The 57,671-nt window shown below is 71.9% G+C and carries 50 protein-coding genes (2 of these 50 running past the window's edge); 21 read left to right on the plus strand and 29 right to left on the minus strand.

Features of this window, described 5'->3' with window-relative positions; all coding sequences use genetic code 11:
* The 3 genes from ABEA42_RS05090 to ABEA42_RS05100 all read left to right on the plus strand — a co-directional run.
* On the plus strand, positions 1-2,111 hold the 3' portion of the coding sequence (locus ABEA42_RS05090; protein WP_345501591.1) for a 3-hydroxyacyl-CoA dehydrogenase NAD-binding domain-containing protein. 28 nt of this gene lie to the left of the window's left edge; 2,111 of the gene's 2,139 nt are visible here — the last part of the coding sequence; its start codon lies off the left edge, out of view; the stop codon is at positions 2,109-2,111.
* A gap of 249 nt (positions 2,112-2,360) precedes the next feature.
* On the plus strand, positions 2,361-3,125 hold the full coding sequence (locus ABEA42_RS05095; RefSeq protein WP_345501592.1) for a 3-hydroxybutyrate dehydrogenase: 765 nt from the start codon (positions 2,361-2,363) through the stop codon (positions 3,123-3,125).
* A gap of 28 nt (positions 3,126-3,153) precedes the next feature.
* Positions 3,154-5,001, plus strand: a complete 1,848-nt coding sequence (locus tag ABEA42_RS05100) for a helix-turn-helix domain-containing protein (protein ID WP_345501593.1) — start codon at positions 3,154-3,156, stop codon at positions 4,999-5,001.
* Here the strand turns inward: ABEA42_RS05100 and dxs are convergent.
* Both dxs and ABEA42_RS05110 read right to left on the minus strand, forming a co-directional pair.
* Positions 4,955-6,823 carry a 1-deoxy-D-xylulose-5-phosphate synthase gene (gene dxs / locus ABEA42_RS05105; RefSeq protein ID WP_345501594.1) on the minus strand — a complete coding sequence of 623 codons (1,869 nt, stop codon included), beginning with the start codon at positions 6,821-6,823 and terminating at the stop codon, positions 4,955-4,957. The two genes, ABEA42_RS05100 and dxs, sit on opposite strands and share 47 nt — an antisense overlap.
* 73 nt (positions 6,824-6,896) lie before the next feature.
* On the minus strand, positions 6,897-9,023 hold the full coding sequence (locus ABEA42_RS05110) for an amylo-alpha-1,6-glucosidase (protein ID WP_345501595.1): 2,127 nt from the start codon (positions 9,021-9,023) through the stop codon (positions 6,897-6,899).
* 202 nt (positions 9,024-9,225) lie between these two features.
* Between ABEA42_RS05110 and ABEA42_RS05115 the strand changes: the two genes are divergently transcribed.
* From ABEA42_RS05115 to ABEA42_RS05130, 4 genes are read left to right on the plus strand one after another with little or no spacing between them, the layout of a single operon-like run.
* Complete coding sequence (locus ABEA42_RS05115) at positions 9,226-10,308, plus strand: LacI family DNA-binding transcriptional regulator (RefSeq protein ID WP_345501596.1); 1,083 nt, start codon at positions 9,226-9,228, stop codon at positions 10,306-10,308.
* Entirely contained in the window at positions 10,309-11,550 is a 1,242-nt protein-coding gene (locus ABEA42_RS05120) for a sugar ABC transporter substrate-binding protein (protein ID WP_345501598.1), read from the plus strand.
* A 2-nt stretch (positions 11,551-11,552) separates the two neighbouring features.
* The gene (locus ABEA42_RS05125; RefSeq protein ID WP_345501599.1) at positions 11,553-12,686 is read left to right on the plus strand and encodes a carbohydrate ABC transporter permease; all 1,134 of its coding nucleotides are present in this window, start codon (positions 11,553-11,555) and stop codon (positions 12,684-12,686) included.
* Positions 12,683-13,537, plus strand: a complete 855-nt coding sequence (locus ABEA42_RS05130; RefSeq protein WP_345501601.1) for a carbohydrate ABC transporter permease — start codon at positions 12,683-12,685, stop codon at positions 13,535-13,537. The genes ABEA42_RS05125 and ABEA42_RS05130 overlap by 4 nt, the downstream gene beginning before the upstream one ends.
* Before the next feature lie 145 nt (positions 13,538-13,682).
* Here ABEA42_RS05130 and ABEA42_RS05135 read toward each other — a convergent pair whose 3' ends face one another.
* The 9 genes from ABEA42_RS05135 to ABEA42_RS05175 all read right to left on the minus strand — a co-directional run bounded on the left by ABEA42_RS05135 (position 13,683) and on the right by ABEA42_RS05175 (position 25,804).
* Positions 13,683-14,078, minus strand: coding sequence for a hypothetical protein (locus ABEA42_RS05135; RefSeq protein ID WP_345501603.1), 396 nt, complete (start codon positions 14,076-14,078; stop codon positions 13,683-13,685).
* A gap of 100 nt (positions 14,079-14,178) precedes the next feature.
* Positions 14,179-15,138, minus strand: a complete 960-nt coding sequence (locus tag ABEA42_RS05140) for an SDR family NAD(P)-dependent oxidoreductase (protein WP_345501605.1) — start codon at positions 15,136-15,138, stop codon at positions 14,179-14,181.
* A gap of 120 nt (positions 15,139-15,258) precedes the next feature.
* Positions 15,259-16,539, minus strand: a complete 1,281-nt coding sequence (locus ABEA42_RS05145) for a chaplin family protein (RefSeq protein ID WP_345501607.1) — start codon at positions 16,537-16,539, stop codon at positions 15,259-15,261.
* A gap of 83 nt (positions 16,540-16,622) precedes the next feature.
* Entirely contained in the window at positions 16,623-17,342 is a 720-nt protein-coding gene (locus ABEA42_RS05150) for a hypothetical protein (RefSeq protein ID WP_345501609.1), read from the minus strand.
* A 657-nt stretch (positions 17,343-17,999) separates the two neighbouring features.
* Positions 18,000-20,792, minus strand: coding sequence for an aconitate hydratase (locus ABEA42_RS05155; protein ID WP_345501611.1), 2,793 nt, complete (start codon positions 20,790-20,792; stop codon positions 18,000-18,002).
* A gap of 95 nt (positions 20,793-20,887) precedes the next feature.
* Positions 20,888-21,322 carry an acyl-CoA thioesterase gene (locus ABEA42_RS05160; RefSeq protein ID WP_345501612.1) on the minus strand — a complete coding sequence of 145 codons (435 nt, stop codon included), beginning with the start codon at positions 21,320-21,322 and terminating at the stop codon, positions 20,888-20,890.
* Between the two features lie 11 nt (positions 21,323-21,333).
* The gene (locus tag ABEA42_RS05165; RefSeq protein WP_345501614.1) at positions 21,334-22,536 is read right to left on the minus strand and encodes an MFS transporter; all 1,203 of its coding nucleotides are present in this window, start codon (positions 22,534-22,536) and stop codon (positions 21,334-21,336) included.
* The gene (locus ABEA42_RS05170; protein ID WP_345501615.1) at positions 22,533-23,849 is read right to left on the minus strand and encodes a class I SAM-dependent RNA methyltransferase; all 1,317 of its coding nucleotides are present in this window, start codon (positions 23,847-23,849) and stop codon (positions 22,533-22,535) included. Before ABEA42_RS05170 ends, ABEA42_RS05165 begins: the two co-directional genes overlap by 4 nt.
* Positions 23,846-25,804, minus strand: coding sequence for an APC family permease (locus ABEA42_RS05175; protein WP_345502595.1), 1,959 nt, complete (start codon positions 25,802-25,804; stop codon positions 23,846-23,848). Before ABEA42_RS05175 ends, ABEA42_RS05170 begins: the two co-directional genes overlap by 4 nt.
* A 148-nt stretch (positions 25,805-25,952) precedes the next feature.
* On the opposite strand from ABEA42_RS05175, the gene ABEA42_RS05180 reads away from it, so the two are divergent.
* Together ABEA42_RS05180 and ABEA42_RS05185 are read left to right on the plus strand one after the other, a co-directional pair.
* The gene (locus ABEA42_RS05180) at positions 25,953-26,621 is read left to right on the plus strand and encodes a potassium channel family protein (protein WP_345501616.1); all 669 of its coding nucleotides are present in this window, start codon (positions 25,953-25,955) and stop codon (positions 26,619-26,621) included.
* A gap of 18 nt (positions 26,622-26,639) precedes the next feature.
* On the plus strand, positions 26,640-27,323 hold the full coding sequence (locus tag ABEA42_RS05185; protein WP_345501617.1) for a potassium channel family protein: 684 nt from the start codon (positions 26,640-26,642) through the stop codon (positions 27,321-27,323).
* Positions 27,324-27,335: 12 nt separating this feature from the next.
* On the opposite strand, the gene ABEA42_RS05190 is transcribed toward ABEA42_RS05185, so the two are convergent.
* The 5 genes from ABEA42_RS05190 to ABEA42_RS05210 are packed head-to-tail and all read right to left on the minus strand — an operon-like array spanning position 27,336 to position 30,122.
* Positions 27,336-28,055 (minus strand): DUF3159 domain-containing protein, encoded by a 720-nt coding sequence (locus tag ABEA42_RS05190; RefSeq protein WP_345501618.1) that lies wholly within the window; start codon positions 28,053-28,055, stop codon positions 27,336-27,338.
* Entirely contained in the window at positions 28,045-28,461 is a 417-nt protein-coding gene (locus tag ABEA42_RS05195) for an OB-fold nucleic acid binding domain-containing protein (RefSeq protein WP_425571985.1), read from the minus strand. Before ABEA42_RS05195 ends, ABEA42_RS05190 begins: the two co-directional genes overlap by 11 nt.
* A 6-nt stretch (positions 28,462-28,467) precedes the next feature.
* Positions 28,468-29,304, minus strand: a complete 837-nt coding sequence (locus ABEA42_RS05200) for a DUF3710 domain-containing protein (RefSeq protein WP_345501619.1) — start codon at positions 29,302-29,304, stop codon at positions 28,468-28,470.
* A 7-nt stretch (positions 29,305-29,311) separates the two neighbouring features.
* Complete coding sequence (gene dut / locus ABEA42_RS05205; RefSeq protein ID WP_345501620.1) at positions 29,312-29,791, minus strand: dUTP diphosphatase; 480 nt, start codon at positions 29,789-29,791, stop codon at positions 29,312-29,314.
* Between the two features lie 31 nt (positions 29,792-29,822).
* A complete protein-coding gene (locus tag ABEA42_RS05210; RefSeq protein WP_056883993.1) occupies positions 29,823-30,122 on the minus strand; it encodes a DUF4193 domain-containing protein in 300 nt (99 codons plus the stop codon).
* Between the two features lie 390 nt (positions 30,123-30,512).
* Between ABEA42_RS05210 and ABEA42_RS05215 the strand changes: the two genes are divergently transcribed.
* Positions 30,513-30,698 carry a hypothetical protein gene (locus ABEA42_RS05215; RefSeq protein ID WP_345501621.1) on the plus strand — a complete coding sequence of 62 codons (186 nt, stop codon included), beginning with the start codon at positions 30,513-30,515 and terminating at the stop codon, positions 30,696-30,698.
* Positions 30,699-30,807: 109 nt separating this feature from the next.
* Here ABEA42_RS05215 and ABEA42_RS05220 read toward each other — a convergent pair whose 3' ends face one another.
* The 3 genes from ABEA42_RS05220 to ABEA42_RS05230 are packed head-to-tail and all read right to left on the minus strand — an operon-like array spanning position 30,808 to position 33,436.
* Entirely contained in the window at positions 30,808-31,683 is an 876-nt protein-coding gene (locus ABEA42_RS05220) for an inositol monophosphatase family protein (protein WP_345501622.1), read from the minus strand.
* Between the two features lie 2 nt (positions 31,684-31,685).
* Entirely contained in the window at positions 31,686-32,804 is a 1,119-nt protein-coding gene (locus ABEA42_RS05225; protein WP_345501623.1) for a ferrochelatase, read from the minus strand.
* Entirely contained in the window at positions 32,801-33,436 is a 636-nt protein-coding gene (locus ABEA42_RS05230; protein WP_345501624.1) for a trimeric intracellular cation channel family protein, read from the minus strand. The genes ABEA42_RS05225 and ABEA42_RS05230 overlap by 4 nt, the downstream gene beginning before the upstream one ends.
* A gap of 93 nt (positions 33,437-33,529) precedes the next feature.
* Between ABEA42_RS05230 and sepH the strand changes: the two genes are divergently transcribed.
* Positions 33,530-34,816: a septation protein SepH gene (gene sepH / locus ABEA42_RS05235; protein WP_345501625.1), complete on the plus strand. Its 1,287-nt coding sequence runs from the start codon at positions 33,530-33,532 to the stop codon at positions 34,814-34,816.
* Between the two features lie 44 nt (positions 34,817-34,860).
* Here sepH and ABEA42_RS05240 read toward each other — a convergent pair whose 3' ends face one another.
* The 6 genes from ABEA42_RS05240 to ABEA42_RS05265 form a co-directional block, all read right to left on the minus strand.
* Positions 34,861-35,535, minus strand: a complete 675-nt coding sequence (locus ABEA42_RS05240; protein ID WP_345501626.1) for a thymidine kinase — start codon at positions 35,533-35,535, stop codon at positions 34,861-34,863.
* An 11-nt stretch (positions 35,536-35,546) separates the two neighbouring features.
* The gene (locus tag ABEA42_RS05245; protein ID WP_345501628.1) at positions 35,547-36,776 is read right to left on the minus strand and encodes an alkaline phosphatase family protein; all 1,230 of its coding nucleotides are present in this window, start codon (positions 36,774-36,776) and stop codon (positions 35,547-35,549) included.
* Between the two features lie 34 nt (positions 36,777-36,810).
* Positions 36,811-37,413, minus strand: coding sequence for a DUF5998 family protein (locus tag ABEA42_RS05250; protein WP_345501629.1), 603 nt, complete (start codon positions 37,411-37,413; stop codon positions 36,811-36,813).
* Positions 37,414-37,495: 82 nt separating this feature from the next.
* Complete coding sequence (locus tag ABEA42_RS05255) at positions 37,496-40,162, minus strand: bifunctional acetate--CoA ligase family protein/GNAT family N-acetyltransferase (RefSeq protein WP_345501630.1); 2,667 nt, start codon at positions 40,160-40,162, stop codon at positions 37,496-37,498.
* Between the two features lie 81 nt (positions 40,163-40,243).
* On the minus strand, positions 40,244-41,683 hold the full coding sequence (locus ABEA42_RS05260) for a sialidase family protein (protein ID WP_345501632.1): 1,440 nt from the start codon (positions 41,681-41,683) through the stop codon (positions 40,244-40,246).
* On the minus strand, positions 41,680-42,201 hold the full coding sequence (locus ABEA42_RS05265) for an RNA polymerase sigma factor (protein WP_345501633.1): 522 nt from the start codon (positions 42,199-42,201) through the stop codon (positions 41,680-41,682). The genes ABEA42_RS05260 and ABEA42_RS05265 overlap by 4 nt, the downstream gene beginning before the upstream one ends.
* Positions 42,202-42,300: 99 nt before the next feature.
* Here ABEA42_RS05265 and ABEA42_RS05270 point away from each other — a divergent pair, with 99 nt between their 5' ends.
* From ABEA42_RS05270 to ABEA42_RS05305, 8 genes are all read left to right on the plus strand, one after another.
* A complete protein-coding gene (locus ABEA42_RS05270; protein WP_345501635.1) occupies positions 42,301-42,936 on the plus strand; it encodes a nitroreductase family protein in 636 nt (211 codons plus the stop codon).
* A 66-nt stretch (positions 42,937-43,002) separates the two neighbouring features.
* Positions 43,003-45,447, plus strand: coding sequence for a DNA gyrase/topoisomerase IV subunit A (locus ABEA42_RS05275; protein ID WP_345501637.1), 2,445 nt, complete (start codon positions 43,003-43,005; stop codon positions 45,445-45,447).
* Positions 45,444-46,403 (plus strand): sucrase ferredoxin, encoded by a 960-nt coding sequence (locus tag ABEA42_RS05280; RefSeq protein WP_345501639.1) that lies wholly within the window; start codon positions 45,444-45,446, stop codon positions 46,401-46,403. The genes ABEA42_RS05275 and ABEA42_RS05280 overlap by 4 nt, the downstream gene beginning before the upstream one ends.
* A gap of 165 nt (positions 46,404-46,568) precedes the next feature.
* On the plus strand, positions 46,569-47,855 hold the full coding sequence (locus ABEA42_RS05285; protein WP_345501640.1) for an ABC transporter substrate-binding protein: 1,287 nt from the start codon (positions 46,569-46,571) through the stop codon (positions 47,853-47,855).
* A gap of 113 nt (positions 47,856-47,968) precedes the next feature.
* Complete coding sequence (locus tag ABEA42_RS05290; protein ID WP_425571986.1) at positions 47,969-49,051, plus strand: carbohydrate ABC transporter permease; 1,083 nt, start codon at positions 47,969-47,971, stop codon at positions 49,049-49,051.
* A gap of 1 nt (position 49,052) precedes the next feature.
* Positions 49,053-49,970, plus strand: a complete 918-nt coding sequence (locus tag ABEA42_RS05295; RefSeq protein WP_345501642.1) for a carbohydrate ABC transporter permease — start codon at positions 49,053-49,055, stop codon at positions 49,968-49,970.
* Between the two features lie 23 nt (positions 49,971-49,993).
* A complete protein-coding gene (locus ABEA42_RS05300) occupies positions 49,994-50,218 on the plus strand; it encodes a hypothetical protein (RefSeq protein WP_345501643.1) in 225 nt (74 codons plus the stop codon).
* Positions 50,219-50,249: 31 nt separating this feature from the next.
* Positions 50,250-51,338 carry a LacI family DNA-binding transcriptional regulator gene (locus ABEA42_RS05305; RefSeq protein ID WP_345501644.1) on the plus strand — a complete coding sequence of 363 codons (1,089 nt, stop codon included), beginning with the start codon at positions 50,250-50,252 and terminating at the stop codon, positions 51,336-51,338.
* 56 nt (positions 51,339-51,394) lie between these two features.
* Here the strand turns inward: ABEA42_RS05305 and ABEA42_RS05310 are convergent, their stop codons facing one another.
* Positions 51,395-52,834, minus strand: a complete 1,440-nt coding sequence (locus ABEA42_RS05310; protein ID WP_345501645.1) for an APC family permease — start codon at positions 52,832-52,834, stop codon at positions 51,395-51,397.
* A gap of 153 nt (positions 52,835-52,987) precedes the next feature.
* Positions 52,988-55,135, minus strand: coding sequence for a DNA gyrase/topoisomerase IV subunit B (locus tag ABEA42_RS05315; protein ID WP_345501647.1), 2,148 nt, complete (start codon positions 55,133-55,135; stop codon positions 52,988-52,990).
* A gap of 345 nt (positions 55,136-55,480) precedes the next feature.
* Here ABEA42_RS05315 and ABEA42_RS05320 point away from each other — a divergent pair, with 345 nt between their 5' ends.
* Together ABEA42_RS05320 and ABEA42_RS05325 are read left to right on the plus strand one after the other, a co-directional pair.
* On the plus strand, positions 55,481-55,699 hold the full coding sequence (locus ABEA42_RS05320) for a DUF7455 domain-containing protein (RefSeq protein ID WP_345501648.1): 219 nt from the start codon (positions 55,481-55,483) through the stop codon (positions 55,697-55,699).
* A gap of 23 nt (positions 55,700-55,722) precedes the next feature.
* Positions 55,723-56,205 carry a DUF456 domain-containing protein gene (locus ABEA42_RS05325; RefSeq protein ID WP_345501650.1) on the plus strand — a complete coding sequence of 161 codons (483 nt, stop codon included), beginning with the start codon at positions 55,723-55,725 and terminating at the stop codon, positions 56,203-56,205.
* A gap of 68 nt (positions 56,206-56,273) precedes the next feature.
* Here ABEA42_RS05325 and ABEA42_RS05330 read toward each other — a convergent pair whose 3' ends face one another.
* Together ABEA42_RS05330 and dinB are read right to left on the minus strand one after the other, a co-directional pair.
* Positions 56,274-56,702: a DUF3040 domain-containing protein gene (locus ABEA42_RS05330; protein ID WP_345501651.1), complete on the minus strand. Its 429-nt coding sequence runs from the start codon at positions 56,700-56,702 to the stop codon at positions 56,274-56,276.
* A gap of 171 nt (positions 56,703-56,873) precedes the next feature.
* Positions 56,874-57,671, minus strand: the 3' portion of a protein-coding gene (dinB, locus tag ABEA42_RS05335; protein WP_345501653.1) for a DNA polymerase IV. The gene runs 468 nt beyond the window's last position; the window shows 798 of its 1,266 coding nt (coding positions 469-1,266); its start codon lies off the right edge, out of view; its stop codon occupies positions 56,874-56,876.

Raw genomic sequence — 57,671 nt, forward strand, 5'->3', positions numbered from 1 at the left:
CGACCCGCGAGTCGTCCGCCGGATTCGAGGAGGTCGTGACCCACACGCCCGTCCGCGACATCACCCTCCCCGGCGGCGCGGGAGTCCTCGCGCTCATCACGCTGGACAACGGCTTCGACCACACCAAGCCCAACACCTTCGGGCCGCAGACCATCGCCGGGCTGCTCACCGTCGTCCAGGGCCTGCGCACCCGCGCCGAGGCGGGCGAGATCCAGGCCGTCGGCATCACCGGCAAGCCCTTCATCTTCGCCGTCGGCGCCGACCTCAAGGCGGTCGCCCAGGCGACCAGCCGCGAGCAGGCCCTCGAGGTCGCCCGCGCCGGCCACGCCGCGTTCGGCGCGATCATGGACCTCCCCGTCCCGACCTTCGCCTTCGTCAACGGCGCGGCCATGGGTGGGGGCGTCGAGGTCGCGCTGTCCGCCGACTACCGCACCATCTCCGCCGGGGTGCCGGCGATCGCGCTGCCCGAGACCTTCCTCGGGCTGGTCCCCGGCTGGGGTGGCTGCTACCTGCTGCCCAACCTCGTCGGCCCGGCGAACGCGCTGAAGGTCATCATCGAGAACCCCATGAACACCAACCGGATGCTCAAGGGCCCACAGGCCTTCGAGCTCGGGATGGCCGACGCGATGTTCGCACCCGCCGACTTCCTCGAGGAGTCCCTGCTCTGGGCGGCGAAGGTCCTCACCGGCGAGACGAAGGTCGAGCGCCCCGAGGTCTCGCGCGAGGAGGCCGAGTGGGCCGGAGCGGTCAAGGCGGCCAAGGGCCTGGTCGACCTGAAGACCGGCGGCAAGTCGCCCGCGCCGTACCGCGCCCTCCAGCTCGTCGCGGCGGCACGCACCGCGACCCGTGACGAGGCGTTCACCGCCGAGGACGAGGCGCTCGCCGACCTCGTCATGGGCGACGAGCTGCGGGCCGGGCTCTACTCGTTCGACCTCGTCCAGCGCCGCGCCAAGCGGCCCGCCGGCGCGCCCGACAAGGCCCTGGCGCGCAAGGTCACCAAGGTCGGCATCGTCGGCGCCGGTCTCATGGCGAGCCAGCTCGCGCTGCTGTTCGCCCAGCGCCTCGAGGTGCCGGTCGTCATGACCGACCTCGACGAGGAGCGCGTCGCCAAGGGCGTCGGCTACGTCCACGCCGAGGTCGACAAGCTGCTCGGCAAGCGCCGCGTCAGCCCCGACAAGGCCAACCGCATCAAGGGCCTGGTCACCGGCTCGACGAGCAAGGACGGGTTCGCCGACGCGGACTTCGTCATCGAGGCCGTCTTCGAGGAGATGTCGGTCAAGAAGCAGGTCTGGGCCGAGGTCGAGGCCGTCGTCTCGGCCGAGTGCGTCCTCGCGACCAACACCAGCTCGCTGTCGATCACGCAGATGGCTGCGGACCTGCAGCACCCCGAGCGGGTCGTGGGCTTCCACTTCTTCAACCCCGTCGCCGTGATGCCGCTGCTCGAGATCATCAAGGGCGAGCAGACCGACGACGCCACGCTCGCCACGGCCTTCGCCACCGGCAAGACGCTGAGAAAGACGACGATCCTCGTCAAGGACTCGCCGTCCTTCATCGTCAACCGGCTCCTCGGCCGGTTCATGGGCGAGGTCGCCAAGGTCGTCGACGAGGGCACCCCGATCGAGGTCGCCGACCGTGCGTTCGCCGGCCTCGCGCCGATGCCGCCGTTCATCCTCCTCGGTCTCGTCGGACCGGCGATCGCGTTGCACAACAACGAGACCTTGGCGAAGGCGTTCCCCGACCGCTTCTACGTCTCGGAGAACCTGCGCAAGGTCGTGGCAGCGAAGAAGCCGGCCATCTACACCTGGCCCGAGGGCAAGCCGGTCGTCGACCCCGAGGTCGAGGCCCTGTTCGACAAGCCCGCCGATCCGGTGGTCCTGACCACCGAGCAGGTGCGGGAGCGCGTGCTCGGTGTGCTGGCCGACGAGGCCCGGCGGATGCTCGACGAGGGCGTCGCCCAGGCGCCGATGGACCTCGACCTGGCGATGATCACCGGAGCCGGGTTCCAGTTCTGGAACGGCGGCCTCACGCCACTGCTCGACCGCGAGGGCGTCTCGGAGAAGGTCACCGGGAAGCGGTTCCTGCCGGCTGGTGCGGCGAGCGTCCCCGCCTAGCCCGTACGCGGCACCACGCGAGGGGCGGTACCCGGCTCGGCCGGGTACCGCCCCTCGTCGCGTCGGTCCTCCACGCCGGTCGGGCTCGTGGAGCGCGTCGGGCCCTTCGCCTGCCGCAGCAGGCGAAGGGCCGGGCGCGGGGAGACGAGGGCACTCCCCCACCTGCCCTCGCGCGCCACACAGGACCGCGCAGAACTGTGGTTCGTCGCCACATGCTCGCCCGTACGGCACCGACCTAGTCTCGCGGGCATGCCGACGACGCCTGGGACCCTCGACCTGACCGGACGCACCGCCCTGGTGACCGGGGCGGCGAGTGGGATCGGGGCCGCCTGCGTCGAGCGGCTCGCCGCCGCCGGCGCCCGGGTCTGGGCAGTCGACCGCGACGCGGAGGGGCTGGGCCGGTTCGCCGGTGTCGACGACGTCGAGGTGCTCCCCACCGACCTGTCCGACCTCGATGCCGTCGACCGGCTCCCCGAGGGCGTCGACGTCCTGGTCAACAACGCCGGCATCCAGCACGTCAGCCCCATCCACGAGTTCCCCGTGGAGACCTGGGACCTCATCATCCGGCTCATGCTCACCTCGCCGTTCAGGTTGACCCGGCGGGTGCTGCCGCACATGTACGCCCAGGGCTTCGGCCGGATCGTCAACGTCTCCAGCGTGCACGGGCTGCGCGCGAGCCCGTTCAAGGCTGCCTACGTCTCGGCCAAGCACGGTCTGGAGGGCCTGTCCAAGGTCACCGCGCTCGAGGGCGCCGAGCACGGGGTGACGAGCAACTGCGTCAACCCCGCCTACGTGCGCACGCCGCTGGTCGAGAAGCAGATCGCCGACCAGGCGCGGTCGCACGGCATCAGCGAGGAGGAGGTCGTCGCCAAGGTGATGCTGGAGCCGGTGGCGGTCAAGCGCCTCGTGGAGGCCTCCGAGGTCGCCGAGCTCGTCGCCTTCCTCTGCGGTCCCTCCGCGGGCTCGGTGTCCGGGTCGTCGTTCGCGATGGACGGTGGCTGGACGGCCCACTGAGGTCGGTCGCCGCCTAGGATCCGACTCGATGGATGCCGACGACTCCCCCGCGATGACGCTGCTGCGCCTGCTCGCCGAGGGGGCTCCGGCATCCGAGCTCGGCGGCGTCACCGACCCCGGTGGCGAGGCTCGCGAGCTGGCACTGCGCGTGCGCGCCGCGTTCGACTCACGGCGCCGGCGTGAGGCAGAGCTCACCGCCCTCGTCGAGACCGCGCGCGACCTCGCCGCCCTGCGCGACCCCTCCGGCATCCTCGAGGCCATCGTCCGCCGCGCACGGACGCTGCTGGGGACCGACGTCTCGTACCTCACCCTCTACGACCCGGCTGCCGGCGACACGTTCATGCGCGCCACCGACGGGTCGGTGAGCGTCGAGTTCCAGACCGTCCGGCTGTCGCTGGGCGACGGGCTCGGCGGCCTCGTCGCGTCGACGCACAAGCCCTACTGGAGCGCCGACTACCTCCACGACCAGAGGTTCCAGCACACCGGCACCATCGACAGCGCCGTCGGCGACGAGGGCCTGGTGTCGATCTGCGGGACGCCCCTGGTGGTCGAGGACCAGTTCGTCGGGGTGCTCTTCGCCGCCAACCGTTCGCCGCGTCCCTTCTCCCCCGACCAGGTCGCCCTCCTCGGCTCACTGGCCGCCCTGGCCGCCGTCTCCATCGTCCAGACGCGGACCGCCGACGAGGTGCGTCGCCACACCGCAGGGGTCGAGCGGGCGGCGGCCGCGCACGACCGGTTCGCCGAGCTCGTGCTCGCCGGTGGCGGCGTCGACGACATCACCAAGGCGCTCGGTGACCTGCTCGGTGGCTGGGTGGCCCTGCTCGGGTCCGAGGGCGAGTGCCTGAGCACGCACGGCGCCGCCCCCGTGGACGACCCCCGCTCGGGCGGGCTGTCCGCCTCCCCCGCCGTCTCGATGACGTACTCGTCCGGCCGGCTGGCGCACGACCCCGACAGCGACCAGTGGGCCATCGGGGTGAAGGCGCCCCAGACGCCGCTCGGTGCCCTCGTCCTCGGTGGGGTGGGCGTGCTCGACGACGCCGACCGGCGCACCGTGGAGCGCGCGGCCGTGGTGACCGCGCTCGTCCTGCTCTTCGAGCGCACCGCCGCCGAGGCCGAGCAGCGGGTCCGCACCGACCTCGTGTCAGACCTCGTCAGCGGCCGCGGCGACCCGCAGAGCCTGGCGGCCCGCGCGCGCACCGAGGGGGTCGACCCGGCCGCCCGGCACGCCGTCCTCGTGGCCGACGCCGACGACCAGGTCCCCCGCCGCACGCTGCTCCTCGCTGCCCATGCTGCCGCCGGGCCGGGCTCGGTGGTCGGTGAGCACGACGGCCGGGTGGTGGCCCTCGTGCCCTCCCTCGACGCCCAGCAGGCCGCCGTCGAGCTCGCCCGCCGACTCGCGCGCCTGGGCCGGGTCAGTGTGGGGGCGGCCGGGCCCGTGACCCTCACGGGCGACGTCCCTCCCGTCTGGGCCGAGGCGGTGCGCACGGTGCAGGCCCTGGGGTCACTGGGCCTCGCCGGCCAGGGCGCCAGCGCGGCCCACCTGGGCTTCGCGGGTCTGGTCGTCGGGTCGGCCCCGGACGTCGACGGCTACGTGCACACCCACCTCGGCCCGCTGCTCGACTACGACTCCCGGCGGGGGTCCGAGCTCGTGAAGACCCTCCAGACGTACTTCGACGCCGGCGGCAGCCCCCGGCACGCTGCCACCGAGCTGCACGTGCACGTCAACACGGTGAGCCAGCGGCTCGAGCGCATCTCCGCGCTGCTCGGGCCGAGCTGGCAGCACCCGGACACCGCCCTGGAGCTGCAGCTGGCACTGCGCCTGCGTCGGCTCAGTGCAGGTGCGTCGCCAGCGACGTCGCGACCGCGTCAGCGGTGAGCCCCAGCTCGTCGAGGATCTGACCCCTCGAGGCGTGGTCGAGGAACGCCTTCGGTATGCCGTGCAGGTGCACCGGCACGTCGACACCGGCCTCGCGCAGGGCGATCGTCACGGCCGCGCCGACGCCCGAGGTCACGAGGTTGTCCTCGACCACCGCGACTGCGCCTGCCGACCGGGCCAGCTCGACGAGGTCGTCGCTGACGGGCAGCACCCACCGGGGATCGACGGCCGTGACGCGCAGCCCCTGCGCCTCGAGCTTGCCGGCGACGTCGACGGACAGCGCGGCGAACGCCCCGACCCCGACGACGAGCAGGTCGCAGCCCTCCCGCGACGTCTCGTGCAGCACGTCGAGGGTGCCCTGCTGCCGCAGGGCGGGGACGGGCGCGCCGACGTCACCCTTGGGGAAGCGCAGGACGGTCGGCGCGTCGGTGACCTCGACCGCCTCGCGCAGCTGCAGCCGCACCTGCTGGCCGTCCCGCGGCGCGGCGAGCCGCAGCCCCGGGACGATGGACGCGATCGCCATGTCCCACATGCCGTTGTGCGACGCCCCGTCGCTGCCGGTGACTCCGGCGCGGTCGAGCACGAAGGTGATCCCGGCGTGGTGCAGGGCCGCGTCCATGAGGAGCTGGTCGAACGCCCGGTTGAGGAACGTCGCGTACACCGCCACCACGGGGTGCAGGCCCGCGAAGGCGAGGCCGCTGGCCATGGTCACGGCGTGCTGCTCGGCGATGCCGACATCGAAGACCCGGTCCGGGTAGGCGGCGGCGAACCCGTCCAGCCCCACCGGGATGAGCATGGCGGCGGTCAGGGCGACGAGGTCCGGGCGCTCGGCGCCGAGGGCCACCATCTCGTCGTTGAACTCGTCGGTCCAGATCCGTCCGCTGACCTCGAAGGGCAGGCCCGTCTCGGGGTTGATCTTGCCGACGCTGTGGAACTGGTCGGCGTCGTCGTTGACGGCCGGCTGGTAGCCGCGCCCCTTCTGCGTGATGACGTGGACCAGGACCGGTCCCCCGAACGCCCGGGCCTTGCGCAGGGCGGACTCCAGGGCGGCCTCGTCGTGGCCGTCCACGGGGCCGAGGTACTTCAGCCCGAGGTCCTCGAACATCCCCTGTGGGGCGACGATGTCCTTGATGCCTTTCTTCATGCCGTGCAACGTCTCGTACATCGCGCCGCCCACCACGGGCGTGCGGTGCAGGGTGTTCTTGCCCCAGTCGAGGAACCGCTCGTAGCCGCGGGTCGTGCGCAGGGTCGCGAGGTGCTCGGCGAGCCCACCGATCGTGGGCGCGTAGGAGCGCTCGTTGTCGTTGACGATGATGGTCAGCGGCAGGTCCTTGTCGGCGGCGATGTTGTTGATCGCCTCCCAGGCCATCCCGCCCGTCAGCGCGCCGTCCCCGATGACCGCGACCGTGTGGCGCCCGCGCTCACCCTTGATCCGGCGGGCCTTGGCGATGCCGTCCGCCCAGGACAGGGCGGTGGAGGCGTGGGAGTTCTCGACCACGTCGTGGGGGGACTCGGCCCGGCTCGGGTAGCCCGACAGGCCGCCCTGCTTCTTGAGCTTGCTGAAGTCGTGGCGGCCGGTCAGCAGCTTGTGCACGTAGGACTGGTGGCCCGTGTCGAAGACGATCGTGTCCCGGGGACTGTCGAAGACGCGGTGCAGCGCGATGGTGAGCTCGACGACGCCCAGGTTGGGCCCGAGGTGCCCGCCGGTCCGGGACACCGACTCCACGAGGAACGTGCGGATCTCCTCGGCGAGGGGTGCCATCGAGGTGGCGGGCAGCGCCTTGAGGTCAGCAGGGCTCTTGATGGTCTCGAGCAGTCCCACGCAGGGCCGTCCTTTCACACTGTCGGTCGCCCGTCCCCTGACGTCGCGTATGACATCGGGCAAGCGACTGAGTCTAAGCGCTGGCGCCGCCCAGCCTGACCTCGACGCCCTCGGGCACCCCGGTCACCTCGGCGCGCCCATCCCGGTCAACGCTCACGCTCACCGTCGCGTCCCCGAGCCGCAGTCCCTCCACGCGCAGCGCGCCGAACGGCGGCGGCACGACGGGGTCGACCTCCAGGACCCCTGCCGGCAGGTCGGCACGCAGCCCGAGCGCGACCGTGACCAGCGCGCCGGCGGAGGCGGCCGACCACGCCTGCGGGCGGCACGACGCGGGGTACGGCGAGGGCCTGCCCATCATGGGCAGCCCGGAGTACAGCTCGGGCCAGCGGTAGTCGAAGGCCTCGGCGGACGCGACGAGCGCGGTGGCGACCTGCGCACTCTCTGCACGGTGGCCCTCGCGGGCCAGGCCGAGCGCCACGATCGCGCTGTCGTGGGTCCAGATCGACCCGGTGTGGTAGCCGATGGGGTTGAACCCTCCGTTGCCGGAGCCCATGGTGCGGATGCCGAACTCGTCGAGCAGCTCGGGTCCGGTGAGCTGCGCGGCCACCGACGCCGAGTCCGCCGGGGTGAGCACCCCCGTACCCAGCACGTGGCCCATGTTGGAGGCGAGGCCGTCGACGGCGTCACCGTGCCCGTCCACGGCGATGGCGAGGTGGCGCCCGGCGTCGGTCTCCACCCAGAACCGCTCCGAGATCCGGTCCCGGAGGTCCGCGGCGTGCTTCTCGGCCCCGTCCGCGCCGTCCTCGCCGAGGGCCCGCAGGAGCCGGGCCGCGCCCGCCAGCGCCTCCGCGGCGTACGCCTGCGCCTCGACGAGCGCGATGGGCCCGTCGGCGATCCGTCCGTCCCGCCAGCGGATCGAGTCGCCGGAGTCCTTCCAGCCCTGGTTGGCCAGGCCGGTGCCGGAGGTGTCGAGGTACTTGAGCAGACCGTCCTCGTCGGGCTGGCCGCTCGTGGTGAGCCACTCGATCGCCGCACGGAGGTTGGGCAGGAGCTCACGCACCTGCGCCTCCGGCAGGCCCCACTGCCAGGCCTCCACGAGCAGCGTGACCCAGAGGGCGGTCGCGTCGACGGTGCCGTAGTAGACCGGCGGCAGCGCCAGCCCGCTCTCGGGGTCGAGGTATGCGGTGCGGCGCAGCTCGTGCGGGATCTTGCCCGGCGCCTCGGCGCTGCGCGGGTCGTCGGTGGTGCCCTGGCGGCGCGCCAGGACACGCAGGGTGCCGGCGGCCAGGTCCGTGCCGAAGGGCAGCATCATCCGGGCGGCCCAGATCGAGTCGCGTCCGAACAGCGTGAGGTACCAAGGCGTTCCGGCTGCGGCGAAGACATCAGCCCGGTCCTCGGGGTCGAGCAGGAGCAGGTGCCGCAGGTCGTCCATGGAGTGGTCGACCACGTGCGCGAGGCGCGGGTCGTCCGCGACGACACGCACGCCGTCCCAGGCCACGGCGGAGCGGCCGGGGTCGGCGTCGAGCACCGAGGTCGAGGACCTGCTGGTATCGAGCCGCATGGTGGTCGAGGTGCTCTCCCCCGGCTCGACGACCACGTCGAGCTCGACGACCGCCCGACCGCCGCCGACCAGGAGGGCGGCCGGGGCCGGCTCGAAGGTCGTCCGGGTGGTGTGGCGCTCGAAGGTGGTGACCAGGGCGTCGCCGTCGACCTCGGGGGCGACCTCCGGGTGGACCACGTGACCGGCCTTGACCGAACCGATGGGGGCACCGTCGGCGGACAGCTCGACGACCACCCGGGCACGGACGGTGCCGCTCGCCCGCGAGGTGAGGACGAGCCGCTCGACCATGGCGCCGTCCTCGAGCACGCGGGTGCGGTGCACCTCGACGGTGGGGTCGGGCCCGGGGTTGCCGAGGTTGCGGGCCGACAGGACGAACTCGGCCCGGGCACCGCTCGCACCCTCGGCCACGAAGGCAGGGGCCTCGCCGTCGATGCGCACGGTCGCCTCGCTCAGGACCCGGACGTCGTCGACGTAGAGGCCCTGCGCCGTGCCCGGCTCGATGTCGCCGCCGGGTGAGGACAGCGCCGTCGCGTTGCCGTTGACGCAGACGTTGAGCTGGTGCAGCCAGGGCTGCCTCGGCGGCGGGGTCGTTGCCGCGGTCGCCGTGGTCGCAGCGTCTGCCGCCTCGTGGTCGGACACCTGTGGGCCTTCTCTCCGTGGACGTCTGGGCAGGTCAGCGGGCTGTCGGCGGCGTGGGGTCACGGACGCCTCTGCCCGGTCGGATCCCGGCGTGCCGTCCCATCATGCCCTTGACGGCGCCCGGTGCGTAGAGCATGCTCCCATTCATTGGAACGTTCAAACCCGTATCGGTTTGAACGATCACATCGCGAGGGAGCGATCGATGACGGACCTGACGAGGGCGACGGCGGACATCCCGCCGGGGCGCGCCACCATCGTCGACGTCGCCCGCGCCGCCCAGGTCTCGCGCCAGACCGTGAGCAACGTCCTCAACCGTCCCGACAAGGTCGCAGCCCCCACCCTCGAGCGGGTGCTGCGCGAGATCGACCGCCTCGGCTTCACCCCTCACGTCACCGCCCAGCAGCTGCGCCGACGCAAGGCCGCCGCCTACGGCTTCGAGGTCAACCCCTCGGGCCACGGCCGCATGGGCCACATCCTCGACGAGTTCCTCGTGCAGCTGACCGTGGCGGCGCCTGCCCACGGCTCGCACCTGATGACCTTCGCCCCGGACCCCGACGACGTCATCGAGGGCTACCGGCAGACCCTGGCCACCGGCCTGGTCGACGGCTTCGTCCTCGCCGACACCCGCCCCGGCGACCCCCGTCCCCAGTGGCTGCTCGACCATCACGTCCCCTTCGTGGCGTTCGGCCGCGTCTGGGACCTGCCCGAGCTGCTCCAGTGGGTCGACGTCGACGGTGGCACCGGCGTACGGGACGCCGTCGCCCACCTCGTGGCCGCGGGCTACGAGCGGATCGGCTTCCTCGGCTGGCCGGCGGGCTCCCCCGTCGGCGACGACCGCCGCAGCGGCTGGCTCGCGGGCCTGGCCGACGCCGGCCGCACGGCCAGCGCGGTCGAGGCCGAGGAGTCCGTGCAGGACCTCGACCAGGCCACCGCCGCGGCCGAGCGCCTCCTGCGCCGCCTCGGCCCGGGCAGCGCCGTCGTCTGCGCCTCGGACATGCTCGCGCTCGGCGCGGTCCGTGCCGTCCGCAACACCGGCCTGGCCCTCGGTGCCGACATCGGCGTCGTCGGCTTCGACGACACCGACGTGGCCGAGGCGCTGTCCGTCACGAGCATCCGGCAGCCCATCGCCGAGGCGGCCCGCACCGCCTGGGACCTGCTCACCTCCCCCCAGAGCCCCCGACCCGTGCTGCTCTCCCCCGTGCTCACGGTTCGTTCCAGCACCACCCGCACCCCATCGTCGCCGGCCACCCGGCCCCGCGACACACCCATCACCGAGGAGCAGTAAATGAGGCGCACCACCACACTGGGGCTGGTCTTCGTGACCACGTCCGCACTCGCTCTCTCCGCCTGCGGCGGAGGCGGCTTCGACAAGGGCAGCTCGAGCAAGCAGCAGTCCTCCGGCCCGGCCAAGCTGCAGATCCTCATCGGCACGTCCGGTGACGCCGAGACCGCAGCGGTCAAGGCGGCCGCCGACGCGTGGAGCAAGAAGTCGGGCAACACCGCCGAGGTCGTCGTGGCCTCCGACCTCAACCAGCAGCTCGGCCAGGGCTTCGCCGGTGGCACGCCGCCGGACGTGTTCTACGCCGACGCCGGCCGCATCGGCGACTTCGCCAAGGCGGGCAACCTCTACGCCTACGGCGACCAGGTCAAGGACGCCGGCTTCCTCGACAGCCTGGTCAAGACCTACACCTACGACGGCAAGCTCCAGTGCGCCCCGAAGGACTTCTCCACCCTGGCCCTGGTCATCAACACCGACCTGTGGACCAAGGCTGGCCTGACCGACGCCGACATCCCGAAGGACTGGGCCGGTCTCGAGGCCGTCGCCAAGAAGCTCACCTCCGGCAAGGTCACCGGCCTCGTCGTCAGCGGCGAGTGGGCGCGCCTCGGTGTCTTCATGCGCCAGGCCGGTGGCTGGGTCGTCAGCGAGGACGGCAAGTCGGTGACCGCCGACTCCAGCGAGAACGCAGCCGGCCTCACCGAGGCCCAGAAGCTCCTCAAGTCGGGGTCGATGAAGTACGCCAAGCAGGTCGACGCGGGCTGGGGCGGTGAGGCGCTCGGCAAGGGCAAGGCCGCCATGACGATCGAGGGCAACTGGATCCGCGGTGCCCTCAAGAACGACTTCCCGAACGTCAAGGCCAAGATCGTCGAGCTCCCCGCCGGTCCCGCCGGCAAGGGCACCCTGCTCTTCAGCAACTGCTGGGGCATCGCCGCCAAGTCCAAGAACCAGGCGGCTGCGGTCGACCTGGTCAAGTCGCTCACGTCGGTCGACCAGCAGATGGCCTTCGCCAAGGCGTTCGGCGTGATGCCGTCGACGACCGAGGGCGCCAAGCAGTACGCCGCCGCGTTCCCCGACGACGCCGCCTTCGCGGCCGGTGGCGACTACGGCACCGGGCCGGTCAACCTCCCCGGCTTCGACCCGGTGATGGCCGCCTTCAACACCGACCTCGAGCAGCTGGCGTCCAAGGACCCCAAGTCCATCCTCGCCACCCTGCAGAAGAACGGCGACGCGGCGCTCAAGGGCCAGTGACCGTGACCACCACCACCGGATCCCGTCGCCGCCCCCGTGGCGGCGGCGGGATCCGCGGTCGCGAGGGCGTGGCCGGCTGGCTCTTCACCGCGCCGATGATCGTCGTGCTCGGCGTGTTCCTGTTCATCCCCGTGCTGATGGCGCTCTACGTGAGCTTCACCAACTGGAACGGCAACGGCTCGCCGTTCCAGGGTGGCCAGAACGCGCAGTGGGTCGGGACGCGCAACTACACCTCGCTGTTCACCGAGGACGGCCTCAAGCGAGCCAGCTTCATGCAGTCGCTGGGCAACAACTTCTGGTACGTCTTCTTCGTCGTGCCGCTGCAGACCGCCATCTCGTTCTTCCTCGCGCTCATCGTGAGCAACCGGTTCCTCAAGGGGAAGAGCTTCTTCCGGACCGCGTTCTACTTCCCCTCGGTGACCAGCTCGATCGCGATCAGCGTCGTCTTCCTGTTCCTGTTCGCCAACTCGGGTGCGGTCAACGCGGTGCTCGGGGCGTTCGGGATCAACGGGCCCGCGTGGTTCAGCGACTCGCGTGGGCTCTTCCACATCCTGTTCGACCTCGTCGGCGTCGGCGACAACCCGTCATGGGCGCAGGGTGAGGTGCTCGGGCGCTCGGTGTGGGACTGGATCTCCGGGCCGTCGGTCGCCATGTGCGTCGTCATCATCCTGGCCATCTGGACCACCACCGGGACCTTCATGCTCATGTTCCTCGCCGCCCTGCAGGACCTTCCGGGCGAGGTCGACGAGGCCGCCCTGCTCGACGGGGTGTCCCCGTGGCAGAAGCTGCGCTACGTCACCCTCCCCATGCTCAAGCCGACGATCTTCCTGGTCACCACCCTGGGCCTCATCGGCACCTGGCAGGTCTTCGACCAGATCTACGTCATGGGCAAGGGCGCCCCGGCCAACACCACGCTGACGCCTGCCTTCCTGTCCTACAAGCAGTCGTTCACGAGCCTGCAGTACGGAAGTGGCGCCGCGATGTCGTTCATCGTCTTCCTGCTCATCATCGCCCTGACCGCCTTCCAGCGGTGGCTCATGCGGGAGAAGGACCCCAAGGTCTCCCGCCGGGTGAAGCAGGCCACCGGTGTCGCCGTATCCATGCAGCAGGGGTCGAACGCGGGGGGCCTGAGGTGAACCATCGCACCAAGGGCTGGAAGCTCATCCTCTTCTACGTCGTGCTCGTCCTCTTCTCCGTCATCTACCTCTACCCGTTCCTCATCCAGATCGCGACGTCGTTCAAGACCGACGCCGCGGCGACGGACAACCCGCTCAGCCTGGTCCCGAGTCCCTTCGACGCGACGGCCTGGAAGCGCATCTTCGGGATCGGCGGCGACACCTCGGTGCCGATCATGCGGTGGCTGACCAACTCGGTCGTCATCACCCTCGTCGTGACCGCGGCCCGGGTCTTCTTCGACAGCCTCGCCGGGTACGCCCTGTCGCGGCTGCGATTCCGGGGTCGTGGGTTCCTGTTCGGCACCGTGCTGGCGGTGATGAGCGTGCCCGGCGTGGCCCTGCTCATCCCCAAGTTCCTCATGGTCAGCTACCTGGGCATCTACGACACCTACTCGGCGATGGTGCTGCCGCTGCTGGTCGACGCGGCAGGTGTCTTCATCATGAAGCAGTTCTTCGACTCGATCCCCGTGTCGGTCGAGGAGGCGGCGCGCATCGACGGCGCCGGGGTGTTCCGGACCTTCTGGTCGGTGGTCCTGCCGATGGCACGGCCCGCCCTGATCACGCTTACGATCCTGTCGTTCCAGGGCTCGTGGAACGAGTTCACGCACTTCCTCGTGACCACGCAGAGTCCTGAGCTCAAGACGCTGGTGACCGGGCTCGCGAGCCTCGCCAGCGGCGACCTCGGTGCCGGCTCGCAGTACCCCCTCAAGCTCGGGGCGGCGCTGCTCACGACCATCCCGGTCGCCCTGCTGTTCTTCGCCTTCCAGCGCCAGTTCGTCCGGGGCGCCAACGAGGGCGGCGACAAGGGGTAGGGGCCCCATGCCCGCCCGGTGCCCGGCACCGACGGCGGGCCACGGACCGCGGGCGGGCCGGCGGGGACGTACCCGGCCCGTCCGCGCTCGTACCCGGCGGCCGTCGTCCCAGCCCGTCCCCAGCCCGTCGGATCCTTGCGACGGCTCAGAGGCGGGGTACGTAGCGCTTGCCCTGCAGCGCGTCGTACACCAGGCCCGCACTGCGCCGGGCGGCGAGCAGCCGCACACCCTCCGCCTCGAGGTCGGCGAGGACCTGGGTGAGTCCCTCGCTGGTGAGGTGGTCGCCGAGCTCGACCCGGACCTCGCGGTAGGCCTGCCGCATGGCCACGAGCTGGGCGTCGATGTGACGCGTCGCGACCCAGGCCAGCGCCACGGGCTGGCGGCGCCACCCTGCGTAGGAGCGGTAGTCCGCCGGGCAGTGGTCGAGCAGCCACGAGACCGCCGGCACCTGCCAGCCCGGGCTCTCCGGCGGCGGGACGAGCGGCGGCCACCCGGGTGGGACCGCGCCGACGGCCTCAGCCCGGCGGGCGCGCGTCGGCACCACGGGCTCCGGACGCCGTGACGGGATGCCGTGCCGGCAGACCGTCGTGTTCGAACATGTGTTCGATTCTAGGCCATGCCGGTGGGTGCGGACACCCGGATCAGCCGAGCGACTCGCCCGTCGCGTCGACGACGAACCGCCAGAACTGCTGGCGCTGCGCCTCGGTCTCCACGCCGAGGGGCGCGTAGTGGGTCGGACGCCGACGGCGGTCGTGCCAGAAGCCGCCGGTGCCGAGCCGGTCGTCGGTGGCCACCAGCCAGGCGACGGTGTCGGCACCCTCGGCCGGTGAGCGCAGCAGCGGCCCCATGACGGTCGCGAACCCCGGCAGGGAGTCGGTGACCCCTGGTGTGTCCGCCCAGCCCGGGTGCATCGAGTGGACGGCCACGTCTCGGCCGCGCAGGTGGTCCGCCCACAGCTCGGCCAGCACGATCTGCATGCGCTTGGTCCGCGCGTAGGCGGTGACGCCGCTGTACTCACCCTCGAGGTACTCCGGGTCGTCGACCGCGAGCTTCTGGCTGTAGGCGCCGCCGGAGGTCACCACGACCACGCGCCCTCCGGCCAGGCTGTCGGCGAGCAGGCCGGTCATCAGGTGGGGCCCGAGGACGTGGGTCGCCAGGGTGAGCTCGTGGCCCTGCGCGGACGTGCGCCGTTCCGGGGGCAGGACGCCAGCGTTGTGCACGACGGCATGCAGCTGCGGCACCCGTGCGGTGAAGGACGCCGCGAACTCGCGCACGGCGTCGAGGTCGCTCACGTCGCACACCACCGTCTCCACCCGAGCGGACGGCATACCGGCCCGCAGGGTCTGCTCCGCCTGGTCGAGTCGTTCGGCGCTGCGGCCCAGCAGGTGCACGGTGGCCCCCAGGGGCGCGAGGCCGGCGGCCGTCGCGAGCCCGAGTCCCCCGCTGGCTCCCGTGACCAGGACGTGGCGCCCCGCGAGGCAGCCGGGGCGGGGGTCGGACGGCCACCACGAACGGCGGATGCGCGGCCCCAGCCGCGTGTAGCCGAGCACCAGCGACTTGTCCATGGCCCAGTCGAGGGCACCGGTCAACGATGACGCCATGGCGCCCACGCTACGGGGCCGCGGCAGCACCCCTGTCGCCGGGGCGTGGCGGGCTGAGGTGCCGGGACGGAGCGGGCGTTGTGGGGGTGCTGCCGACACCCGCCCCGCCCCGGCGCGCGTTCACCCCCGGGCGGCGAACCGCCTGGACGCGACGCGCAACCGCAGTCCTGCAAGGAGCAGGAGTGCGGCGATCCCCAGCAGCGGCAGGGAGTCGCTCCCCGTCATCGCCAGGGAACCCTGGGCGGCGGGTGCCGCCAGCGCCGGGATCGACGAAGCCGCCTGAGACACCGGGAGCGAGTCCGCGCCCCCGCTCGGGTCGGTCGCGTCGTCACCGGTGCCGGGGTTCGTGCCCGTTCCCGGGTCCGTGCCGGTACCGGGACCGGTGCCGTCGCCGGGGTCCGTCCCGGTACCCGGGTCGGTACCGTCGCCGGGGTCGGTACCGTCGCCCGGGTCGGTGCCGGAGGTGTCGGCGCCCGAGGTGGTGGAGTCACCGACCACCGACACCGCATTGCCACCCACCGCCACGGGGACGGTCACCGGGAGGCCGACCTGGTTGCCACCAGCAGTCAATCCCTCACCCGAGGTCGAGCCGGAACCCGAGCCGGAGCCCGAGGACCCCGAGCCAGGAGTCGAGGCCGAGCTGTCCGCACCCGAGGACGAGGAGTCCCCGACCACCGACACCGCGTTGCCACCGACCACGACCGGAGCCGTCACCGGAGCCGTGGCCTGGTTGCCACCAGCAGCCGAGTCCTCACCGGAGGTCGAGCCGCCAGCCGCCGAGCCGGAACTCGAGGATCCCGAGGACCCCGCACCAGGAGTCGAGGCCGAGCTGTCCGCACCCGAGGACGAGGAGTCCCCGACCACCGACACCGCGTTGCCACCGGCCACGACCGGAGCCGTCACCGGAGCCGTGGCCTGGTTGCCACCAGCAGCCGAGTCCTCACCGGAGGTCGAGCCGCCAGCCGCCGAGCCGCCAGCCGCCGAGCCAGAACCCGAGGACCCCGCACCAGCAGTCGAGGCCGAGCTGTCCGCACCCGAGGACGAGGAGTCCCCCAGCACCGAGATGCTGTTGCCGCTGACGTTGACGGGGACCGAGACCGCAAGGTCACCCTGGTTGCCGCCCCCGACCGAACCCGTCCCGTCGCTGGTCGACGACGAGGGGCTCGACGACGAGCCCTGCGCAGAGCTGTCGGCCTTGGACGAGCTCGAGTCGCCGATGAGGCTGATCGAGTTGCCCGAGACCGTCACCGGCACCGCGGCGGACACGGCCACCTGGTTGCCGCCGAGGGCGCCGTCCGCGCCGGAGGTGTTCTCTTCCGCGGAGGCGTGCCCTGCAAAGAACAGGATCCCGCCCCCGACCATGAGGGCAGTCTGCAGCCCTCGACGCACGTATGCGTGCATGGTTCTTCCTTCCTGACGTCTGCTGTGGTCGCCTGCGGTGCGCAGGCCGTGCTCACGCGTCTCGAGGAGACGCCGAGGCCACATCAGTCAGGTCGGAGACCGGGTCGGGCATTCAGGGCGCCGGGCGCCCGCACGTCGTTGCCGTCGAAGCCCGGGCCTGCAGCGCGGGTCGACGAGGTCGTGGGAGGAAGGTCCGCCTGGACGTCGGCGCCGTGCTGCTGACCGGCGCCCCCGGCGAACGACGGCGCCGGCACTGGCGCAACCGGCGCGGGCAGGTCGCCCGGCCACGGCAGGCTCGGGTCGGTGGCGTCGGCCCCGGTCGACGGGGCGGGCCGCGGGGCCGCACGTCCCTCGTCGGCCTGGCCCACCGCAGGTCCGCTGGATGCCGGCTCCCCGGTGACGTCGATGAGCGGGCGCAGACCCGACACCCGGCTCGCGGGTCCCGCGACGCCCTCGTGCCGGTCGCCCGCCCCAACCGGTCGGACCGGCGAGGCGAGGTCCGGGACCGGCTCCGCCGACGGCGTGGAGGGCGAGGAGCTCGAGGGCGACACGAGACCGGGGAGCGGCAGCTCCACCACCGGCCGGGTCCCGACGACGGGGAGCGCGTCGACGACGTCGACGACCACGTCGGTGACGTCACGCACCGGCCGGTCGAGACCCGGCACGACGTCGACGGTCGCGGTCGCCGTCTCGACGGCCTCACCGACGACCGCCCTCACCGTCTGGGTCGTGGCGGCCACGACGGGCCGCAGGCCGGACGCGGCACCGGACGGCGAGGACTCGGGCGTGAGGACACGAATCACGTTGTGCGGCAACGACTTCGACGCTTCCGCGAGCACGCGTACGGGGGAAGCCTCGGTCTCACGTACAGACGAAGCCAGGGCCTCACGTACGGACGGAGCCCCGGTCTCGTGCCGACGGGGTGCGTGTCCGGCACCCGCCCTGGGTGAGCCCGTCGCGGCCGCCTTGGCGGGCGCTTCCTCCGCCGGAAGGGCCCCCGGTGAGCTCGTCCCCGGCCGGTCGGCCGTCGAGCTGGAGCCGCCGGTGGCCGTGGTTGCGGAGGCGTTCGAGGCGCCGGCGGGACGGCCCTGCGCGGTCACGTCGAGGACCGACCCGGTCAGCGACGCCGCCGACCGGACGACGTCCTCGACCGGGTGCTCACTGGCACTCGCCCTGCCCGGGCTGAAGAGGATCCAGGCTGCCGTCAGGAGGGCACCCCACATGACCAGCCTCACCAGGCGGTCAGTGCGCGCGATCCCCCGCATTTCGTCTCCCGAGTTCCCCAGCTCTGAGAAGTACCCGTCCAGTGAAACATCCGCGATCGGGACACGCAACAGCAAACCCGGGCAAACGCGCCTGACACCTACGTCGTACGACGTACCCGGCACACGCCACGGGGCCCGCCCACCAGAGGTGGACGGGCCCCGTCGAGGCACGCGCCGGCGAGGGCGCGTCCTGGGTCAGCCGTTGACGAGCGAGCGCAGGACGTACTGCAGGATGCCGCCGTTGCGGTAGTAGTCCGCCTCGCCGGGAGTGTCGATGCGGACGACGGCGTCGAACTCGACCGGGTCGGCACCCTCACGGGTCGCGACGACCTTCACGGTCTTGGGCGTCGTGCCCTCGTTGAGCGCCGTGATGCCGGTGATGGAGAAGGTCTCCGTCCCGTCCAGGCCCAGGGAGTCTGCGTTCTGCCCGGCGGGGTACTGGAGCGGAATCACGCCCATACCAATGAGATTCGAGCGGTGGATGCGCTCGTAGCTCTCGGCGACGACGGCCTTGACCCCCAGCAGGCGGGTGCCCTTGGCCGCCCAGTCACGCGACGAACCCGAGCCGTACTCCTTGCCCGCCAGGATGACGAGCGGGACGCCGGCCTCCTGGTAGGCAGCTGACGCGTCGAAGATCGTGGTCTGCTCGCCGCCGGCGAGGAAGTTGCGCGTGAAGCCACCCTCGACGCCGTCGAGCAGCAGGTTCTTCAGGCGGATGTTGGCAAAGGTGCCGCGGATCATCACCTCGTGGTTGCCACGGCGCGAGCCGTAGGAGTTGAAGTCCTTGCGCTCGATACCGCGCTCGGCGAGGTACTTGCCGGCGGGGCTGTCGGCCTTGATGGACCCGGCCGGGCTGATGTGGTCGGTCGTGACCGAGTCACCGAGCTTGGCGAGGACCCGCGCACCCTCGACGTCCTCGACCGGCGTCGTGTCCATGCTCATGCCGTCGAAGTACGGGGGCTTGCGGACGTAGGTCGAGTCGTCGGCCCAGTCGAAGGTCTTGCCCTCCGGCGTCGGCAGCGACTGCCAGCGCTCGTCGCCCGCGAAGACGTCGGCGTAGTCCTTGGTGAACATCTCCTTGTTGATGCTCTCCGCGATGGTGCGCTCGACGTCGGCCGGGCTCGGCCACAGGTCCTTGAGGAACACGTCCTTGCCGTCGGTGTCCTGGCCGAGCGGCTGGGCGTCGAAGTCGAAGTCCATGGTGCCGGCGAGGGCGTAGGCGATGACCAGCGGCGGCGACGCGAGGTAGTTCATCTTCACGTCGGGGTTGATGCGGCCCTCGAAGTTGCGGTTGCCCGACAGCACCGAGACGACGGCGAGGTCGTTGTCGTTGATGGCCTTGGAGATCTCGTCCGACAGCGGGCCGGAGTTGCCGATGCACGTCGTGCAGCCGTAGCCGACGAGGTGGAAACCGAGCTTCTCGAGGTAGGGCCACATGCCGGCCTTCTCGTAGTAGTCCGAGACCACCTTCGAGCCGGGCGCCATCGAGGTCTTCACCCACGGGGCCACGGTGAGCCCGCGGTCGACGGCGTTCTTGGCCAGCATCGCCGCAGCCATCATCACCGACGGGTTGGAGGTGTTGGTGCAGGAGGTGATGGAGGCGATCGACACGATGCCGTGGTCGATCTCGAACGTCGCACCCTCGGCCGTGGTGACACTCACCTTCCGCGAGGGGCGGCCCACGCCGTCGCCCTCGTCGGCGGGCTTGGAGCCGCCGTTGGTTCCGTCGGTCGCGCCCTGGGGCGACGGGTCGCTCGCGGGGAAGCTGGTCGCCGGACCGGCGTCGCCCTCGTGGTGCGACACGTAGGTCGGGAGGACCTTGCGGAAGGCGTCCTTGGCGTCGGTGAGCGCGATGCGGTCCTGGGGACGCTTGGGGCCGGCGATGGAGGGGACGACCGTGGACAGGTCGAGCTCGAGGTACTCGGAGTAGCGCGACTCGGGCTGGTCCGGGCCGGCCTGCAGCCACATGCCCTGCTCCTTGGCGTAGGCCTCCACGAGGGCGACCGACTCGTCGGAGCGACCCGTGAGGCGCAGGTACTCCAGGGTCACGTCGTCGATCGGGAAGATGGCGCAGGTGGAGCCGAACTCCGGGCTCATGTTGCCGATGGTGGCGCGGTTGGCGAGCGGCACCGCGCCGACGCCCTCGCCGTAGAACTCCACGAACTTGCCGACCACGCCGTGCTTGCGCAGCATCTCGGTGATCGTGAGGACGACGTCGGTGGCGGTGGCCCCGGACGGGATCGAGCCCGACAGCTTGAAGCCGACCACGCGCGGGATGAGCATCGAGACGGGCTGGCCGAGCATGGCCGCCTCGGCCTCGATGCCGCCGACGCCCCACCCGAGCACACCGAGGCCGTTGACCATCGTGGTGTGCGAGTCGGTGCCGACGCAGGTGTCCGGGTAGGCCACGCCGTCGCGGACCATGACGGTGCGGGCGAGGTGCTCGATGTTGACCTGGTGGACGATGCCGGTGCCCGGGGGGACGACCTTGAAGTCGTCGAACGCCGTCTGGCCCCAGCGCAGGAACTGGTAGCGCTCGCGGTTGCGCTGGTACTCGATCTCGACGTTCTTCTCGAAGGCGTCGGCGCGGCCGAAGACGTCGATGATCACCGAGTGGTCGATGACCATCTCGGCGGGGCTGAGGGGGTTGATCTTCGCGGGGTCGCCGCCGAGCTCGGCGACGGCCTCGCGCATCGTGGCCAGGTCGACGACGCACGGCACGCCGGTGAAGTCCTGCATGATCACGCGTGCGGGCGTGAACTGGATCTCGGTGTCGGGGTCGGCGTTCTCGTCCCAGGAGCCCAGGGCCCGGATGTGGTCGGCGGTGATGTTGGCGCCGTCCTCGGTGCGCAGGAGGTTCTCCAGCAGCACCTTGAGGCTGTACGGGAGGGACTCGGCACCCTCGACCGCGGACAGCCGGTAGATCTCGTAGGACTGGTCGCCGACCGTGAGTTCACCGTGGGCGTTGAAGCTGTTCGTGCTGGCCACTGCCTGCTCCTTCGATGCTCAGTTGTGCGTCACTGCACTCTGCTGGTCGATCTCGATTTATCTTGACGTCAAGATATCACGTTGGTTGTGCGTGGTCAGGTCCGGTCTCGATCCTCGTCCAATGCCGTACGGAGCGAAAGTGGCAGCTCACGTTTGGTGCGCTCCCCCAGCCCCGCGGCGACGTAGGTGATCGTCAGCACGGCGCACAGCAGGCCGTCGCTCGCGCGGTGGATCTCGTGGCGCAGCGTGAAGCTCGTGGAGCCGACGCGGACCGGCCGCACCACGATGTCGGCGCGGTCACCGGCGGCGAGGCTCGCGAGCCACTCGATGTCGGCGTGTCGCACCAGCGGCAACGCGTCCGCCTGCTTCGCCTCCTCCAGGCCGTAGCCGCGCGAGGCCAGGTAGGCGAGGCGGGCGTCGTCGCACCACGCGAGGTACCAGGCGTTGAAGACCACCCCCACCTGGTCGACCTCGTAGAAGTGGACCTCGACGTGGTGGGTGAACGGGACCTGCGCGGGGGCTTCGGGCACGGGGAAGGAGCCTAGGCGACCTCGTCCGCAGTCCGGGGCTCGGGCCGCCCCGCGGCGGGCAGGCACAGCGGCAGCGCGGCGACACACACCACCGCGAGCGCGAGGAAGCCCGCCCCGAACCCCGACGCCGTCGCGATCGCCCCCACCGCGACGGCACCCGTCGCCGTGCCGCCGTCGAAGCCGATGTTCCAGCCGGCACTGGCCACCGGGATGTGCGCACGGTCGACCCGGTGGAAGGCCACCACGAGGGTGAGGTTCTGCAGCCCGCCGTAGGCGACCCCGGCAAGGGCTGCCCCGAGGAGCATCAGCCCGAGGTCTCCCCCACGCTGGGCGCCCCACGCGCAGAGGCAGAGCCCCGCCGCCCCGAGCAGGAGCAGCGGCGCGAGGAACCGCTCGGCGCCGTGGCGGTCGGACAGGTGGCCCGCGCCCCAGCGGCACGCGGCGGTGCCCACCCCCAGGACGAGCAGGACCCACGACGCGTCGGTCGAGTCCACGACCTGCGGCGCGAAGGTGAGCAGCCCTCCCCCTGCCATGGTCACGGCGAAGAGGACGGCGGTCGGCCGCGCGACGGCCCACGCGGTGCGCCGGTCGAGGCGGGGCGCCCCGCCCGCGGGCCGGTCAGCCGGCCCCAGGGCCCGCCCCACGGCGTACGCGAAGGGGGTCGCCAGCACCGGGAGCGCACCGACGGCGAACACCCAGCCGAAGCCCCACCGGTCGGCCACCGCGACGGAGGCGGGCAGCAGGAGGAGGTTGGGGACGGCCACCGCGAGCCCGTAGGCCCCGACGGCAGCGCCCCGGCGAGCGGCAGGCACGAGGTGGGCGACCACGGCAGAGCCGGTGACGGTGATGATCCCGAACCCGACGCCGCGCACCGCGGACAGCGCCAGCACCGGCCCCAGCGCGTCGGAGACGAGGTAGGCCGGCGAGGCGGCGCCCATGAGCAGCACCCCCGCGGCGATGACGGGTCCGTGGCCGAAACGGCGCAGCAGGGCCGGCACCCCCAGCTGGGTCAGCACCGTGGCCGCGAGCAGGACGCCGTTGACCAGTCCCGACCCGGCGGCGTCCGCCCCACCCCGCGCGGCCCACAGCGGGGCGACCGAGAGCAGCGCGGCGTACCCGCTGAACCCGAACACCGACACCAGGCCGAGCGCGGGCATGCCCGGGAAGGCCCAGACCGACCCCGGGGACGCCCCGCCCGACCCCTTGCCCGTCACCGCTCGAACAGCGCGACGCACTCCACGTGGTGCGTCATGGGAAAGGCGTCGAACGCCCGCAGCCCGCTGAGCCGGTAGCCGGCCTCCAGGAACGAGGCGGTGTCGCGGGCGAGGGCGGCGGGGTCGCACGCGACGTAGGCGACGGCTCGTGGCTCGAGCGCCACCACCTGGGCCACGACGTCCTTGCCCGCTCCGGTCCGGGGCGGGTCGAGGACGACGACGTCGGCGCGTAGCGGCAGCAGGGGGTGGCGCCGCAGCTTGCGCGACCGCTGGGCACGCGAGCCGGGGCCCGAGCGCTTGGGGCGGGCCACGCCGAAGGCGTCGTCCACACGGGCCCGCAGGGCCAGGACCGACGGCCGGGCGGCGAGGTTGGCTGCAGCGGCGGCCACGGCGTCGCCGTCGGACTCGACGGCGACGACCTTGCCACCCGGTCCCACGGACTCGGCGAGCGCCGCGGCGAACAGTCCGACACCCGAGTACAGGTCGAGCGCGGTCTCCCCCTCCCGAGGGGCGAGCGCCTCCAGCGCCGCGTCGACGAACGTCGCCGCCGCGCCGGGGTGGACCTGCCAGAACCCGCGCGCCGACACCTGGAAGTCGCCGGTGAAGCGGTGGCCGGCGACGTGCTCGACCACCGTGGGGGGCCCGTCCTCGCCGACTGCCGCACCTGCTGCGGGGACGGGTACGACGACCGGCTCACCGGTCGAGGGGGCGACCACGTCGACCGCCTGGGACCCCGACCAGTCCCGGCCGAGGACCCCGGTGGCCACGACCCGGTCGTCGGCGATGAGACAGGTGTCGACGGGGAGGACGGAGTGCGAGCGGTGGCGACGCAGGCCCGCGCGCCCCGACTCGTCGACCGCGAACTCGACCCGAGTGCGCCAGCCGAGCCCGTCGACGTCCCCCGGTACGGGCTCGACCACGACGTCCACGTCCAGGTGGGCGAGGCGTGAGAACTGCTCCCGGACCACGGCGGCCTTGAGCTCACGCTGGTGGCCCAGCTCGACGTGCTGGAAGTCGCAGCCACCGCACAGGCCGGGTCCGGCGAACCGGCACGGTGGCTGCACCCGGTGGTCGCTGGCCACGAGCACCTCGACCGCGTCGGCCCGCACGAAGCGCTGGCCCTCCTTCGCCTCGGTCACCACGGCTCGGACCCGCTCCCCCGGCAGGGCGTGGCGCAGGAAGACCACGCGCCCCTCGTACCGGGCGATGCAGAAGCCGCCGTGCGCCACCGGGCCGACCTCGACCTCGACGACGTCGCCGACCTCGACCTGCCCCGTGGGCTGGCCCTCGGCGTCCGGGTGGTTCGGCGTCACTGGCCGAGGCGGACCGAGCCCGCGGTGGGCCCGTCGAAACGCTCTTCCTGGCCCTCGGAGGAGGCGAGCTGCCACGGGACGCTGGCGACCATGACACCCGGGGTGAAGAGCAGGCGTCCCTTGAGGCGCAGGGCGCTCTGGTTGTGCAGGACCTGCTCGTACCACTTGCCCAGGACGTACTCGGGGATGTAGACGACCACGACGTCGCGGGGGTGTCCGGAGCGCAGCGACTTCACGTAGTCGACCACCGGCCGGGTGATCTCGCGGTAGGGCGAGTCCAGGGCCTTCAACGGCACCGGGATGTCACGGCGGTCCCACTCGTCCTGCAACACCTTGGTCTCGTCGGGCTCGACGTTGACCGTGATGGCCTCGAGCTTGGACGGGCGGGTGGCCCGTGCGTAGGCGAGGGCGCGCAGCGTCGGCTTGTGGATCTTGGACACGAGCACGATGGCGTGGACCCGGCTCGGGAGCATCTGCGCGTCGAGGTCGTCGTCGAGCACGCGGAGCTCGGCACGCACCCGCTCGTAGTGCCGGTGGATCCCGAGCATGAGGAAGAAGAGGACGACCATGGCGGCGATGGCGTACCCGGCTCCGTGCACGAACTTGGTGAGCAGCACCACGACGAGCACGATCCCCGACATCGTTGCGCCGATGGCGTTGATGACCCGGCTGCGCTGCATGCGGGTGCGCTCGGCACGGTCGCGCTCGAGCCGCAGGTGCCGGTTCCAGTGGCGGATCATGCCGGTCTGGCTCAGCGTGAACGACACGAAGACGCCGACGATGTAGAGCTGGATCAGCTTGGTGACCTCGGCGTGGTAGAGCACGATCAGGAACGCCGCGGCCCCGGCGAGGATGAGGATGCCGTTGGAGAACGCGAGCCGGTCACCACGGGTGTGCAGCTGGCGGGGCAGGTAACCGTCCTTGGCCAGGATCGAGCCCAGGACCGGGAAGCCGTTGAACGCGGTGTTGGCCGCGAGGATGAGGATGAGGCCGGCGACGATGGACACCACGATCACGCCCGGGTGGAAGCCGGAGAAGACGGCCTTGGAGACCTGCCCCATGATCGTGTCCTGGACGTAGCCGTCGCCGACCGGCTTGCCGTCGCGCAGGAGCTGGGTGGCGGGGTTCTCGGCGTACTTCACCCCGGTCCACTTGGCCAGGGTGAGCATCGACATGAGCATGGTGATGGCGATGACGCCCATGAGGAGCAACGTCGTGGCGGCGTTGCGGCTCTTGGGCTTCTTGAACGCCGGCACACCGTTGGAGATGGCCTCGACCCCTGTCAGCGCGGCACAGCCGGACGAGAACGCCCGCAGCAGCAGGAACAGCATCGCGAAGCTGCCGAGGCTCTCGTACCCCGTCTCCGGCGCCAGCGTCAGCCGCGCGCTCTCGGCGTCGGGGAGGCTGCCGGTCGCCTCACGGACGACCCCGACGATGCCCATCCCGATCACGCTCAGCATGAACAGGTAGACGGGCACGGCGAACGCCTGGCCCGACTCCCGGACGCCGCGCAGGTTCATGGCGGTGAGCAGCACCACCAGGGCGACCGCGACGACCACCTCGTGGCCGCGGATGAACGGCAGCGCCGCGGCGGCGTTCTGCACGCCCGAGGAGATGGACACCGCGACGGTGAGGACGTAGTCGACGAGCAACGCCGCGGCGACCGTGAGCCCGGCCTTCGGGCCGAGGTTGGTGTTGGCCACCTCGTAGTCACCGCCACCGGAGGGGTAGGCGTGCACGTTCTGGCGGTAGGAGGCGACCACCACGAGCATGACCGCGACGACGCACAGGCCGATCTGCCACGAGTGGGTCAGGGCCAGCACACCGCCCGCGAGTCCCAGGGTCAGGAAGATCTCGTCCGGGGCGTAGGCCACCGACGACAGCGCGTCGCTCGCGAAGATGGGGAGGGCGAGCTTCTTGGGGAGCAGTGTCTCGCCGAGCCGGTCGCTGCGCATCGCGCGACCGACGAGCACCCGCTTGAGGACGCGTCCTGAGGTTGCCACGGCGAACACTCTAGGCGTCGCGAAGGGGTGCTGCGTGCGTGCCGCGGCTCACCGTGCCAGGGTGCGCGGGCGTGGTGCGCGTCGGTGTAGCGTCCCTGTCGTGCACTTCGTGATCATGGGCTGCGGCCGCGTCGGGTCCTCCCTCGCGCTGAGCCTCGAGAGCCAGGGCCACGACGTGGCGGTCATCGACCAGGAGGAGTCCGCGTTCCGGCGCCTGGGCTCGGCGTTCGAGGGGAGCCGGGTGACCGGCGTCGGCTTCGACCGCGACACCCTCATCGAGGCCGGCATCTCCGACGCCTACGCGTTCGCGGCGGTCTCCAGCGGTGACAACTCCAACATCCTCGCCGCCCGGGTCGCGCGCGAGACGTTCGGCGTCGAACACGTCGTCGCCCGCATCTACGACCCCGGCCGAGCCGAGGTCTACCAGCGCCTCGGCATCCCCACCGTCGCCACGGTGAAGTGGACGTCCGACCAGATGCTGCGTCGCCTCCTGCCCCAGGGCCACGTGCCCGAGCTCGTCGACCCGTCGGGCAAGGTCGTCATCGCCGAGGTGACCGTCAACCCGGGCTGGGTCGGCCGCCTGGTCAGCGAGCTCGAGGACGCCACCGGCACGCGCGCCGCCTACCTCACCCGCCTGGGGTCCGGCATCCTGCCGACGGCCGACACCGTGTTCCAGGAGGGCGACCTCATCCACCTCGCGACCCTCGCGGCGGAGCTGCCCGCCGTCGAGCGCACCCTCGACGCCCCTCCCGTCCCGTCCGGGCACTGAGCCACAAAGGAATCCCGCATGCGCGTCGTCATCGCCGGAGCAGGGAGCGTCGGACGCTCCATCGCCCGCGAGCTGCTGCACAACGGCCACCAGGTCCTGCTCATGGACAAGGAGCGCAAGGACATCCAGTCCAGCCGCGTGCCCGAGGCCAACTGGCTGCTCGCCGATGCGTGCGAGATCACGGCGCTGCACGAGGCCGGGCTGGCCGAGTGCGACGTGGTCGTCGCAGCGACCGGCGACGACAAGGTCAACCTCGTGGTGTCACTGCTGGCCAAGACCGAGTTCGGCGTCCCCCGCACGGTCGCCCGGGTCAACAACCCGAAGAACGAGTGGATGTTCGACGAGGCCTGGGGCGTGGATGTCGCCGTGTCGACGCCCCGTCTCATGACGGCCCTCGTCGAGGAGGCCGTGAGCATCGGCGACCTCGTGCGGATCTTCCAGTTCCAGCAGGGCAAGGCGACCATGGTCGAGCTCACCCTGCCGGCCGACAGCCCCTACGCGGGCAAGCGGGTCGGCGACGTCGACTTCCCCGGTGAGACCGTGCTCGTCGGCATCATCCGCGAGGACCACCCCATCGCCCCGAGCCGCGACGACTCCCTTGAGCCGCACGACGAGCTGCTGTTCATCTCGACCCCCGAGTTCGAGGACGACCTCGAGGCCATGCTCAGCCCGGGGCAGCGCAACCCGCGCGGCGAGGCCTGACCCCAGACCTCCTCAGGGCTCGAGCGGCTCGCGCTCGGGCAGCGCGTGGCGGTGGTGCTCGACGTGGTGCCCGTCCGGGGCCGGAACCTCCTGTGCGGTCTCGCCCCGCACCAGCATCAGGCCCATGGCGGCCAGGCCCACGAGCCAGAGCGGCCAGCCGAGCGCGACCTTGCACACGCCGAGCCACCCCACCTCCCCGGCGAAGTAGAGCGGCAGCATGATCGCCACGCGGACGGCGTACATCACCACGAGCACCATGGTGAGCCGCTGGCAGACGCGGACGAGCCCGCGGTCGCGGTGCCAGGCGAACGGGTCCTCGGTGGCGCGCGGGTCGCCGGCCCCGACCATGAAGCCCACGAGCGGCCACCGCGTCACCACCGACACGAGGGCACCCACCCCCCAGGCCGCGCTCGTGAGGATCCCGGGCAGGAAGGCGTCCTGGGCCCGGCCGCTGCGCAGGGCGAAGAACGCGGCGATACCCGTGGCGACGGCCGCCGACCCGACGAACTGCAGGCTCTGCCGCTGGACGAGGCGCAGCACCGCCAGCACGGCGATGCCGGCACCCGCGGCGACCACCGCGGTGCGCACCTCGTGGGTCAGGGTCCACACGGCGACGAAGACCACCGTCGGCAGCGCGGTCTCGACGGAGCCGCGCCAGCCCCCGAGGGCCCTGGACAGCCGCTGGCGGATGACCTCCTCGACGGTGGCCTGCACCTCGTGGTCAGTGTGCACGCAGCGGGACGATCTCGTAGGCGGGGTTGAAGATGGTGGGGATGCCCCGGTAGTAGGTCACGCGGCCGTTGGCGCGCAGGTAGGTCCCCGGCTGGATCCCGGCGATGGAGCGCCGGCCCAGCCAGACCAGGTTGATGGTGCGGCTGCCGTCGTAGAGGTCGATCACCAGCGCCGGGACGTTGACGCGCGGTCGGAGCGTGACCGCCCGCACCGTCCCGGAGACGGTCGCCTCCTGGCGGTCGCGAAGGTCGCACATCGGGGTGCACCCGAGGCGGGCGGCGTCCTCCTGCAGCTCGTCGGCCTCCATCTGGGTGACCGACTTGGTCAGCCGCTCCCCCAGCCTCGCCAGGGCCGACTTGTGGTCCCTGGCCTCGCGCGTCGTGGTGGTCGTGCTCTTCCCAGCCATGGCTGCCTACCTGACCTCGGTGATCTCTGGTCCGCGCTCGAACGGCTTGAGGTCGTCGGCACGGACCCCGGTGGGGCCCTCGTCGCCGTCGTGGTCGTGGTCGTGGTCGTGCTCGGGGGCCGCGGCATCCGGCTGGGCGGGCAGGGTGAGGGGCAGCATCTCCCGGGGCGCCATCGCGCTGTCGCCACGGACGACCACGGCGTCGCGCACGACGTCGAGCAGCGGGGCTGCGGCCTCGTCGTCGATCGCAGCGCGCCCGGAGAACACCGCGCGCAGGAACCAGCGGGGCCCGTCGACCCCGGCGAACCGGGCGGGGGCGAAGACGGTGCGGCCGTCAGGGCCGGCCGACGGCATCCGCGTGCGCAGCTCGGTGCCGAGCGGACCGCGCACCTCGTCGGCGGTGCCGCCCTGGTCGAGGATGGACTCGGCGATCTCGGCGCGGATCTCGTCCCAGATGCCCATGGTCTTCGGGGCCGCGAACGCCTGGATCTGCACGGCGGAGTCCGCGAGGACCGCGGTGGCGCCGACGACCTGGTCGGCAGCCTCGTCGACCTCCAGCCGCAGCTCCATGCCGGCCACGCCGCGGATGCGCAGGGCCCCGAGGTCGAGGCGGCCGTCGTCGGAGGTGTCGACCCCGCTGCTGTCGAACGGGCCGCGCCCGACGGCCTCGGACGCCGCCTCAGGCTGGTCGCCGGTCCGGCCGAGGTCGCCGGTGGCGTCCTCGGAGGCGCTCTGGCCGTCAGCGTCCTGGGCGTCGGTGGGCTCGACGGCCGAGCCGGTGCCGGCGACCTGTCCGGCCTCGTCGGCCGGTTCGGTCTTCTTGCCCCGTCGGAAAAATGCCACTGGTCAGTCAGTCCTTCGTCGTCTGGTTGTGGGTGCCGAAGCCGCCACTGGACCCGTGTCCAGTGTCCCCCCGGGAGGTGTCTTCGAGCGAATCCACCTCGATGAACTCGGCGCGGGCCACCTGCTGGACCACGAGCTGGGCGATCCGGTCGCCCCGCCGCACACTGAACGGCTCGCGCGGGTCGAGGTTGACCAGGTTGACCAGGACCTCGCCGCGGTAGCCGGAGTCCACGGTGCCCGGTGCGTTGACGATGGTCACCCCGTGCCGCGCGGCGAGGCCGGAGCGCGGGTGCACCAGGCCGACGTACCCGTCGGGAAGGGCCAGGGCCACCCCGGTCGGGACCAGGGACCGCTCACCGGGGGCGAGCGTCACGTCGGTGGCGGCATGGAGGTCGGCGCCGGCGTCACCGTCGTGCGCGTAGGAGGGCACCGGGAGGTCGGGGTCGAGCCGCCGCAGCGGCACCGGTACGCGGATAGGGCCAGTCACGTGGACCGACCCTATCCGGTGTTGCCTCGTCTCAGGCTGCGCACTCCCGGCACACCATCTGCCCGTTGACCTCCTTGGCCAGCTGGCTGCGGTGGTGGACCAGGAAGCAGCGCGAGCACGTGAACTCGTCGTACTGCCGCGGGATGACCCGGACGGAGAGCTCCTCCCCGGACAGGTCGGCGCCGGGGAGCTCGAAGCCCTCGGCCTGCTCGGTCTCGTCGACGTCGACGCTGGACGCGCTCTTGTCGACCCGGCGGGACTTCAGCTCCTCGATCGAGTCCTCGGACAGCTCGTCATCGGTCTTGCGCGGCGCGTCGTAGTCAGTCGCCATATTCGCTGTCGCTCTCCCTCTTCTGTCGCATCAGTCGTCCTCCCGGTGATCGGGAAGACGAGTCGCCGGTGTCAACGCTGACCATCGTGGTTTTGTGCCCACCGCCGGCGGGGATTGTGCCCTATCCGTGAGGTGGAGTCATCCCAGGGTCCACGGACCGCACCGCAACCCCCTCAGCAGCGCCTCAGAACCGCCCCCGAACCCTCCCAGAACGGTCCCCGGGCCACCCCCGCACCACCTCTGGGGCGGGTCTCGGTTCACCCAAGATTCACCCATGGGGCGCAACCCGGACTGGGTCCTGACGCGTCTGTGCGTCTAGAGTCCTGACCTCCACGTCAGCGAACTGCCCACCCGAACCGACTCGTCCCACGACTCAGAGAGGGGTGCACCATGACCGAGTTCCACACCGAGATCACCCGCCGCGCCAGCCGCGCGGTGCAGAACCTGCGGACCGCCCAGGAGACCGGCGACGACTACCTCGCCACCGTCCAGGAGGCCGAGCTGGAGAACCTCGCCCGGCTCGCCTCGGAGCACGGCCTGCGCATCCCCGAGCTCTCCGGCTACCACGCCGCCTGACCTCCACCCCGAGGTCCACACCCGAGGTCCACACCCGACGTCCACACCCGACGTCCACGCCTGACGTCCCCGACTGACGGCACGGCCCCACCACCCCGGGGGCCGGCTCCTACTCCTCCCCGGCCACCTCGACCGCACGGCGCACCAGCTCCGAGAGCTCTCCGTGCAGCGGCGCCGCCGCCCCCACGACCAGCGCCGGGTCCGGCGCACCGCCGTCGAGCCCGGTGAACAGCCCGCCGGACTCGGTGAGCACCAGCCACGCCGCGGCCAGGTCCCACGGGTTGAGCCCGCGCTCGAAGTAGCAGTCGAGCGTGCCGAGGGCCACCGAGCAGATGTCCAGCGCCGCGCTCCCGATGCGCCGGATGTCGCGCACGTGCGGCAGGACCTCCGTGAGCACGCGCGCCTGCCACAGGCGGCGCTCCGCGCCGTACCCGAACCCGGTGCCGGCGAGCGCCTGTCCGAGCCGGGGCGGCTGCGCGACCCCCAGGGGTCGCGACGTGCCCTCGCCGACACGCAGGTGGGCACCGCCGCCCAGGCGGGCGTGGAACAGCTGGCCGCTGACGGGGTTGACCACCGCGCCGGCCACCGGCCGCCAGGCACCGGGGGTCGTCGGGTCACCGACGACCGCGGCGACGGACACGGCGTACGCGGGGATGGCGTAGAGGTAGTTGACGGTCCCGTCGATGGGGTCGACGACCCACGTGACGCGCGAGCGCCCGCTCGTGCCGGGCTCCTCCTCGCCCAGGAAGCCGTCCTGCGGGCGTGCCTCCTGCAGCCGCGTCCGGATCAGCTCCTGCGCGCGCTGGTCCATCACCGTGACGACGTCCGTCGCCGAGGACTTCGTGCTGGCGACGCCGAGGTCGGCGGGGCGCTCGTCGACGATGAGCCGCCCGGCCTCGAGGGCGACGGCGACCGCGAGCTCCTCGAACGTGCGCAGCTCCTCCTCCCCCGGGACGGTCAGACCCGCCGGGTCGGTGGTGGTCACCCTCAGTCCTGGCCGCACAGGGCCGGCTTGGCCGTGCGCAGGTTGGGGCAGCAGCCCGGGGCGCACGTCGAGCGCAACGGGGTGGTGCCCGGCCAGGACGGCTGGGCCGGCTGCTCGCCGCGGGCGACCGCCGCGCGCTCCTCGACGAGGTCGACCAGACCGGAGACGAACTCGGGGTCGACGCCGACGGTGGGCACTCGGACGAGCCGCAGCCCGAGCTCGTCGGCCGTCGCCGCCGCCTCGGTGTCGAGGTCGTAGACGACCTCCATGTGGTCGGACACGAACCCGATGGGGGCCACGACGACCGTGGTCGCACCCTCGGCCGCCAGCTCCTCGAGCCGGTCGTTCACGTCGGGCTCGAGCCACGGCTGGCTCGGGGGCCCCGACCTGGAGCAGAAGACGAGCTCGCCGCTCAGGTCGGTGTCGAGGGTGGCGTTGACCTCGTCGGTGATCACTGCCCCGAGGGCCGCGTGCTGGCGGGAGTAGGCGTGGCCCACCTCGTCGCCCGGCCCCGAGGTCTCGTCCATGGCGGTGGGGATGGAGTGGGTCACGAAGAGCAGCCGCACGTCGGCCGCGTCGGTGCCTCCACGCAGGACCTCGCGCACGGCCTCGGTCACCAGCCGGCTGTTGGTCCGGGAGAAGCCGGGGTGGTTGGCGTAGGTGCGGATCTTGTCGACGGCGATGTCGATGCCGGAGGCGGCGACCGCCTCCGTGGCAGCGGCGAGGTCCTCGCGGTACTGCCGGCAGGACGAGTAGCAGGAGTAGGCGCTGGTCATGACCGTGACGAGCCGGGTCAGGCCCTGCTCGTGGGCCTCGCGCAGGGCCTCGTCGACGAAGGGCGTGAAGTTGCGGTTGCCCCAGATCACCGGCGTGTCGATCTCCCGGCGGTCGAGCTCGGCCCGCAGCGCGGCGATGAGGGCGCGGTTCTGGTCGTTGATGGGGCTGCGGCCACCGAAGCCGTAGTAGTGCTCGCCGACCTCCTCGAGCCGCTCGTCGGGGATGTTCTTCCCCGCGGTCACCGTGCGCAGGAACGGCAGGACGTCCTCGGGCTTCTCGGGGCCGCCGAAGGACAGCAGGAGGATCCCGTCGTAGGGGTCGAGCGGGCGGGGGTCAGGGCTCACGTGAGGTCTCCGGTTCGCAGGGGCTTGGGGGCGTGGACGTCGAGCACGACCGCCACCATCCGCACGGCGAAGACCAGGGCGACACAGCCCCAGATCACCAGCGGGGTGACGACGTCGAAGTGGTGGGCGGTCACGACCAGGGCCGACCCCAGCAGGGCCGGCAGGGCATACATCTCGCGGCGCAGGACCTCGGGCACCTGCCCGGCGAGGACGTCACGGACGATGCCGCCACCGACCGCGGTGATGCCACCCACGATGACGGAGGTCAGCGGGTCCATGCCCGCGCCGAGCGCCTTGAGTGAGCCGCCGATGGCGAAGACCGCGAGGCCCGCCGCGTCGAGGACCCGGACGAAGCGCGAGATGCGCTCCACACCCGGGTGGTAGAGGAAGGTGACCAGGCCCGCGACCAGGGCGCTGGTCAGCAGGCGCCAGTCGGAGATGCCCACCGGGGGTGTGTGGCCGATGAGGAGGTCGCGCAGCACGCCGCCACCGAGGGCGGCGGCGCCGGCGAGGACGAGCACCCCGAAGAGGTCGAGCCGCTTCTTCACCGCCACCAGCCCACCGGACAGGGCGAACGCGAAGACGCCGACCAGGTCGAGGGCCAGCTGGAGGTGGGTGTCGAGGGTGAGCATCGCGAGTCAAAAGTACCCTCGCGGCGTGGTCGCTTCCTCGGCGAGGTCGGGGGTGGCAGAGTCCACCCTGATGTGGCGATACGGGAGAAGGCAATGCGCGACCTGCGGCTGATCGGTGTCCATGAGGACGGCCAGCGGTTGCTGCTGTCCGACGCGGAGGGCGAGCAGTACGGCGTTCCCCTCGACGAACCCCTGCGAGCGGCGGTGCGCCGCGACCGGCCGCGCCTCGGCCAGCTGCAGATCGAGATCGACGGCGGCCTGCGCCCGCGCGACGTCCAGGCGATGATCCGCGCCGGCCTCAGCGCCGAGGAGGTCGCCGACCGCTCGGGCTGGCCGGTGGAGAAGGTCCGCCGCTACGAGGGACCGATCCTCGCCGAGCGCGAGTACGTCGCCGGGCTGGCCCGCGCCGTACGCCTCCGCGGCCGTGGCGGCGCCGGCTCCACGACCCCCACCCTGTCCGCCAGGGTCAGCACCCGCCTGTCCGGGCGCGGCGTCGACCCCGCCTCCGCCGAGTGGGACTCCGCCCGCAGCGAGAGCGGCGAGTGGACCGTCGTGCTGACCTTCCCGGCCGGCGGACGGGAGCGGCAGGCGCGCTGGCAGTTCGACGTCCAGGCCCGCACCGTGACCGCCTCCGACGACGAGGCCCGCTGGCTCAGCGAGGAGGACACCGCAGGCGGTGCCTCTCCCCTGCCGACCCCGCACCTGGTGTCGACGCCCGTGCGCGCCACGACCGTGTACGACGTGGAGGCCGAGGGTGGCGTCCAGGCCAGCAGCCCTCGCCGTCCGGCGCCGCCGCGCGGCGAGGAGCCCCTCGACCTGATGAGCGCCATGCGGGAGCGTGCCTCGCACCGGGGACGCCCGCGCCGTCGCAAGGGCCAGCCGTCCCAGACCCCCGGCGACGCGTCACCGCGCGAGGACGCCCTCCCCCTCGAGGACCTCGCCTACGACCCCGAGACCATGCCGCCCCCGCCGGCGGCCCGTGGGCCACACCCCCTCGACCCCACGCCCGGCACGGGCTCGGTGGGTGACGACGTCCTGCCCGCCGCTGCTGCCGAGGCCGACGACCTCGCTGACGAGGCCGTCGAGGACCCCGGCACCGAGCACCAGGACCTCGAGCACCACGACCTCGAGGAGCACACGGCGACGGACGCCGGCCTTGCCGGAGCGGCCCGCGAGGATGTCGTCCCCGAGGACGTCACGGAGGCGGGTTCGCAGGAGCCCGAGGACCTCAATGACGTGGCTGTCGAGGACGTCGAGCCGGAGCCGGACCCGAAGCCGGTCAAGGCTGCGTCCGACCGTCCCCGGCCGGCCAAGAAGTCCGGGCGGCGCAGCGTGCCCAGCTGGGACGACGTGATGTTCGGGGCCAAGCCCCGCGACTGAGCCCCCGCGACCAAGCCCGGCGGCTCACGCCGTACGGTCGCGCCTCAGCAGGGCGGGACCGGGCAGAGGTCCAGGTCGAAGGGCAGCACGTCCGGGGAGGACGCGGCGGCGCGTGCGGCGGCGGAGTTCATCCGGCGCATGAAGTGGCGCCGGCAGAGCACCTCGTACTCCACGAGCGTCTCGGTGCCGGCCTTGGTGTCGCCGACGACCACCTGCTCGCCCTCGACGACCATGGCGCCGTCGACGACGCGGGCGTTGTGGGTGGCCCGGCGACCGCACCAGCACAGCGCCTCGACCTGGAGCACCTGCACCTTGTCGGCCAGCTCGATCATGCGCCGCGACCCGGGGAACAGCTGGGTCCGGAAGTCGGCCGTGATGCCGAAGGCGAAGACGTCGATCCCCATCTCGTCGACGAGCCGCGCGAGTTGCTCGACCTGCGCGGGTGTGTAGAACTGCACCTCGTCGCAGATGAGGTAGTCGATGCGCAGGCCACTGGTGGCGTGCTCGACGACGGCGTCCCAGAAGTCGAGCTCGTCGCCCACCTCGTGGGCGGGGGTCGACAGCCCGAGCCGTGAGGACAGCACGTCGGTGCCGGCCCGGTCGAGCTTGGTGTAGATGATCCCGGACCGCCCACGGGCCCGGTGGTTGTGGTCCATCTGGAGCGCAAGGGTCGACTTGCCGCAGTCCATGGTCCCGGAGAAGAAGACGAGCTCAGCCACGAGCGACCACCCTAGGCGGTGTCCTTCGCCGGGACGTGGAAGAGGGGTATGGCGGACTCCTCCGGTGTCAGAGAGCCGTGCAGCCCGACGAGGGCCAGCAGCTGGGGCCGGGCGCGCCTGGAGTCGACGATGGCGAAGTTGTCGCGCATGGCCACGACCACGTCGCCGATGCGGGCCAGGTTGCCCTCGCTGACCGGTCCGAACCAGCCCTGGGCGACGGCGTCCTCCCGGGTGCGGATCCAGGCGCGCTCGGCCACCCGCTCGGTCCAGGTGTGGAAGACGTCGGTGGCAGCACCGGGCTCGCAGTAGAGCTGCAGGGCCCGGGCCTCTCCCCCGACGTGGCGCACGCCGGCAGCCAGCTCGGGGTCATGGGCCAGGTCGATGCGCAGGGCGTGCGGTGCGTCCACCATGCCGTGGTCGGCGGTGACGTAGACGGCGGTGTCGGACGGCACGGACCGGCACAGGCGCGCGAGCTCGGCATCGATCGCCTCGAGCTCGTCGCCCCATTCCCAGGACTGGCAGCCGTGGACGTGCCCGACCTTGTCGAGGTCGCCCCAGTACAGGTAGACGAGCGAACGCTTGGCGGCCCTGAGCGCGGCCAGCGAGGCGTCGACCCGGGCGGCGAGCCCGTCGGCCGCGCGGAACCTCCCACCGCGCACCGCCGCGATGGTCAGCCCGGAGCCGTCGAAGAACGCGGGGCCCACCCGGGTCACCTCGACCCCGTCGCGCTCGGCGTGCTCGAAGACGGTGGCCTGGGGCTGCCAGCGCAGCGGGTCCGGGCCGTCCTCCCACGAGAGCTCGTTGACCAGCCGGTCCTCGCCGGGGACGAGCACCTCGTAGCCGAGCAGCCCGTGGCTGCCCGGCGGCAGGCCGGTGCCGAACGTGCCCATGGACGTCGCCGTCGTCGACGGGAAGCCCGCACTGATGCGGTGGGCTGCGGGCAGCAGCGAGCGCAGGAACGGTGCGTGCCCACCGCGGCGACGGATCAGCTCGTAGCCCAGCCCGTCGACGAGGACCACGACGGCACGGCGCGCCGGGCCGAACTCCAGCGCCGCGGCGACCGGCGACGCGCCGTCACCGTCGGCGAGCCCGGCAGCGGGGGCTCCCGCGTGGCCGTCGGCGCCAACGGACGCGAGCGACCCCGCATACCGCTGCACCCCGAGGCTCGCGGCCACGGCCGGCAGGACGCCGGCGAGGCCGGCGGCGTCGTACCGCGGTGGGAACAGTCCCTCGTGTGGCATGGGCTAGGGCATCGCCTTGGACGTGGGCACGGCCCTAGCTGCCGATGCTGGTCGAGAGGGCCTGGGCGAAGTCGAGGGCCTGCTGCAGCGCGGTCTCGCCCTCGGCGTCGGCGCTGATGCGCAGCGAGATGTCGTCGGAGGCGACACTGCCCTCGTAGCCGTGGTCGGCGTCGCAGTCGGGGTCGGCGCAGGAGGCCGGCATCAGGTCGATCCGGCTGACCGCGCCCCAGCCGAGCGTGAGCGTGATCTCACGGCCCAGCGAGCCCGGCTGGTACTCCTGCGGGCGCGACACCACGTGGGTGACCATCACGCCACGGACGGCGCTCAGCGGCACGCTCTCGGTGGTCGCGGTGGCGACGTCCTCGTGGCCAGGTCGCTCGTCGGTGTGGTCGTCGGCGTGCGCGATGACCAGCCGCGAGCCGGTCAGGGCGAGGACGGTGATGTGCCGGCGGACCGCGTCGTGGTCGAACGTCGTCTCCTGGTGCACGAGGTGCGAGACCACCGCGTCGCCGCCGAGGGCGGCCTGCACGACGTCACCGACCAGGCTCGGGTAGTAGCCGGCCTGCTCGATGGCCCGGGTCAGGTCGTCCGGCAGCGCCAGGCGTCCTGCGGAGCGGTGCGAGGAGGTAGGGCCCATACCGGCCATCTTGCCCTACCCGGCCCCATGGCGCCGGGGGCCGGGTCCCTGCCACGGCCGCCAGGGCCGGCGCCCGGGGCGGCTAGGTCAGGCTGCGGCGGCCGGGGTCCTTCCGGCGTGTCGTCGGGGCGACGACCACCTCGGCACCGAGGACGTCGACCCCGGACGTCTGGGCGTTGACGGGGTTGAGCACGAGGCTGGACACCTCGGGCAGGTTGTCGGCGAGCACCGAGACCCGGGCGACCAGGTCGGCGAGCGCGGCCCGGTGCACCGGCGCCGCGCCGCGGTGGCCGTGGAGCATCGGGGACGCCTTGACCGAGGAGATGAGGTCGGAGACGTCGACGTCGGTGAGCGGCGGGATGCGGTGGCCGATGTCGCCGAGCAGGTCGGTGGGCGGGCCGGCGATGCTGAACGACACGACGGGGCCGAACAGCGGGTCCTCGTCGCTGCGCACGACGCACGAGACCCCGGGGGTCGCCATCCGCTGCACGACGAAGGTGTTGGCCGACAGCGGCGCCAGCCGCTCGGTCAGGGCACCGAACGCCTCGCGCACCTGGGCGTCGGAGCGCAGGTCGACCCGGATGCCGCTCAGGCCGGGCTGGTGGCGCATCAGCGGCGCCACCGACTTGATGACCACGGGGTAGCCGACGGCGTTCGCGGCCGCCACGGCCTCCTCGACCGTGCGCACCGGGACGCTGCCCCACAGCTCGATGCCGTAGGCAGCGAGAAGCTCGGTGACCTCCTGGTGGGTGAGCCGGCGGCCCTCCGGCGCCTCGGCGAGCACCCGGTCGACCAGGGCGCTGGCTGCCTCGCGGTCGATGCCGACCGGTCCGACCGGCACCCCGTGGTCGCGGGCCCGCCACTCGGCGTACCGCGTCGCGGCGGCGAGCGCGCGCACGGCGTCCTCCGGCATGGCGTAGGCGGGGACGACCTCCACGCGTCCCCCGCCCCGCTGGTCCGAGAGCCGCTCGAGCACGCCGCGCATGCCGAGGAAGGTCGCCAGGCACGGCTTGTCGGACGCGATCGCCGCGTCGCGCACCGCGGTGGCGACCTCCTCGTCCTGGGTGACCAGGGGTGGGATGAAGCAGGTGAGGACGCTGTCGACGTCGGCGTCGGCGAACGCGTCCGCGAGCGCCTCGGCGAACTGCTCCCCCGTGGCGTCGCTCGGCAGGGACACCGGCCCGTGGGCGACCTCCAGGCCCCAGCTGACGCAGGCCTCGGCGGTCAGCGCGCCGAGGGCGTCGGAGTTGCCGACGATGGCCACACGGTTGCCCTGCGGCAGCGGCTGGTGCACGACGAGCTGGGCCACGTCGAACATCTGGTGGACGTTCTCGACCCTGATGACACCGGCCTGGCGCAGCATCGAGTCGAACGCCTCGGGCCGCACCCGCGTGGTGCGCGCCCGGTGGCCCGGCGGCACGCCGTACGTCGACACCCCCGACTTCACCACGATGACCGGCTTGGTCGTCGCCAGCCGACGGGCGATGCGGGAGAACTTGCGCGGGTTGCCCATGGACTCGAGGTAGAGGCCGACGGCGTCGGTGTCCTCGTCGTCGATCCAGTACTGCATGAAGTCGTTGCCGGACACGTCGACGCGGTTGCCGGCCGAGGCGAACACGGAGATGCCCAGGCCCCGCCTGGCCGCCGACGCCAGCACCGCGATGCCGAGGGCCCCGCTCTGGGCGAAGAGCCCGAGACGCCCCGGCGGCGGCAGCTCGGGCGCCAGCGAGGCGTTGAGCCGCACGCTCGGGTGGTTGTTGATGACGCCGAAGGAGTTGGGGCCCAGGACGCGCATGCCGGCGCCCCGCGCGGTGGCGAGCAGCTCGCGCTGCAGGTCCTCGCCGTCGGGACCGGCCTCGGCGAACCCGGCCGACACCACCAGCAGGGTCTTGACCCCGGCGTCGGCGCAGTCGGCCACCACCTCGAGGACCTCGTCGGCCGGGACGGCGACGACCGCGAGGTCGACCTCGCCGGGGATCTCCGAGACGCGCGCGTGGGCCGGCAGGCCGAGGACCTCCATGGCCTCGCGGTTGACGGCGTGGACGGCGCCGTTGAAGCCGGCGGCCTGGATGTTGGCCAGGATGTGGTGGCCGATGGAGTCGGTGCGACGGCTCGCGCCCACGACCGCGATCGAGTCGGGGAACAGCACCGAGTGCATGCTGACCGACTCGGCGCGGTGCTCACGCGACAGGCGGACCGCCTCGGACCGCTCCGTCGGCTGGATGCGGAAGCTGAGCGAGACCACGCCGTCCTCGAAGCGGCGCGCCACCTCGTACCCCGCGTCGGCGAAGACCGAGATCATCTTGCGGTTCTGCGGGAGCACCTCCGCGGTGAACTCCTGCACCCCCGCCTCCCACGCGATGACGGCGAGGTGCTCGAGCAGCACCGACCCGATGCCGCGCCCCTGGTAGGAGTCGGAGATGTTGAACGCGACCTCGGCGCTGGTGGGGGTGATCCGGTCGTAGCGCCCGATGCCGATGATGTCGCCCCGCACGGTCGCCACCAGGGCCACGCGGTCGTGGTAGTCCACGTTGGTGAAGCGCGTGACGTCGCGGTCGCTGAGCTTGCGCAGGGGCGCGAAGAAGCGCATGTAGATCGACTCGTCGGACTGCCCGGCGTGGAACCGGTGGACGGCGTCGACGTCGTTCGGCGTGATCGGGCGGATGTGGGCCACCGAGCCGTCCCGCAGCACGACGTCCGCCTCCCACTCCGTGGGGTACCCGGCAGGGCGCGCCTGGGTCGCGGTCATCGGGCCCCACTCGCAACCAGCGTCGCGGCCTCGGTCATGGGGGAAAGCATGTCACGACGGACCGGCCCGGGGAGGGTGCGGTCAGCGCCGCAGCGGGACCGTCTCGAAGGTCGCGCCGGAGTCGGTGCTGAGCGCGTAGCCCGCGTCCCCCGAGGCGAGCGCGTAGACCAGCGGTCCGCCTGCCGCTCCCGCCCAGGACCAGCCACGGGAGTTGTCGATCCCCGTCGGTGTGTCCCACGTCGACCCGCCGTCGCGGCTGACCACCAGGGCGGTCGGCTGGTCGTCCACCCCGCTCGTCGGCAGGCCCCGGGTCACCGCGACGAGGCGTCCCCGGTCGACCGACGTCATCCAGATGCCTGAAGGGGTGACGGGTCCCAGCCCCGGCGCGAGCCGGGCCGAGGACCAGGTGGCCCCACCGTCCCCTGACGTGGCCACTCCGTAGGAGTCCTTGGCGTCGTGGAGCTGGCACACCGCGACCAGGCCGCCACGGCCCTGGGCGCTCCCCCACAGCCACACACCACCGAGGTCGGGGCAGCCCTGCGGCCGTGCGAGCGTCTCCGGCGCGCCGGAGACCCGTCGCGGGAGGGTCTGCACGTCACGGTCGAAGTAGGCGACGCTCACGTACGCGTCGGCCCCTGCCATGCTCACCCACGCCGACTCGACGGGCGACGCCAGGTTCATCGCCTCGACCCGCGTCGCTCGTGTCCCGGTCACGGGCGAGGACCAGACCTCCAGCCCGGTGCAACCCCGGTCCGCAGCCGCGGCACCGTGGCGGCACTGCTCCGCGGTCACCATCCACGCGGTTCCACCGCCGATCTCGAGGGACAGCACCCTGCGTCCGCCCACGTCGACCGGGCTCCAGCTGCGGCCGCCGTCGGTGGTGCGCCGCACCTGGCCCCCGTACACGTAGCCGACCTGGGGCGTCGCGAACCGCACGCCCACGAGCTGGCGCGAGCCGGCGGGTGTGTAGAGGGGACCCTTCGTCGTGAGGTCCGTGATCGAGGAACGGGTGGCCCAGGTGCGGCCGTCGTCGTCGGAGGCGACGACAGCGGTGCAGCCACCGGACGGGCAGGAGGCCGACCCGAGCGCGAACAGGTGGCCGCCGCCGGCGTTGGTCATCGAGGCGATCCCGAACGTCGCGGGCACCGGGAGCACCTGCGACCCCGGCGCCGTCGTGGCCGGCGCCGTGGTGGCCGTCGACGCGGGGACCTTGGCCGGCGCCGAGCCGGTGGGGGCGGCCGTGACCGTCCGGGTCACGGTGACGGTGGGCCGGGGGGCCGCGGAGGTCGTCGAGGCGGTGTCGGAGGCCTGCTGGAGGCCGGGGCCGTGCCCCGTGCCGAGCACCAGACCCGTCGCGACCACGGCTGCAGCGGCCGCGGCACCGAGCCACAGCACGGCGCCGTGCCGACGGGGTCGCCGCGACTCGGCGAGCAGCGCCTCCCAGCGCTCCTCCCCGGCGGGCAGCTCCCGGACCTCGGCGCGCTCACGCGCGAAGAAGTCCTCGAAGGGGTCGGGGCTCATCGCAGGCCTCCCAGGGTCTTCGCCATCCGCTGGCGGGCGTCGAACAGGTCTCGCTTCACGGTGCCCTCGGACTTCTCGAGCTGGCGGGCCACCGTGGCCACGGGCAGGTCGGCGAAGTAGTGCAGCAGCACGACCACGCGCAGCCGGTCCGGGAGCTCCAGCACGGCGTCGCGCACCGTGAGCGTCGTGGCCAGGTCGGGGTCGGGGGTGAAGTCGTCGCGGCCGCCCTCGTGGCGGTTGTAGGCCAGGGCCTCACGCCCGCGCTTGCGCCAGTGGTCGCGCACGAGGTTGGCGGTCACGGTGTAGAGCCAGGCGCGGGGGTCGTCGACCCGGGCGAAGTCGCGGAACAGCTTGAGGAAGGCCTCGGTCGCGAGGTCGTGGGCCAGGTCGTGGTCGCCGACCAGCCGCGCGGTCCAGCCGGCGAGGCGCCCGTAGTGGACGTCGTAGACCTCGCGCACGGCAGCCTCGACGTCGACCCGGTCCCGCGTCGCCACGCCCACCCCTCCCCTGAGTGCCACGGCGGTCATCGTCGTCATGTCCCGTGGACGCCGCAGCCCCGCGCGTGGTTGGGACCATCCTGTCAGCGCCCTCGTGGCGCTCCGCGACAGGATGGTGCCATGGAGCTCGCAGAGGTGGTCCGCCGGCGGCGCATGGTGCGGCGCTTCGACCCCGACCGGCCGGTGTCCCCACAGTCCCTCGACCGGGTCCTGCACGCCGCCCAGCGGGCGCCGAGCGCGGGGTTCAGCCAGGGCTGGGACTTCCTCGTGCTCCGGGGGCCGGCCCAGACCGGCGCGTTCTGGGCGGCCACGGCGGACGGCGAGCGCGAGCCCGACGCCTGGCTGCGCGGGGTGGGCGCGGCACCCGTGCTGGTCCTGTGCCTGTCCCACCCCGACGCCTACCTCGACCGCTACGCCGAGCCGGACAAGGGCTGGACCGACCGGGACCCGGCCCGGTGGCCGGTCCCCTACTGGGACGTCGACACCGGCATGGCCGCGATGCTGATGCTGCTCACCGCCGTGGACGAGGGGCTGGGGGCGCTCTTCTTCGGGGTGCCCCCGCAGCGGCACGACCAGGTGCGGGAGGCGCACGCCATACCGCCCGACCGGAGGCTGGTGGGTGTCGTGGCCCTCGGCCACGAGCTGACCCGTACGACGTCGCCCAGCCTGCGGCGCGGTCGGCGACCGGCGGCGGAGGTGGTCCACTGGGGGGCCTTCGGCACCGGCCCCGGCGAGTCGGTCCCGGGCGCTGTCTAGCCGTGGGCCAAGATTGGGGGCGTTCCCCGCAGCCCGCGGGGCGTCCACGAGGAGTTGCACCCCGGTATGGCCCGCAAGAGCGCGACCGCGCCTGACGACGAGACCTACGTCGAGCGGATCGTCGACATCGACGTCCGCGAGGAGATGCAGGGGGCGTTCCTCGAGTACGCCGTCTCCGTCATCCACTCGCGCGCCCTCCCCGACGCGCGAGACGGCCTCAAGCCGGTGCAGCGCCGCATCCTCTTCTCGATGAACGAGATGGGCCTGCGGCCCGACCGCGGCCACGTGAAGTCCTCCCGCGTCGTCGGCGACGTCATGGGCAAGTACCACCCGCACGGCGACACGGCGATCTACGACGCGCTGGTCCGCATGGCGCAGCCCTTCACCATGCGGCTGCCGCTGGTCGACGGCCACGGCAACTTCGGCTCCCTCGACGACGGCCCGGCCGCCTCCCGCTACACCGAGGCACGCCCGGCCCCGGCGGCCCTGCTCATGACGACGGGGCTCGACGAGGAGACCGTCCCGTTCGTCCCCAACTACGACGACCAGCTCCTGCAGCCCGAGGTCCTGCCAGCGGCGTTCCCCAACCTGCTGGTCAACGGCGCGAGCGGCATCGCCGTCGGCATGGCGACCAACATGGCGCCGCACAACCTCGTCGAGGTCATCGGCGCCGCGCGCCACCTCATCGCCAACCCCTCGTGCTCTCTCGACGACCTCATGAAGTTCGTCCCCGGCCCGGACCTGCCCGCCGGCGGGCGCATCGTCGGCCTCGACGGCATCCGCGACGCCTACCTCACCGGACGGGGCAGCTTCCGCACCCGCGCGACGACCCGGATCGAGAAGACCTCTCCCCGGCGGATGGGCATCGTCGTCACCGAGCTGCCCTACCTCGTCGGACCGGAGAAGGTCATCGAGAAGCTCAAGGACGCCGTGCAGTCCAAGAAGCTGCAGGGCATCGCCGACGTCAAGGACCTGACCGACCGCAAGCACGGCCTGCGCCTGGTCATCGAGGTCAAGAACGGCTTCAACCCCGAGGCGGTCCTCGAGCAGCTCTACAAGCTCACGCCCATGGAGGAGTCGTTCTCCATCAACAACGTCGCCCTCGTCGGCGGCCAGCCGCGCACGCTCGGGCTCAAGGACCTGCTCCGGGTCTACGTCGACTTCCGCACCGACGTGGTGCGCCGCCGCACCGAGTACCGCCTGGGCAAGCGCAAGGACCGCCTCCACCTCGTCGAGGGCCTGCTCGTCGCGATCCTCGACATCGACGAGGTCATCCAGGTCATCCGGTCCTCCGACGACGGCAACACGGCCAAGGCGCGCCTCATGGACGTGTTCGACCTGTCCGACCCGCAGGCGACCTACATCCTCGACCTGCAGCTGCGCCGCCTCACCAAGTTCTCCCGGATCGAGCTCGAGACCGAGAAGACCGACCTCGAGCGCCAGATCGAGGAGCTCGAGGCCATCCTCGGCGACGAGAAGCTGCTGCTGAGGACCGTCTCCACCGAGCTCGCCGACGTGGCCAAGGCGCACGGCACCCCGCGACGCACGGTCCTGCTCGAGTCCGCCGGCGTCCCGGCCACGACCTCGACGCCGCTCGAGGTCGCCGACGACCCCTGCTGGGTGCTGCTGTCCTCGACCGGGCTCATGGCGCGCACCACCGGCGCCGACCCGATCCCCGCCGACGGCTCCCGCAGCAAGCACGACGCGCTCATCGGTGCCGTCCGCACCACCGCCCGCGGCGAGGTCGGGCTCGTCACCTCCCGCGGCCGCCTCGTGCGGCTCTCGGCACTCGAGCTGCCGACCCTCCCGCCGACCAACGGCGCCCCGAGCCTGTCCGGGGGCGCCCCGCTCGCCGCGTACGTCGACCTGCCCGCCGGTGAGGAGCCGCTCACCATCGTCGGGCTCGGGACGGACGGGTCGGGCATAGCCCTCGGGACCGCCCAGGGCGTGGTCAAGCGGGTCACCACCGACTACCCCGGGCGCCCGGAGTTCGAGCTCGTCTCGCTCAAGGACGGCGACGAGGTCGTGGGAGCGGTGGAGCTGCAGTCCGGCGACGAGGACCTCGTCTTCATCACCTCCGACGCCCAGCTGCTGCGCTTCGGGGCCGCCGCCGTGCGTCCTCAGGGGCGGGCCGCCGGCGGGGTCGCCGGCATCAAGCTCGGCTCCGGCGCGCGGGTGACCTTCTTCGGGGCGGTCCCCCAGGGCGCCGACGCGGTCGTGGTCACCTCCTCGGGATCCTCCGGCGCCCTGCCCGGCACCGAGCCCGGCTCGATCAAGGCCACGCCGTACTCGGAGTACCCGGCCAAGGGCCGCGCCACCGGGGGCGTGCGGTGCCACCGCTTCCTCAAGGGCGAGGACACGCTCGTCCTCGCCTGGGCCGGTCCGGTCCCGGCACGCGCCTCCGGCGCCAACGGCGTCGCCCTCGAGCTGCCCGAGCCCACCGGGAGGCGTGACGGCTCCGGGACTCCCGCGCCCGCCGCCATCGCCCGCATCGCCGGCCCGCCACGGTGACCGGCCACGCCGTCCCGGCGCCCGACGCCTGCTCGGTGGGCTTCGACCGGACCGGCCTGAGCGCCTACGGCACGGCTGCGCGGGCGATGTTCTTCGTCGCCGTGGAGCAGCCCGGCCCGTGGGGGCGCGACGCGGCCACCGAGTCCCACCTGCCGGCGGAGGTGGGCCGGACCCTGTCCCAGGCCTGCAGCTCCAGGGGCGGGCGGCTGAGCCTCCTGCGGCGTCCGGGGCGCCACCCCGACGACCCCCACGAGCCCGGCCACACGACGTACCTCGCCTGGGCCGGCGAGGACCCGTGGCTGCTGGTCGCCCGTGTGGGCGACCCCCGCACCCTCCTCGACGTCGACCTCGACGCGCTGGCCCGCGGGGACCGGGACAGTGTCCGCGCCACGCTGCCCGGGCTCGAGCCGAGCGCCCCGGTGCTGCTCGTGTGCACGAACGGACGGCGCGACGTGTGCTGCGCGGTGCGTGGCCGGCCCGTCGCCCTGGACGCCGCTGCGGTGTCCCCGGGCCGCGTGTGGGAGGCCTCGCACACCGGCGGGCACCGTTTCGCCCCCACCGGCGTGCTGCTCCCCCACGGCGCCACGTTCGCCCGCCTCGACACCGAGCTGTCGACCGAGGTCCTGACCGCGGCCGACCGTGGCGAGCTGCCCCGTCGTTCCCTGGGTCCCGCGCACGACCGCGGACGCAGCCCCCTCGGCGGAGCGGAGCAGGCGGCCGAGTCGCACGTCCGGCTGGTCGTCGGCGAGACGTCCCTGACCGCACTCTCGGCCGTGGCGCGCGAGGAGACGGTGACGACGGCCGGTTCCACGACGACGGTCGTGACGGTCACCCACCGCGACGGGCGGGAGTGGCTGGTGGACTGCGAACGCCGTTCAGGTCCAACCGAGCTGCCCGAGTCGTGCGGGAAGGCCGCGGTGGCGGCCTCGGCCTGGGAGACCCACGTCCGGTCCTGAGCCCGGCCACGTTCACGCACGGGTCGCCCCCAGTTACCCAATCGTTACCGCGTTCGCGACGGGAACCGATTGCGCAGCGGGAGCGCAAACGTTTACATGATGTCGGTTCACCTCAACGCCGAGGCACGTCCGCCTCAGCACGACGCGAGAAATGGAGGCGGGCGAATGGCCCTCCGATCGAACAAGCGGCGCACCTTCACGGTGCTTGCCGGAGCAGTGTCCGTGGCGCTCGTCGCGGCCGCCTGCGGTGGTGGCGGCGGCAACAGCGGCAACAACGCTGCATCGTCCGGCGCCGACTCCCGCGGCCCGATCACCTACGTCCAGGGCAAGGACAACAGCAACCTTCTCGCCCCCCAGGCCGCGCGCTGGAACGCCGCCCACCCCAACGAGAAGGTCACGGTCAAGGAGCAGTCCGACAAGGCCGACCAGCAGCACGACGACCTGGTCCAGCACTTCCAGGCCAAGGACCCCAGCTACGACGTGGTCTCGGTCGACGTGGTCTGGACCGCCGAGTTCGCCGCCAAGGGCTGGCTGACGCCGCTCAAGGACAAGTTCACCCTGCCGACCACCGGCTTCCTGGCCCCGACCGTCAAGGCCGCGACCTACAACAAGACGCTCTACGCGGCCCCGACGTCCTCCGACGGCGCGATGCTCTACTACCGCACCGACCTCGTGAAGACGCCGCCGAAGACGTTCGACGAGATGTGGTCGATGTGCTCCATCGCCAAGAAGAACGGCATGGACTGCTACGCGGGCCAGTTCGCCAAGTACGAGGGTGGCACCTGTAACGCGACCGAGTGGATGAACGCGTACGGCGCCAAGGTCGTCGACGACGCCGGCAAGCCGACCGTCGACTCCCCCGAGGCCGCCAAGGGCCTGCAGGCCCTCGCCGACCACTACAAGAACGGTGACATCCCCAAGCAGGCCATCACCTACCAGGAGGAGCAGAGCCGTGCGGCCTTCCAGGACGGCAAGTTGCTGTTCCTGCGCAACTGGCCCTACGTCTACAACCTCGCCTCCACGGACAAGTCGTCCAAGGTCAAGGGCAAGTTCGCCGTCGCCCCGCTGCCCGGCGTGAGCGGCCCCGGCACCTCGACCCTCGGTGGTCACATGGCGGCCATCAGCGCCTACTCCAAGCACAAGGCCACGGCCCTGGACTTCCTGAAGTTCCTCACCAGCCCCGAGGAGCAGAAGACCAACATGGAGAAGGGCTCGCTCGCCCCGGTGCTCGAGTCGATCTACGCCGACCAGGAGCTCGTCAAGAAGTACCCCTACCTGCCCGTGCTGAAGACCTCGATCGAGAACGCCGTGTCGCGCCCGGTCACGCCGTTCTACCCGGGTGTCACCAACGCCATCCAGGAGAACTTCTACGCGGCCATGCAGGGCCAGAAGTCCGCCCAGCAGGCGGTCAAGGACATGCAGGCGGCCATGCAGGCGGCTGCCGGCGGCTGATCCGCAGCAACCCAGCATTTCCCAGGTGTGGGGGGTGACCCCGTCGGGGTCACCCCCCACACCGCCTTCCACCCCCAACTCGCTTCAGACAGCACTCCGGGCAAGGAGCAGGCATGAGCAGTGTGGCGTCGACCGCCGGTCCGACTCAGAAGAAGCCGGCGAAGAGCAAGGGCCTCAACGCAGGCCAGGCACGCACGGGCTACCTGCTGGTGGCCCCCACGATCATCTTCCTGTCGGTGATCATCATCTATCCGCTGCTCAAGGCCGTTCAGCTGTCCTTCCAGAAGGACGCCGGGCTCGACCCCGCCACGGGGCTGTTCGTCGAGGGCGGTAGCGCAGGGGTCTCCAACTACACCCACTGGCTGCTCCAGCGGTGTGGCAACGTGGACTGCCCGCCCGGCGCCATCGGCGCCCAGTTCTACGACGCGTTCTGGGTGACGCTGTTCTTCACCGTCGTCAGCGTCGTCATCGAGGTCCTGCTCGGCATGTGGTTCGCGATGATCATGAACCGCGACTTCAAGGGCCGCGGCCTCGTCCGAGCCGCGATCCTCGTCCCGTGGGCCATCCCCACCGCCGTGACCGCCAAGCTCTTCTTCTTCATGTTCGCCTACGACGGCATCATCAACAAGCTCATCGGCTTCGTCGGCATCTCCCCCCAGCTGTGGACCAGCGACCCGTGGGCGGCCAAGTTCGCGATCATCATCGCCGACGTCTGGAAGACCACGCCGTTCATGGCCCTGCTCATCCTCGCCGGGCTCCAGCTCATCCCCGGCGACGTCTACGAGGCGGCCCAGATCGACGGCGCCACCAAGTGGCAGACGTTCGTGCGGATCACGCTCCCGCTCGTCAAGGTGCCCCTGATGGTCGCGGTGCTGTTCCGCACCCTCGACGTCCTGCGCATCTACGACCTCCCCGCGATCCTCACCCAGGGCGCCGGTGGCACCACGTCGCTGTCGATGCTCGTCATCAAGCAGAAGAACGAGGGCTTCCACAGCGCCTCCGCGCTGTCGACCATCGTCTTCCTCCTCATCGCCTTCACCGCCTTCCTGTTCATCAAGTTCGGTGGTGCCGACGTGATCCAGCGCCCGCCGTCGTCGAAGAAGGCGAAGGGCAAGGACGAAACCCCCACCCGCAAGGACAAGGACGCCCAGACGGGCAACCCTGTCGCCGCCAACGCGACCTCGACGGGAGCCTGAGATGACCACCGCGGCAACCACGGCCTCGACCACCGCGCCGCCCACCAGCGGCCAGAGCGAGGCGCAGGAGATCCACTTCCGGAGCAACCGCAACGCCAAGATCCGGATGTACATCGGCCTGGCCGTCCTGGTGATCTGGGGCCTCGCACCGTTCTACTGGATGGTCGTCACGGCCTTCCGCGACGTGGGCTACACCTTCGACAGCACGCCGTGGCCGACCCACGTGACGCTCGACAACTTCAAGACGGCGTTCTCGACCGCGCGTGGCAACCACTTCGGGGCTGCGCTCGGCCACTCGATCATCATCGGCATCGTCACCACGATCGTCGCGATGCTCGTCGGCGTCTTCGCGTCGTACGCCCTGGCCCGGCTGCAGTTCCCCGGCAAGTACGCCGTGCTCGGGGTCATCCTGGGCGCGTCGATGTTCCCCGGCGTCGCGCTCGTCTCGCCCCTGTTCCAGATGTTCTCCGACCTCGGCTGGCTCTCCGGCGCCAACTACCAGGCCCTGATCATCCCGAACATCTCCTTCGCGCTGCCGCTCACGATCTACACGCTCACCGCCTTCCTGGCCGAGATGCCGTGGGAGCTCGAGGAGTCGGCGCGGATCGACGGCTGCACGCCCGGGCAGGCGTTCCGCAAGATCATGCTGCCCCTGGCCGCACCGGGCCTGTTCACCACGGCGATCCTGGCGTTCATCGCCAGCTGGAACGAGTACCTGCTGGCCCAGCAGTTCTCGACCAACCAGACCCAGACGGTCACCGTGGCCATCGCCCAGTTCACCGGCGCCCAGCCCCACCAGGAGCCCTACACCGCGGTCATGGCTGCCGGGACGATCGTCACCGTGCCGCTCATCATCATGGTGCTCGTGTTCCAGCGGGCCATCGTGTCCGGCCTCACGGCGGGCGGGGTGAAGGGCTAGGCCCCGGCCGGCCCCTCGGCACCATGGGACTGTTCAACCCCGGGAGCGGCACCGGCAACGCCCGGGCGCGAGCACAGCGCCTCGACATGGTGCTCGGCATCCTCGGGTTCTTCGCCTTCATGGCCGTGGTGCAGACGGTCTACCTCGAGGTTCGCGGGGAGCCGGCGGGATTCTCCGCCGCGCTCCTCGCGGTCCTCCTCGGCCTGCTGTACCTCGTGTGGAGGGCCCGCAAGAACACGGGGATCTGAGCCCAGCACCCCCACCACCAGGACAGGTGTAATGACGACCATCGGCGACGTTGCCAAGGCTGCGGGCGTGTCCGTGGCCACGGTCTCGCGCGCTTTGCGAGGGGTGGACCGCGTCAGCCCTCGCACCCGCGAGCGGGTGATGGCCGCCGCCGCCGACCTGCACTACGTCGCCTCCCCCGCCGCGACGTCGCTCGTCTCCGGCCGCACCCGCGGCATCGGTGTCATCACGCCCTACTTCAGCCGCTGGTTCTTCGCCACGGTGATCACCGGCATCGAGAAGGCGCTGCGCGAGGAGGGCTACCACGTCCTGCTCTGCGACCTCGAGGGCCACACCTTCGACACCAGGCTCCCGATCACCCAGGGCATGCTCTGGAAACGCGCGGACGGCGTCATCATCCTCAACGTGCCGCCGGAGCCGGGTGAGCGCGACCTGCTCGACCGGCTCGGCATGCCGGTGGTGACGGTCGGCAACAGGCAGCCCGGCTGGCCGTCGGTACGCATCGACGACCAGGCCGCCATGGCGATGGCCACCGAGTACGCCATCGGGCTGGGCCACACCCGGATCGGGTACGCCGGCACGGTCCCCACGTCGGTGTCGCACCTGCAGACGCCCTTCGACCGCCGCCAGGCGTTCACGGACGTCATGACCGCGCACGGGCTCGAGGTCCGACCGCAGTGGACCCTGCGGTGCGACTGGACCGCCGACGGCGCTGCCGAGCACGCCGAGAGGCTGTTCGCCGGCAGGGACCGCCCGACCTGCGTCGTGGCCGCCTCCGACGAGATGGCGTTCGGCATCATGAGCGCCGCGCGCCGACGCGGCCTCGACGTCCCCGGTGACGTGTCCGTCATCGGCATCGACGACCACGTGCACTCACGCATCCTCGACCTGACCACCGTCCGCCAGGACGTCGAGGCGCAGGGCCGGCACGCAGGGGCCCTCATGCTCGCCGCCCTGCACGGCCACGAGGTGAGCCCCTCGCACGACGAGGTCCTGGGCGTCGAGCTCGTGGTCCGCGGCTCGACCGCGCCCCCGGCGACGGCAGACCGGGCACGCCCGACCCCCAAGGGCGTCAAGACCCGTACGCGGGCCAGGGGTGTCTCCGAGACCCTCGCCGTCTAGCGACCGCCGCGGGGCACCTGGTCGACGGTGCCCGGCAGCGGTCGCGACGGCCGCAGCTAGTTGACGGTGCCCTCGCTCTCCCCCAGCTCCTCGGGGTCGCGGATGTAGGTGCGCTTGGCGCGCAGGGCACGGTTCGCGAACCACGTGAGCGCCCAGAGCACCACGCCGAGGGCGAGCAGCCAGCCGGCGATCTCGTACTGGATCGGCTTGCGGCCGGTCAGCGGAGTGACGAAGTAGGCGCAGAGCAGCGCACCCAGCACCGGCAGCACCGTCGGGGCGACGAAGTGCTTGCGGTCGATGGTGTCCTTGCGCAGCACCAGCACGCAGATGTTGACGATGGTGAACACCCCGAGCAGGAGCAGGGCCGTCGTGCCGCCGAGCGCCCCGATCACCTGGCCATCGGCATTGAGGGTCACCAGGGTGATGAGGCCGAAGGCGATCGCCGTGGTGAACAGGATCGAGGCCCACGGGGTCCTGCGCCTGCGGTGCACCTTGCCCAGGAAGGGCGGCAGGACCTCCTGGCGCGCCATGCCGTAGAGCAGCCGGCTCGCCATGAGCATGTTGATCAGGGCCGAGTTGGCCACCGCGAACATCGAGATGAACGGCAGCAGGGTGTCGATCGGCACGCCGGGCGCGGCGCGCTCCACGACGGTGACCAGCGGGGTGTCCGAACCGGCCAGCTCGCCCACGGGGACGACCGCCACCGAGAAGAGCGCCACCAGCACGTAGATGACGCCGGTGATGCTGATGCCGGTGATCATCATCTTCGGGAAGTTGCGCACCGGGTCCTTGGTCTCCTCGGCCATGTTGACCGAGTCCTCGAAGCCGACCATGGCGAAGAACGCCAGCGAGGTGGCTGCCGTGACGGCCAGGAACGCGTTCTTGTCGCTCGGGCTGTCGAAGACCATCGTGCGGCTGAAGTCGGTCTTGCCGGCGGTGAGGGCGTAGAACCCGCAGAGGATCACCAGCAGCAGCCCGGACAGCTCGACCAGGGTGAGCACGATGTTGGCACGCACGCTCTCCCCCACACCGCGGAAGTTGACCGCGGCGATGAGCGCCATGAAGGCCAGTGCGATGAACAGGATCAGCCCGTTGGAGTCCTTGTCGAGGCCGAACCCGACGGCGAGGTTGGACGCGAACGCCCTCGACGCCGTGGAGGCGCTCGTGATGCCCGAGCACATGACCGTGAAGGCCACGATGAAGGTGAGGAAGTGCACCCCGAACGCCTTGTGGGTGTACAGCGCCGCGCCTGCGGCCTGGGGGTACTTCGTGACCAGCTCCAGGTAGGAGAACGCGGTGATCATCGCGATGCCGAAGGCGACGATGAACGGTGCCCAGGCGGCACCGCCCACCTCGGCGGCCACCTCACCGGTGAGGGCGTAGACCCCCGTGCCGAGGATGTCCCCGACGATGAAGAGCAACAGGAGCTTGGGCCCCATCACCCGCTTGAGCTCGGTCTGTTCTTCCCCCGTGTCGACGTGCGTGGTCGTGGTCATGGGCAGCACCTCTCGGTCGCCGAGGCCGCCCTTCACGGCCCCTGCTCCCGCCCACAGTGGCGCAGTTCACCAAGCAGGGCAACGACAACGGGTACGGCGCGCGGAGCCGTCCGTGCGCCGTACCCGTCCTGGCGTGGTCCGCCGGAGCGACGCTCAGGCGTCGATGCGGTCGCGGTCGAGCTCGGCGGCGGAGTCGACGATGAAGTCCTTGCGAGGCCCCACGTCGTTGCCCATGAGCAGCTCGAACACGCGCTCGGCCATCTCGGCGTCGGCCAGGGTGACCCGGCGCAGCGTGCGGTGCCGCGGGTCCATGGTCGTCTCCGCCAGCTGGTCGGCGTCCATCTCGCCCAGGCCCTTGTAGCGCTGCAGCGGCTGCTTGATGTTCTTGCCGCGCTTGCCGAGGGAGGCCACGGTCGTGCGCATCTCCTTCTCGGAGTAGGTGTAGATGAGGTCGTTCTTCTTGGCGCCGTTGTTGACGACCTCGATGCGGTGCAGCGGCGGCACCGCGGCGTACACCCGTCCCGCCTCGACGAGCGGGCGCATGTAGCGGAAGAACAGGGTGAGCAGCAGGGTCCGGATGTGGGCGCCGTCGACGTCGGCGTCGGTCATGATGATGACCTTGCCGTAGCGGGAGGAGTCGAGGTCGAACGAGCGGCCCGAGCCCGCACCGATGACCTGGATGATGGCGGCGCACTCGGCGTTCTTGAGCATGTCCGAGACGGACGCCTTCTGGACGTTGAGGATCTTGCCGCGGATCGGCAGCAGGGCCTGGTAGTCGCTGGAGCGGGCGAGCTTGGCGGTGCCGAGGGCGCTGTCACCCTCGACGATGAACAGCTCGGACTTCTCGACGTCGGTCGAGCGGCAGTCGGCGAGCTTGGCCGGCAGCGACGAGGTCTCGAGGGCGTTCTTGCGCCGCTGGGTCTCCTTGTGCAGCCGCGCGCTGATCCGCGACTTCATCTCCGAGACGACCTTCTCGAGCAGGAGTGCCGCCTGCGCCTTCTCACCGCGCTTGGTGGAGGTGAGGCGCTCGGTCAGCTCCTTCTCCACCACCTTGGTGACGATGGCGCGCACGGCGTTGGTGCCGAGCACCTCCTTGGTCTGGCCCTCGAACTGCGGCTCGGCGAGGCGGACGGTCACGACCGCGGTCAGCCCGGCGAGGACGTCGTCCTTCTCGGGCTTGTCGCTGCCGACCTTGAGGCGTCGGCTGTTGACCTCGAGCTGCTTGCGGAACACCTTGAGCAGCGCCTGCTCGAAGCCGGCGACGTGGGTGCCGCCCTTGGGCGTCGCGATGATGTTGACGAAGGAGCTCACCTTCGCGTCGTACCCGGTCCCCCAGCGCACCGCGATGTCGACACCGCACTCGCGCTCGACCTCGGTCGGGGTCATGTGGCCCTTGGCGTCGAGGACGGGCACCGTCTCGGTGAACGTCCCGGTGCCCTGGAGGCGCCACACCTCGGTGACGGCGGCGTCGGGGGCCAGGAACTCCGCGAACTCGGAGATGCCGCCGTCGTGGACGAACGTCTCCTCGTGCGTCCCCTCCTCGCCGGGGGTGCCGGGTACGCGGCGCTCGTCGCGGATCACGATGGTGAGGCCGGGCACCAGGAAGGACGTCTGTCGGGCCCGCGAGACGAGGCCGGCGTAGTCGAACGCAGCGTCCTTGAGGAAGATCTGCTCGTCGGCCCAGTAGCGGACCCGGGTGCCGGTCACACCACGCCTGGCCTTGCCCACCACGGCCAGCTCGCTGGAGCGCTCGTAGGGGGTGAAGGCGTGGTCGGGGGCCTTGTCGGCCGTGGCGACGTCGGGGAAGTAGCCGGGCTCGCCCCGGCGGAAGCTCATGGCGTAGGTCTTGCCGGCCCGGTCGACCTCCACGTCGAGGCGTGCGGACAGGGCGTTGACGACGGAGGCGCCGACACCGTGCAGACCACCGGAGGCGGTGTAGGAGCCGCCGCCGAACTTGCCACCCGCGTGCAGCTTGGTGAAGACCACCTCGACACCGGTGAGGCCGGTGCGCGGCTCGATGTCGACGGGGATGCCACGGCCGTTGTCGCGGACCTCGACCGACCCGTCGCGGTAGAGGATCACCTCGATGCGGTCGCAGTGCCCGCCGAGGGCCTCGTCCACCGCGTTGTCGATGATCTCCCAGAGGCAGTGCATGAGCCCGCGGCCGTCGGTCGAGCCGATGTACATGCCGGGGCGCTTGCGGACCGCCTCGAGCCCCTCGAGGACCTGGAGGTGGTGTGCGCTGTAGTCCGAGGTGGACTTCGTCGTCGCGGCCTTCTTCGCGGTGGTGGCTGCAGCCACGGGGTTCCCTTCTCGGTGCTCTGGCGGCCAGGTCGCTGACCGGTCCCCGCAGGGTAACCCGGACCCCCGCGAGGCTCGCGCAGGCACGCGGTACGGACGGGGCGCCCCTCGGCCACGACGCCCCGGCAGGCACAGGGGCGCCCACACACCCATCCACCGGACACCCGAGCACCGAATCACCCGATGCGACATGACGTGACCCACATCATGGGCCAATGCGGGCAGGGAAGAACCCGGCGTGCTTGACTGTTGCAACCGGCGCCGGAAGGAACGTGGTCCCACCCCTGGGGCGACCACCGACCGGCGGAGGATGTCTCACCGAGACACGAATGAAGGAAGGCTGACGTGACCACTGCACTGGCACCCTCTCTGACCGCGGCAGACCGCTGCGACCGCTGCGGCGCCCAGGCCTACGTGCGCGCTCGCCTTCACGCTGGTGGGGAACTGCTGTTCTGCGCCCACCACGGACGCGAGCACCTGCCGAAGCTGCGCGAGCACGCCGACATCCAGGACGAGACGCAGCGGCTCCACGAGTCGCCCGCCGTCCCGGACGAGGAACGGTAGGTCCGGCGCCCGACACCCTCCTCATGGAGGCTTCCGTCTGGGTCCCCGCCATCCTGATCGTCGTCGGGCTGGTGGGGATCGTCGTCCCCGTGCTGCCCGGGTTGCTCCTGGTCCTCGCGGCCGTCCTCATCTGGGCGTTCGACACCGGGTCCGCCGCGGGATGGAGCGTGTTCGCCCTGTGCGCGGTGCTCTACGTGGCCGGGATGGGACTGCAGTACGCCGTGCCGGGACGGCGCCTGCGCGAGGCGGGTGTGCGCCGGTCGACGCTGTTCCTCGCCGTCCTGCTGGCGCTCGTGGGGTTCTTCATCATCCCGGTCGTCGGGGCCGTGGTCGGCTTCGTGGGCGGGATCTACCTCGTCGAGCTGGGTCACTCCCGCGACCGTGGCACCGCCTGGACGTCGACCCGTGCCGCCCTCAAGGCGGTCTTCCTGTCGATCGGTATCGAGCTGCTCGCCGGCTTCGCGATCGCGACGACCTGGGTCGTGGGAGTCCTCGTCACCACCTGACGCCGTGCCTCAGCGCGTGCCCGGCTGCTGGGGTGCCGGTGGCTGTGTCCTGCTGCTGGAGGTGGTGCTCAGAAGCCGCTGTCGCGACGGCGGTCCCAGCGCTCCTCCATGCGGTGCATGAACGAGCCCGCGGAGCGGGCACCCTTGGTGCCCTTGCCACCCTGGCCGGGCTTGCCGCGCGGCGCCGAGCGCCGCACGCTGCCGTCGGGCTGGACCGTCCCCAGGGCCGCCTTGCCGCGTCGCGGCGGCGTCAGGGCGAAGGCGACGGCGGCGACCATCAGGGCGAAGCCGACGGCGCCGATCCACATGGTCGTGTTGACTCCCACGAGCACGAGGGCCAGGCCTGCCACGACCCCCACCACCCCGATCGCGACGCGGCGCCGGGCTGCGGCGCGAGCGCCCGCTCCCTGCATCTGCGAGGCGAACTTGGGGTCCTCGGCATACAGCGCCTGCTCCATCTGCTCAAGCAGCTGCTGTTCGTGCTCTGAGAGCGGCACGGTGACCTCCTGGACAAATCGGCGTGCAAGACCTCCAACGCGCCACGCCCCCGATTCGTTGCGCCGGTGAGGGTGCATCGTCGCCGGTCAGTGGCTTCGCGCTGACGTCTTCAGGATATGTCGCAGCGGGGGGTTGCACCATCCGTTCGGGCAGGCCGGTCCGGGCGCCCGTCAGTGGTGCATGTCACCCCGGCCCGCGTCTGGCCGACGACGCTCCGCGTCGCTGATGAGGCTGGCCGGGCGGACGCTCCCGGCCCCGAACCGGGCACTCGCGCGATCGACGGCCCGGTCGGCCTCGCGCCACCCCTGCTCGGGCTCGTCGAGGAGGCCCTGGATGGGGGCACCCGCACCCTCGACGAGCCCCTCCATGCGCACCCCGACGAGGCGGATCCGGGCGCGCTGCAGGCCCAGGGCGTCGTACAGGCTGCGGGCCATCTCGTAGATCTCGCGGCTCACGTCGGTGGGGTCGCGCAGGGTCCTGCTGCGGGTGATCGTGGTGAAGTCGGAGAACCGGACCCTGATGGTGACGGTGCGCCCGAGCATCCCGGCCGCGCGGACGCGGGCCGCCGTCCGGTCGCTGAGCTTGAGCAGCTGGCGGTGGATGTGCGCCGGGTCGTCGACGTCGAACTCGAACGTCTCGTCCGAGCCGATGCTGCGCTCGCGGCGGACCGGTTCGACGCCGCGCGGGTCGCGTCCCCAGGCCAGGTCGTGCAGGTGGGGGCCTGCGCTGTCCCCCAGGGCCCGGCGCAGGGTGTCCAGAGGAGTGTGGGCGATGTCGGCCACCGTGTGCAGCCCGAGCCGCAGGAGGGTCTCCTCGGTCTTGTCGCCCACGCCCCACAGTGCCCCCACGGGCAGCTGCTGGACGAAGGTGACGACCTCGTCGCGGGGCACGACCACCAGGCCGTCGGGCTTGGCCAGGCCCGAGGCGAGCTTGGCGACGAACTTCGTCGGGGCGACCCCCACCGAGCA

It is taken from the genome of Pedococcus ginsenosidimutans (assembly GCF_039544395.1).
GTDB lineage: Bacteria > Actinomycetota > Actinomycetes > Actinomycetales > Dermatophilaceae > Pedococcus > Pedococcus ginsenosidimutans.

Coding starts and splice junctions, on each gene's coding strand:
- ABEA42_RS05185 (WP_345501617.1), top strand. CDS start 26,640: ATGCGCGTCGTCATCGCCGGAGCAGGGAGCGTCGGACGCTCCATCGCC.
- ABEA42_RS05175 (WP_345502595.1), bottom strand. CDS start 25,804: ATGCGCAGCGACCGGCTCGGCGAGACACTGCTCCCCAAGAAGCTCGCC.
- ABEA42_RS05300 (WP_345501643.1), top strand. CDS start 49,994: ATGGGACTGTTCAACCCCGGGAGCGGCACCGGCAACGCCCGGGCGCGA.
- ABEA42_RS05095 (WP_345501592.1), top strand. CDS start 2,361: ATGCCGACGACGCCTGGGACCCTCGACCTGACCGGACGCACCGCCCTG.
- ABEA42_RS05115 (WP_345501596.1), top strand. CDS start 9,226: ATGACGGACCTGACGAGGGCGACGGCGGACATCCCGCCGGGGCGCGCC.
- ABEA42_RS05290 (WP_425571986.1), top strand. CDS start 47,969: ATGAGCAGTGTGGCGTCGACCGCCGGTCCGACTCAGAAGAAGCCGGCG.
- ABEA42_RS05305 (WP_345501644.1), top strand. CDS start 50,250: ATGACGACCATCGGCGACGTTGCCAAGGCTGCGGGCGTGTCCGTGGCC.
- ABEA42_RS05250 (WP_345501629.1), bottom strand. CDS start 37,413: ATGGGCCCTACCTCCTCGCACCGCTCCGCAGGACGCCTGGCGCTGCCG.
- ABEA42_RS05275 (WP_345501637.1), top strand. CDS start 43,003: ATGGCCCGCAAGAGCGCGACCGCGCCTGACGACGAGACCTACGTCGAG.
- ABEA42_RS05270 (WP_345501635.1), top strand. CDS start 42,301: ATGGAGCTCGCAGAGGTGGTCCGCCGGCGGCGCATGGTGCGGCGCTTC.
- ABEA42_RS05145 (WP_345501607.1), bottom strand. CDS start 16,539: ATGCACGCATACGTGCGTCGAGGGCTGCAGACTGCCCTCATGGTCGGG.
- ABEA42_RS05195 (WP_425571985.1), bottom strand. CDS start 28,461: ATGGCTGGGAAGAGCACGACCACCACGACGCGCGAGGCCAGGGACCAC.
- ABEA42_RS05140 (WP_345501605.1), bottom strand. CDS start 15,138: ATGGCGTCATCGTTGACCGGTGCCCTCGACTGGGCCATGGACAAGTCG.
- ABEA42_RS05295 (WP_345501642.1), top strand. CDS start 49,053: ATGACCACCGCGGCAACCACGGCCTCGACCACCGCGCCGCCCACCAGC.
- ABEA42_RS05310 (WP_345501645.1), bottom strand. CDS start 52,834: ATGACCACGACCACGCACGTCGACACGGGGGAAGAACAGACCGAGCTC.
- ABEA42_RS05100 (WP_345501593.1), top strand. CDS start 3,154: ATGGATGCCGACGACTCCCCCGCGATGACGCTGCTGCGCCTGCTCGCC.
- ABEA42_RS05285 (WP_345501640.1), top strand. CDS start 46,569: ATGGCCCTCCGATCGAACAAGCGGCGCACCTTCACGGTGCTTGCCGGA.
- ABEA42_RS05325 (WP_345501650.1), top strand. CDS start 55,723: ATGGAGGCTTCCGTCTGGGTCCCCGCCATCCTGATCGTCGTCGGGCTG.
- ABEA42_RS05230 (WP_345501624.1), bottom strand. CDS start 33,436: ATGCTCACCCTCGACACCCACCTCCAGCTGGCCCTCGACCTGGTCGGC.
- ABEA42_RS05245 (WP_345501628.1), bottom strand. CDS start 36,776: ATGCCACACGAGGGACTGTTCCCACCGCGGTACGACGCCGCCGGCCTC.
- ABEA42_RS05255 (WP_345501630.1), bottom strand. CDS start 40,162: ATGACCGCGACCCAGGCGCGCCCTGCCGGGTACCCCACGGAGTGGGAG.
- ABEA42_RS05210 (WP_056883993.1), bottom strand. CDS start 30,122: ATGGCGACTGACTACGACGCGCCGCGCAAGACCGATGACGAGCTGTCC.
- ABEA42_RS05260 (WP_345501632.1), bottom strand. CDS start 41,683: ATGAGCCCCGACCCCTTCGAGGACTTCTTCGCGCGTGAGCGCGCCGAG.
- ABEA42_RS05120 (WP_345501598.1), top strand. CDS start 10,309: ATGAGGCGCACCACCACACTGGGGCTGGTCTTCGTGACCACGTCCGCA.
- sepH (WP_345501625.1), top strand. CDS start 33,530: ATGCGCGACCTGCGGCTGATCGGTGTCCATGAGGACGGCCAGCGGTTG.
- ABEA42_RS05215 (WP_345501621.1), top strand. CDS start 30,513: ATGACCGAGTTCCACACCGAGATCACCCGCCGCGCCAGCCGCGCGGTG.